The sequence below is a fragment of the Streptomyces sp. NPDC051664 genome, assembly GCF_044453545.1.
GTDB lineage: Bacteria > Actinomycetota > Actinomycetes > Streptomycetales > Streptomycetaceae > Streptomyces.
Window position 1 is genome coordinate 1 of sequence record NZ_JBITCU010000029.1, and the last position, 55,535, is coordinate 55,535.

General features: G+C 68.4%; 50 protein-coding genes and 3 pseudogenes (1 of these 53 running past the window's edge). 24 read left to right on the forward strand and 29 right to left on the reverse strand.

Annotated features, from left to right (window positions below; genetic code table 11):
* Window positions 1-546 precede the first annotated feature (546 nt).
* Window positions 547-1,248 (reverse strand): SDR family oxidoreductase, encoded by a 702-nt coding sequence (locus ACIA8E_RS33415; protein ID WP_399303812.1) that lies wholly within the window; start codon window positions 1,246-1,248, stop codon window positions 547-549.
* 97 nt (window positions 1,249-1,345) lie between these two features.
* Between ACIA8E_RS33415 and ACIA8E_RS33420 the strand changes: the two genes are divergently transcribed.
* Window positions 1,346-1,936: a TetR/AcrR family transcriptional regulator gene (locus tag ACIA8E_RS33420; protein WP_399303813.1), complete on the forward strand. Its 591-nt coding sequence runs from the start codon at window positions 1,346-1,348 to the stop codon at window positions 1,934-1,936.
* Here ACIA8E_RS33420 and ACIA8E_RS33425 read toward each other — a convergent pair.
* Entirely contained in the window at window positions 1,933-3,402 is a 1,470-nt protein-coding gene (locus tag ACIA8E_RS33425; protein WP_399303815.1) for an aldehyde dehydrogenase, read from the reverse strand. The two genes, ACIA8E_RS33420 and ACIA8E_RS33425, sit on opposite strands and share 4 nt — an antisense overlap.
* A 151-nt stretch (window positions 3,403-3,553) precedes the next feature.
* On the opposite strand from ACIA8E_RS33425, the gene ACIA8E_RS33430 reads away from it, so the two are divergent.
* Window positions 3,554-4,249 carry a TetR family transcriptional regulator gene (locus ACIA8E_RS33430; RefSeq protein ID WP_399303818.1) on the forward strand — a complete coding sequence of 232 codons (696 nt, stop codon included), beginning with the start codon at window positions 3,554-3,556 and terminating at the stop codon, window positions 4,247-4,249.
* 244 nt (window positions 4,250-4,493) lie between these two features.
* On the opposite strand, the gene ACIA8E_RS33435 is transcribed toward ACIA8E_RS33430, so the two are convergent.
* Window positions 4,494-5,477, reverse strand: a complete 984-nt coding sequence (locus ACIA8E_RS33435; RefSeq protein ID WP_399303821.1) for a GNAT family N-acetyltransferase — start codon at window positions 5,475-5,477, stop codon at window positions 4,494-4,496.
* A gap of 220 nt (window positions 5,478-5,697) precedes the next feature.
* Window positions 5,698-6,330, reverse strand: a complete 633-nt coding sequence (locus ACIA8E_RS33440) for a TetR/AcrR family transcriptional regulator (RefSeq protein ID WP_399303822.1) — start codon at window positions 6,328-6,330, stop codon at window positions 5,698-5,700.
* A 102-nt stretch (window positions 6,331-6,432) separates the two neighbouring features.
* On the opposite strand from ACIA8E_RS33440, the gene ACIA8E_RS33445 reads away from it, so the two are divergent.
* The gene (locus ACIA8E_RS33445; RefSeq protein ID WP_399303824.1) at window positions 6,433-7,347 is read left to right on the forward strand and encodes an NmrA family NAD(P)-binding protein; all 915 of its coding nucleotides are present in this window, start codon (window positions 6,433-6,435) and stop codon (window positions 7,345-7,347) included.
* A 646-nt stretch (window positions 7,348-7,993) separates the two neighbouring features.
* Window positions 7,994-8,749, forward strand: coding sequence for a dienelactone hydrolase family protein (locus ACIA8E_RS33450; RefSeq protein ID WP_399303826.1), 756 nt, complete (start codon window positions 7,994-7,996; stop codon window positions 8,747-8,749).
* Window positions 8,750-9,462: 713 nt separating this feature from the next.
* Here ACIA8E_RS33450 and ACIA8E_RS33455 read toward each other — a convergent pair.
* Together ACIA8E_RS33455 and ACIA8E_RS33460 are read right to left on the reverse strand one after the other, a co-directional pair.
* Window positions 9,463-9,537 (reverse strand): 50S ribosomal protein bL37, encoded by a 75-nt coding sequence (locus ACIA8E_RS33455; protein WP_100661309.1) that lies wholly within the window; start codon window positions 9,535-9,537, stop codon window positions 9,463-9,465.
* A 245-nt stretch (window positions 9,538-9,782) separates the two neighbouring features.
* On the reverse strand, window positions 9,783-10,016 hold the full coding sequence (locus ACIA8E_RS33460) for a hypothetical protein (RefSeq protein WP_399303828.1): 234 nt from the start codon (window positions 10,014-10,016) through the stop codon (window positions 9,783-9,785).
* A gap of 464 nt (window positions 10,017-10,480) precedes the next feature.
* Between ACIA8E_RS33460 and ACIA8E_RS33465 the strand changes: the two genes are divergently transcribed.
* Window positions 10,481-11,980 carry a carboxylesterase/lipase family protein gene (locus ACIA8E_RS33465; protein ID WP_399303830.1) on the forward strand — a complete coding sequence of 500 codons (1,500 nt, stop codon included), beginning with the start codon at window positions 10,481-10,483 and terminating at the stop codon, window positions 11,978-11,980.
* Between the two features lie 354 nt (window positions 11,981-12,334).
* On the opposite strand, the gene ACIA8E_RS33470 is transcribed toward ACIA8E_RS33465, so the two are convergent.
* Complete coding sequence (locus ACIA8E_RS33470) at window positions 12,335-12,895, reverse strand: hypothetical protein (RefSeq protein ID WP_399303832.1); 561 nt, start codon at window positions 12,893-12,895, stop codon at window positions 12,335-12,337.
* A gap of 1,244 nt (window positions 12,896-14,139) precedes the next feature.
* Here ACIA8E_RS33470 and ACIA8E_RS33475 point away from each other — a divergent pair.
* A complete protein-coding gene (locus ACIA8E_RS33475) occupies window positions 14,140-15,099 on the forward strand; it encodes an alpha/beta fold hydrolase (RefSeq protein ID WP_399303834.1) in 960 nt (319 codons plus the stop codon).
* Between the two features lie 244 nt (window positions 15,100-15,343).
* On the opposite strand, the gene ACIA8E_RS33480 is transcribed toward ACIA8E_RS33475, so the two are convergent.
* The 5 genes and pseudogenes from ACIA8E_RS33480 to ACIA8E_RS33500 all read right to left on the reverse strand — a co-directional run.
* Window positions 15,344-17,128 carry an MOSC domain-containing protein gene (locus ACIA8E_RS33480; RefSeq protein ID WP_399303836.1) on the reverse strand — a complete coding sequence of 595 codons (1,785 nt, stop codon included), beginning with the start codon at window positions 17,126-17,128 and terminating at the stop codon, window positions 15,344-15,346.
* 771 nt (window positions 17,129-17,899) lie between these two features.
* Entirely contained in the window at window positions 17,900-18,358 is a 459-nt protein-coding gene (locus tag ACIA8E_RS33485) for a MarR family transcriptional regulator (RefSeq protein WP_399303838.1), read from the reverse strand.
* Window positions 18,355-18,849, reverse strand: a complete 495-nt coding sequence (locus ACIA8E_RS33490) for a MarR family winged helix-turn-helix transcriptional regulator (RefSeq protein ID WP_399303840.1) — start codon at window positions 18,847-18,849, stop codon at window positions 18,355-18,357. Before ACIA8E_RS33490 ends, ACIA8E_RS33485 begins: the two co-directional genes overlap by 4 nt.
* Window positions 18,850-19,384: 535 nt before the next feature.
* Window positions 19,385-20,116 (reverse strand): hypothetical protein, encoded by a 732-nt coding sequence (locus tag ACIA8E_RS33495; RefSeq protein ID WP_399303842.1) that lies wholly within the window; start codon window positions 20,114-20,116, stop codon window positions 19,385-19,387.
* Between the two features lie 407 nt (window positions 20,117-20,523).
* Window positions 20,524-20,928 (reverse strand): annotated as a pseudogene (locus ACIA8E_RS33500) (response regulator transcription factor); the annotation flags it as partial.
* Between the two features lie 541 nt (window positions 20,929-21,469).
* Here ACIA8E_RS33500 and ACIA8E_RS33505 point away from each other — a divergent pair.
* Complete coding sequence (locus tag ACIA8E_RS33505; protein WP_399303844.1) at window positions 21,470-22,882, forward strand: MFS transporter; 1,413 nt, start codon at window positions 21,470-21,472, stop codon at window positions 22,880-22,882.
* Between the two features lie 130 nt (window positions 22,883-23,012).
* On the opposite strand, the gene ACIA8E_RS33510 is transcribed toward ACIA8E_RS33505, so the two are convergent.
* Complete coding sequence (locus tag ACIA8E_RS33510; protein WP_399303846.1) at window positions 23,013-23,399, reverse strand: VOC family protein; 387 nt, start codon at window positions 23,397-23,399, stop codon at window positions 23,013-23,015.
* Window positions 23,396-23,689, reverse strand: coding sequence for an ArsR/SmtB family transcription factor (locus tag ACIA8E_RS33515; protein WP_399303848.1), 294 nt, complete (start codon window positions 23,687-23,689; stop codon window positions 23,396-23,398). The genes ACIA8E_RS33510 and ACIA8E_RS33515 overlap by 4 nt, the downstream gene beginning before the upstream one ends.
* Before the next feature lie 304 nt (window positions 23,690-23,993).
* Between ACIA8E_RS33515 and ACIA8E_RS33520 the strand changes: the two genes are divergently transcribed.
* Window positions 23,994-24,200: a DUF5988 family protein gene (locus ACIA8E_RS33520; protein WP_355775999.1), complete on the forward strand. Its 207-nt coding sequence runs from the start codon at window positions 23,994-23,996 to the stop codon at window positions 24,198-24,200.
* A gap of 231 nt (window positions 24,201-24,431) precedes the next feature.
* Here the strand turns inward: ACIA8E_RS33520 and ACIA8E_RS33525 are convergent, their stop codons facing one another.
* Complete coding sequence (locus tag ACIA8E_RS33525) at window positions 24,432-24,872, reverse strand: protein-tyrosine phosphatase family protein (protein ID WP_399303850.1); 441 nt, start codon at window positions 24,870-24,872, stop codon at window positions 24,432-24,434.
* A 332-nt stretch (window positions 24,873-25,204) separates the two neighbouring features.
* Here ACIA8E_RS33525 and ACIA8E_RS33530 point away from each other — a divergent pair, with 332 nt between their 5' ends.
* From ACIA8E_RS33530 to ACIA8E_RS33545, 4 genes are all read left to right on the forward strand, one after another.
* Entirely contained in the window at window positions 25,205-25,606 is a 402-nt protein-coding gene (locus ACIA8E_RS33530; RefSeq protein ID WP_399303852.1) for a YciI family protein, read from the forward strand.
* A complete protein-coding gene (locus tag ACIA8E_RS33535; protein ID WP_399303854.1) occupies window positions 25,603-26,838 on the forward strand; it encodes an RNA polymerase sigma factor in 1,236 nt (411 codons plus the stop codon). Before ACIA8E_RS33530 ends, ACIA8E_RS33535 begins: the two co-directional genes overlap by 4 nt.
* A 376-nt stretch (window positions 26,839-27,214) precedes the next feature.
* Window positions 27,215-27,718 carry a DUF1203 domain-containing protein gene (locus ACIA8E_RS33540; protein WP_399303856.1) on the forward strand — a complete coding sequence of 168 codons (504 nt, stop codon included), beginning with the start codon at window positions 27,215-27,217 and terminating at the stop codon, window positions 27,716-27,718.
* Between the two features lie 333 nt (window positions 27,719-28,051).
* Window positions 28,052-28,795, forward strand: coding sequence for a VOC family protein (locus tag ACIA8E_RS33545; RefSeq protein WP_399303858.1), 744 nt, complete (start codon window positions 28,052-28,054; stop codon window positions 28,793-28,795).
* Between the two features lie 270 nt (window positions 28,796-29,065).
* Here ACIA8E_RS33545 and ACIA8E_RS33550 read toward each other — a convergent pair.
* The 7 genes and pseudogenes from ACIA8E_RS33550 to chvE form a co-directional block, all read right to left on the reverse strand.
* A pseudogene (locus ACIA8E_RS33550) lies at window positions 29,066-29,235 on the reverse strand (XRE family transcriptional regulator); the annotation flags it as partial.
* 23 nt (window positions 29,236-29,258) lie between these two features.
* Window positions 29,259-29,462, reverse strand: a pseudogene (locus ACIA8E_RS33555) (hypothetical protein); the annotation flags it as partial.
* The gene (locus tag ACIA8E_RS33560; RefSeq protein ID WP_399303947.1) at window positions 29,450-29,611 is read right to left on the reverse strand and encodes a hypothetical protein; all 162 of its coding nucleotides are present in this window, start codon (window positions 29,609-29,611) and stop codon (window positions 29,450-29,452) included. The pseudogene ACIA8E_RS33555 and the gene ACIA8E_RS33560, both read right to left, overlap by 13 nt.
* Before the next feature lie 362 nt (window positions 29,612-29,973).
* Window positions 29,974-31,167: a S1 family peptidase gene (locus ACIA8E_RS33565; protein ID WP_399303860.1), complete on the reverse strand. Its 1,194-nt coding sequence runs from the start codon at window positions 31,165-31,167 to the stop codon at window positions 29,974-29,976.
* A 257-nt stretch (window positions 31,168-31,424) separates the two neighbouring features.
* Window positions 31,425-32,660 (reverse strand): multiple monosaccharide ABC transporter permease, encoded by a 1,236-nt coding sequence (gene mmsB / locus ACIA8E_RS33570; protein WP_399303862.1) that lies wholly within the window; start codon window positions 32,658-32,660, stop codon window positions 31,425-31,427.
* 6 nt (window positions 32,661-32,666) lie between these two features.
* Window positions 32,667-34,208, reverse strand: coding sequence for a multiple monosaccharide ABC transporter ATP-binding protein (mmsA, locus tag ACIA8E_RS33575; protein ID WP_399303864.1), 1,542 nt, complete (start codon window positions 34,206-34,208; stop codon window positions 32,667-32,669).
* Window positions 34,205-35,320 carry a multiple monosaccharide ABC transporter substrate-binding protein gene (gene chvE / locus ACIA8E_RS33580; protein WP_399303866.1) on the reverse strand — a complete coding sequence of 372 codons (1,116 nt, stop codon included), beginning with the start codon at window positions 35,318-35,320 and terminating at the stop codon, window positions 34,205-34,207. Before chvE ends, mmsA begins: the two co-directional genes overlap by 4 nt.
* A 488-nt stretch (window positions 35,321-35,808) precedes the next feature.
* On the opposite strand from chvE, the gene ACIA8E_RS33585 reads away from it, so the two are divergent.
* The gene (locus ACIA8E_RS33585; RefSeq protein ID WP_399303868.1) at window positions 35,809-37,095 is read left to right on the forward strand and encodes a nucleotidyl transferase AbiEii/AbiGii toxin family protein; all 1,287 of its coding nucleotides are present in this window, start codon (window positions 35,809-35,811) and stop codon (window positions 37,093-37,095) included.
* Between the two features lie 253 nt (window positions 37,096-37,348).
* Window positions 37,349-37,996: an HD domain-containing protein gene (locus ACIA8E_RS33590; protein ID WP_399303870.1), complete on the forward strand. Its 648-nt coding sequence runs from the start codon at window positions 37,349-37,351 to the stop codon at window positions 37,994-37,996.
* An 88-nt stretch (window positions 37,997-38,084) separates the two neighbouring features.
* Here the strand turns inward: ACIA8E_RS33590 and ACIA8E_RS33595 are convergent, their stop codons facing one another.
* Both ACIA8E_RS33595 and ACIA8E_RS33600 read right to left on the reverse strand, forming a co-directional pair.
* Window positions 38,085-38,354: a hypothetical protein gene (locus ACIA8E_RS33595; protein WP_399303872.1), complete on the reverse strand. Its 270-nt coding sequence runs from the start codon at window positions 38,352-38,354 to the stop codon at window positions 38,085-38,087.
* A 213-nt stretch (window positions 38,355-38,567) separates the two neighbouring features.
* Window positions 38,568-39,119, reverse strand: coding sequence for a glycoside hydrolase family 25 protein (locus tag ACIA8E_RS33600; protein ID WP_399303945.1), 552 nt, complete (start codon window positions 39,117-39,119; stop codon window positions 38,568-38,570).
* Window positions 39,120-39,311: 192 nt separating this feature from the next.
* On the opposite strand from ACIA8E_RS33600, the gene ACIA8E_RS33605 reads away from it, so the two are divergent.
* Window positions 39,312-39,971: an NADPH-dependent F420 reductase gene (locus tag ACIA8E_RS33605; protein ID WP_399303874.1), complete on the forward strand. Its 660-nt coding sequence runs from the start codon at window positions 39,312-39,314 to the stop codon at window positions 39,969-39,971.
* A gap of 267 nt (window positions 39,972-40,238) precedes the next feature.
* Here the strand turns inward: ACIA8E_RS33605 and ACIA8E_RS33610 are convergent, their stop codons facing one another.
* Entirely contained in the window at window positions 40,239-41,612 is a 1,374-nt protein-coding gene (locus ACIA8E_RS33610) for a radical SAM protein (RefSeq protein ID WP_399303875.1), read from the reverse strand.
* Window positions 41,613-41,721: 109 nt separating this feature from the next.
* A complete protein-coding gene (locus ACIA8E_RS33615) occupies window positions 41,722-42,600 on the reverse strand; it encodes a pentapeptide repeat-containing protein (protein ID WP_399303877.1) in 879 nt (292 codons plus the stop codon).
* A 183-nt stretch (window positions 42,601-42,783) separates the two neighbouring features.
* Between ACIA8E_RS33615 and ACIA8E_RS33620 the strand changes: the two genes are divergently transcribed.
* From ACIA8E_RS33620 to ACIA8E_RS33655, 8 genes are all read left to right on the forward strand, one after another.
* On the forward strand, window positions 42,784-44,169 hold the full coding sequence (locus ACIA8E_RS33620) for an FAD-binding oxidoreductase (RefSeq protein WP_399303878.1): 1,386 nt from the start codon (window positions 42,784-42,786) through the stop codon (window positions 44,167-44,169).
* Between the two features lie 85 nt (window positions 44,170-44,254).
* Complete coding sequence (locus ACIA8E_RS33625) at window positions 44,255-44,722, forward strand: hypothetical protein (RefSeq protein WP_399303879.1); 468 nt, start codon at window positions 44,255-44,257, stop codon at window positions 44,720-44,722.
* 189 nt (window positions 44,723-44,911) lie between these two features.
* Complete coding sequence (locus ACIA8E_RS33630) at window positions 44,912-46,189, forward strand: family 16 glycosylhydrolase (protein WP_399303881.1); 1,278 nt, start codon at window positions 44,912-44,914, stop codon at window positions 46,187-46,189.
* On the forward strand, window positions 46,186-47,580 hold the full coding sequence (locus tag ACIA8E_RS33635) for a ricin-type beta-trefoil lectin domain protein (protein WP_399303883.1): 1,395 nt from the start codon (window positions 46,186-46,188) through the stop codon (window positions 47,578-47,580). The genes ACIA8E_RS33630 and ACIA8E_RS33635 overlap by 4 nt, the downstream gene beginning before the upstream one ends.
* Window positions 47,581-47,861: 281 nt before the next feature.
* Window positions 47,862-48,347: a MarR family winged helix-turn-helix transcriptional regulator gene (locus tag ACIA8E_RS33640; protein ID WP_326746112.1), complete on the forward strand. Its 486-nt coding sequence runs from the start codon at window positions 47,862-47,864 to the stop codon at window positions 48,345-48,347.
* Window positions 48,348-48,436: 89 nt separating this feature from the next.
* Window positions 48,437-49,924, forward strand: a complete 1,488-nt coding sequence (locus ACIA8E_RS33645; protein WP_399303885.1) for an MFS transporter — start codon at window positions 48,437-48,439, stop codon at window positions 49,922-49,924.
* Window positions 49,925-50,003: 79 nt separating this feature from the next.
* Window positions 50,004-50,507, forward strand: a complete 504-nt coding sequence (locus tag ACIA8E_RS33650) for a TIGR03618 family F420-dependent PPOX class oxidoreductase (protein WP_399303887.1) — start codon at window positions 50,004-50,006, stop codon at window positions 50,505-50,507.
* 70 nt (window positions 50,508-50,577) lie between these two features.
* Complete coding sequence (locus tag ACIA8E_RS33655; protein ID WP_371794495.1) at window positions 50,578-50,805, forward strand: hypothetical protein; 228 nt, start codon at window positions 50,578-50,580, stop codon at window positions 50,803-50,805.
* Window positions 50,806-50,976: 171 nt separating this feature from the next.
* Here the strand turns inward: ACIA8E_RS33655 and ACIA8E_RS33660 are convergent, their stop codons facing one another.
* Entirely contained in the window at window positions 50,977-52,050 is a 1,074-nt protein-coding gene (locus ACIA8E_RS33660; protein WP_399303890.1) for an enoyl-CoA hydratase/isomerase family protein, read from the reverse strand.
* A gap of 265 nt (window positions 52,051-52,315) precedes the next feature.
* Here ACIA8E_RS33660 and ACIA8E_RS33665 point away from each other — a divergent pair, with 265 nt between their 5' ends.
* Window positions 52,316-54,520, forward strand: a complete 2,205-nt coding sequence (locus tag ACIA8E_RS33665; RefSeq protein WP_399303892.1) for a SpoIIE family protein phosphatase — start codon at window positions 52,316-52,318, stop codon at window positions 54,518-54,520.
* Between the two features lie 97 nt (window positions 54,521-54,617).
* Here the strand turns inward: ACIA8E_RS33665 and ACIA8E_RS33670 are convergent, their stop codons facing one another.
* Both ACIA8E_RS33670 and ACIA8E_RS33675 read right to left on the reverse strand, forming a co-directional pair.
* Window positions 54,618-55,241, reverse strand: a complete 624-nt coding sequence (locus ACIA8E_RS33670) for an LAETG motif-containing sortase-dependent surface protein (protein ID WP_399303894.1) — start codon at window positions 55,239-55,241, stop codon at window positions 54,618-54,620.
* A 288-nt stretch (window positions 55,242-55,529) separates the two neighbouring features.
* A protein-coding gene (locus ACIA8E_RS33675; RefSeq protein ID WP_399303896.1) for a GNAT family N-acetyltransferase crosses the window boundary here: on the reverse strand, window positions 55,530-55,535 show its end. The gene runs 483 nt beyond the window's last position; only the last 6 of its 489 coding nucleotides appear in the window; the start codon falls outside the window, past its right edge — the gene reads right to left on this strand; the stop codon is at window positions 55,530-55,532.

Here is a 55,535-nt window from a genome sequence, read left to right on the forward strand (position 1 = left end):
AAGCCAACTCCCCGGCCCCCGCCCCCCGCCCCCCCCCCCCCCCCCCCCCCCCCCCCCCCCCCCCCCCCCCCCCCCCCCCCCCCCCCCCCCCCCCCCCCCCCCCCCCCCCCCCCCCCCCCCCCCCCCCCCCCCCCCCCCCCCCCCCCCCCCCCCCCCCCCCCCCCCCCCCCCCCCCCCCCCCACCACTTCCTCGGTCTGACGGGCCCATCCGGTCGACGGACGCGGCACGTGGGCCGGGACGTGCGAGACAGGCTGCGTCCGTCGTGCCCGTTGCCCACGGTTGGAGGCGGAACTGACGACTGACGAGTGCGGTGATGCGGTGATGCGGTGATGCGGTAGGTGATCAGCGGAACTTCCGCAGGAGTCATCAGCTCTTCAGCGTGGCCATGGCGTGCTCGCCGACTCGGCCGTGAGTGTCTCTCGCGATCCGGGTGGCCATGCTGCGGGAACGCAGCAATGGATGTTGTGCGTCCCGGTGGCTGCCTACGTGCTGCGACGCCGCGCGGGACGGCCGCTGGAGCCAAGAAGGCGAAGGCAAGAGGCCGGTCAGGCGCTGAGCTCCGGGTAGAAGTTCGTGATGTCGCCGGACAGGGCGGCCTTGGCCTGACGGGAGGTCTCGTCGGCGAGCACCTCGAACGCACCCTTCTCGATCCCGTCCAGCGCCTCCTTGGCGATGTCGGCCGGCTTCGACTTGGGCTGTGTCACCTCCGCGGTCATGTCGGTGTCGACGTATCCCATGTGCAGGCCCGTCACGCCGATGCCGCGGTCAAGCAGTTCAAGCCGGATTGCGTTGGTCTGCAGCCAGAACGCGGCCTTGGTGGCGGAGTACGCACCGTGCCGAGCGATCCAGGAAAGCGCCGAGTGCGCGTTCAGGATGTGGCCGCCGCCGTTGCGCTCGATCACCGGGACGAAGGCCCGGGTCACATTCAGCGGGCCGAAGAAGTTGGTCTCGAAGACGTTCCTGATGTCCTCGACCGGTACGTCCAGGTAGGTGTCCGGTGCGCTGCTGCCGGCGTTGTTGATCAGCACGGTGACATCGGGCGCGGCCGCCACCAGCGCCTCGATCGAGGCCAGGTCGGTGACCTCCAGAGCCACCGGTACGACGCGGGCGTCGGTGCTCGGCTGCGGGTTCCGCGCGGTGGCGTAGACCTTCTTCACGCCGCGGGCGAGCAGTTCGTCCACGATCGCCTTGCCGATGCCGCGGTTGCCGCCGGTGACGAGTACGACGGCGCCTTCGAGAGTGGTCACTTTGACTCCAGACAAAAAGATGGAAACCGATCTGTTTCCCACCACACGATAAACCGATCTGTTTCCTTCTGCAAGACCAGCCGGTACCCTCGACGACATGACGACCTCGGCGACACCCCGCGAGCGACTGCTGCAAGCGGGGGGCGAACTCTTCTACCGCGACGGGATGAACATCGGCGTGGATGCGCTGTGCAAGGCCGCCGGGGTCTCGAAGAAGTCGATGTACCAGTTGTTCCGGTCCAAGGACGAGGTGATCGCGGAGAGCCTCGCCAGCCGCGGCCCGACGTACGAGGCCGCCCTGCTACCGGGCCCGGACGACGAGCGGTCGCCGCGCGAGCGCGTTCTGACCGTGTTCGAGCGGCAGGACCGGATGACTGCCGAGGGCAGCTACCTCGGCTGCCCGTTCGTGAGTGCCGCGGTGGAGCTGAAGGACCCCGGGCATCCGGGCAGTGTGGTCGCACGCCGTTTCAAGCAGCACCTGACCGACTTCTTCCAGGCCGAGCTCGTCGCCGCCAAGGCTGAGGATCCGGAGAGCCTGGCCGTGCAGTTGACGATCGTCTTCGACGGCGCGAGCGCCCGGGCCGTCGTACAGTCCCAGGCGCTCGGTGGCATCGGCGTGGTCACGGCAGCGGCCCTGCTGGATGCCGCCGGCGTGAAGCAGACAGTGCCGGCGGGCCAGGCCCGCTAGTCGACGCTTCCGCGTCCTCGGCGGACGCGGGTGATGGTCTTGTGCTCGACGTATCCGGTCAGGCCGACCTTGCCGTACTCGCGGCCGATGCCGCTGGCCTTGTAGCCGCCGAACGGCCCGTCGAAGCTCATCGGGGAACCGTTGATGGTGAGCGTGCCGGTACGCACTCGCCGAGCGATCTCAAGTGCCCGGTCCGGGTCGGCGGACCACACACCGCCGGACAGGCCGTACTCGGAGTCGTTGGCGATCCGGACCGCGTCGTCCTCGTCGTCGTAGGCGATGACGGCGAGCACCGGGCCGAAGATCTCCTCCTGGGCGATGCGCATACTGTTGTCGACGTCGGCGAACAGGGTCGGGGTGACGTAGTTGCCGCTTTCCAGCCCCTCGGGGATCTGCGTGCCGCCGGTGACCAGCCGGGCGCCCTCCTCGATTCCCACCTGGATGTAAGAGATCACCCGCTGCTGCTGATCCGGGCGGATCATGGGCCCGACGAAGGTGTCGGCGTCGGCCGGGTCGCCGACCTTCAGCGACTCCACCAGCTCCTTCAGCGCGGCGACGACCTCCTCGTAGCGGCTGCGCGGCGCGAGGATGCGCGTCTGGAGAATGCACGCCTCGCCGTTGTTGCCCAGCGAGCCGAACTTCAGCCCATGGGCGACCTCGCCGAGGTCGGCGTCCTCCAGGATGATCGCGGCGGACTTGCCGCCGAGTTCGAGACTGACCCGCTTCAGCTGCTCGCCGGCGATCGAGGCGATGCGACGGCCGGCCCGGGTGGAACCGGTGAACGCGATCTTGTCCACATCGCGGTGCGACACCAGGTACTCACTGGTCTCCCGGTCGGCGGGCAGGATGCTGAGCACACCTTCGGGAAGGCCGGCCTCGGCAAACAGCTCGGCAAGCATCATCATGCTCAGCGAGTTCTCCGGCGAGGTCTTCAGCACGACGGTGTTGCCGGCCAGCAGCGCCGGGGTCAGCTTCGCCATCGCCGCCGAGAAGGGCGAGTTCCACGGGATCACCGCGGCGACCACCCCGATCGCCTCCCGGCGAACGATGGTGTCGTACGGAGCCTCGGGGTCGGAGGGATCGACGATCTCCTCCCAGCCGAACTCCTCGGCAGCCTTGAGATAAGAGTTGATCTGCCGGGTCAGGAACGGCTGGCCCATCTTGGTGAACCAGCCGGCCGAGCCGTTCTCCGCGGAGATCATCGCGGCGATCTCGTCAGCTCGCGCCTCACGCAGCATGTCGAGACGACGGATGATCTCCTGCCGCTCCTTGGGATCCGTTCGCGGCCACGGTCCGTTGTCGAACGCCGCACGGGCCGCGGCCACGGCCCGGTCGATGTCCTGCGGAGCGGCCTGTGCGACGCGGCCCAGAACGGACTGGTCGTGCGGCGAAAGGATCTCCAGCAGGTCAAGGGAGCTGGGGGCGGTCCAGGCGCCGCCGATGAAGAGCTTGTCGTAAGAGGTCATGGGGGGTGCGTCGCTTTCGTGAGACGGCAAGGCCATCGAATAAGAGACCAGTGGCCCTCTATGCCATCCAAGATAACAACCCGCTGGCCCTTTAACAAGAGACCAGCGGGTCTGCTACTTTGAACGCAAGCCATACCCGAGGAGGAAGGCCGTGAGCCAGACCGAGAGCGCCGCATTCCAGCGGGCCCGGCGACCGGAACAGGTCGAGATTCGCAAGCAGACGATTCTCGACGCGGCCGAAGCCCTGCTCGGTGAGATGCCGATCGCGGAGATCAGCCTGCGCGAGCTCAGTCGCCGGGTCGGGCTGTCGAAGACGAACGTCGTGCGCTACTTCGAGACCCGCGAGGCGGTCTTCCTGGAACTCCTGCGCCGCTCCCAGCAGGAATGGCTGGACACCCTCGAACGCGACCTGCCGCCGGCCCAGTCGGCGCCGCACCACGTCGTCTGCGGCGCACTCGCGGCTTCCCTGGCGCAGCGGCCACTGCTGTGCGAGCTGTGGAGCGCACTGGCCACAGTTCTGGAACGCAACGTCTCCCTCGAATCCGTCCGTGCCTTCAAGCTGTCCAATCTGGAAGCACAGGTGCGCTTCGCCGGCCTGGTCAGCGACCACATTCCCGAACTGGGAGATGACGCCGCCCGGGAACTGGCGGCCCTGTGCACCGTCGCCGTGGCGGGCCTGTGGCCCTTCGCCAACCCCTCCCCCACTGTCCTGGCGGCGACCGAGGACCCGCGCCTGGCCGGATCCCGCATCGACTTCGCCACCATGCTCAGCCGACACCTCGGCCTACTGGTCACTGGACTGCTCCACCGCCCGCCCGACTCGCCAACTCCTCCCTCCCGGCAATGAATACGGGGAGCGAGGCCACCCGGCGGGCCTGGTCCAGTTGCGTGACTACGTACCCGCGGTAGCAGGTAAGCGGCTGCCACCAGCCGCGGCAGGTGACCATTGCCGCGGGACGGTCGGGCAATGCGCCGCGCGTGAACGACAAGCGCATGCATGAGGCGACCGGGGAGCGCAGACGGTTCTCCTCGGCGATCCTGCTGCCCCGGTGCCGCGATTCCCGGAAGATCAACGAGGTGCTGGCGCTGCTTCACCTGCACGGCCTGCTGAGGGGCGACTTCGTGCCCGCGCTCGGGCAGTTCCTCGGCTCAGACATCTGAGGCTGCTTCAGGCCATCAGTTCCGGCTGGAGTGCCAGAACGACGGAACGCCTTTGTGTATGTGCGCGTTCGACTCAACGCCTGGAAGCCGAGTGATTCGTAGACCAGCTTGGGGATCGGGTATCCGGCGTCGCCGCGTGGACAGACCGTGGCCAGCCCGCCGCCGGCGGCAGCGAAGGCGTGCAGTACCGCTACGCCCACGGCACGCGACAGGCCACGCCGGCGGTGCTCGGCGGCAGTGCCGACGGGCTCGAACAGGCCGACCCCACTGACCTCGTCGTACCAGCCCTGACAGTAGGCGACCGCTTCCCCCTCGGGGGAGAATGCGGCCAGGTCGAATGCGGACCGGTAGGGCCACACCTCGCGCATGGCCGCGTGCCGCTCCGCGGTGATGTGGGGCGAGTTCCAGACCGCACGGTGCACGGCCGCGCGTTCGATGACGTCGGCCGCGTCGCGTTGCGGCCGGATCCGGTAGCCCTCGGGCAGGGTGTGGAGCGGCGGCAGATCGGTCAGCGGACGGCTCAAGCAGGCGAAATACGGTTCGTCGGCGCCCTGCGCGAAGCCGTGGGCCACGAGTGCGGGGGTCAGGTGCGTCTCGTGTGCGCCTATCGTCACGCTCAGCCGGGCGGCGTCAGTGGCGCGTTGCGCCCAGGCCAGCACCTCGCCGGCCAGGTCCGGACAGGCCGGGTCGACCTGGATGGTCAACTCCTCCGGTGACTCCAGCCACCCCCAGGCCACGGTCGTATCGCCGGTCGACCAGACCGCGGTGGGGCCGGCATCGGCACCGGATACGGCGCATGCGGCCGCCCACGCCAGGTCGCCTGAATGCCGCCAGCCAGCCTTGGGGAAGACACGGCTGGCCAGGCTCTGCATGGCGCGCAACGCCACCGGTCCCGCGTATTCCTCTCTGCGCATGACCGGCCATCGTGCCGGGGCGGGCGGCGATCGACAACCGAATAGCGGTTCCGCTCGCCCGCACGCCGAGGCCGCATCCGCACCCGTCCCGAGTCGACCACCGCCCCAGGCAGCACTACGTCACCGAGACCGGGCCCCTCTGAGCAGCAGCCTCACGGAACTTATGCCTGATCCCACTCTTCGTGAATAGGGCCACTCTCGTGGTGACCCCCTTGTCGGCTCACAGCCGTCCGGCCTCGGCGAGGATCAGCAGGTCGTTCGCGGCCTCTTGGGAGCGGATGCGGATGGCGGCTGCGTCGGGGACCGGTCCGCCGAGCAGGGCCGTGTCCATGATCTCCGCCTGCAGCAGAGCGGAGAAGATGTGCGCGGCTCGTGCGGGGTCGCTGACTTTGGAGCGCAGTTCCGCCGGCCAGTGGGACAGGTGTCGCGTGAACAGGGTTGTGCGGTCGCCGAGAATCTCCTGTTGGTAGCGGCGGCCGAGTTCGGGGAAGCGCTGCGCGTCCCGAGCCACCACCCTGAACAGCGCCAACTGTTGTTCGGACAAGATGTGTTGGAGAAGCTCGCAGCCCGCTTCCGTCAGGCCTTCCAGGGGCGGCAGGTTCAGCCATTGCGGGTCCGCGGTCTGCGCGGAGGTGTCGCAGGCCTCCTGGATGACGGCGACGAAGAGGTCGTCCTTGCTGTCGAAGTGCCGGTACAGGGTCGTGATGGATACGCCTGCGCTCGCGGCGATGCGGTTGACCGAGCTTCCGCCGTACCCCTCTTCAAGGAAGGCCGCGAGGGCAGCGCTGATGATCGCCTCGCGCTTGCGCGCCATCAGGCGCGCTTTGGGGTCGTTCTCGGCCCAGCTACGCACGATTCTCCTCCGCTCTCCCACCAACTTGACAGAGCATACGACAGCAATCACTATCGTGTCATACGAAAGCGATCGCTTTTGTATGGAGCCAGGGAGAGACATATGGGGAACACAGACACCCCGCGGATACTGATCCTCGGGGCCACCGGCTGCACCGGAGCGGCGGTCGTCAAGACGCTGGAGGCAACACCCGACCAGGCGGTCCCGGTGCTTGCGTCACGCAGCAAGGCGACCGTCGAGCAGTGGATCAAAGAGGGGAAGGAAGCGGTCCGCATCGACCTCGATGACCCCGACACCTTCCCTGGCGCACTGGAGGGCATCGACCGGGTATTCCTGATGACCGGCTACACCTCGGCGATGAACCACCAGGCCAAGGCCCTGGTGGACGCCGCCGAGGACGCCGGGGTCGGCTTTCTTGTGCACCTGGGCGTGTTCAGTGACGGGCGCTCCACCGACCCGCACTTCGCGTGGCACGAACTGGTGGAGCGTTACATCGCAGGCTCCAAGCTGGCCTGGGCGAATGTGCATCCGCACGTGTTCATGGAGAACCTGCTGGGCATCAACCGGCTGCGCGACGGCCGGATGGTGTGGCCGATGGGAGACAAGCGGGTCGGCTGGATCGCCGGCGACGACATCGCAGCGGTCGTGGCCAAGGTCCTGGCCGAAGGCCCCGAGACGCATGCGGGCAAGGAGTACTACCTGTCCGCCGATCTCCTCAACGGCGCCGAGGTGGCCGAGGCCCTCTCCGTCGCTCTCGGGCGAGAGATCCCCGCACTGGTCCTGACCCCGGACGATCTGCAGCGCATGATCGATGCCGGACTGGACACCGCGCCGGCCAACATGGACGCCGCGTACGCGGCCAGCACGCTGATCTGGGCGCGACAGACCTACGAAGGCCGCTTCGACTACTCCGCGGTCACCACCAGCACCGTCCAGGACCTGCTCGGCCGCGAACCCATCCATCTCGCCTCATGGGCCACCGCACACCGTCAGGAACTGCTCGACCAGCTCCCCTGACAGCTGCGCCCCGAATTTTCACGTGCTGATCAGGTCGGCGGCCGTACGACAGCTTCCACCCGACTACCGCCCGTTCCTGGCCGCGCACCGGTCATGGCGGGAGGGCTCTACCTCAGCTGCCCGTAGTTGCATGGCCGGGCGGAATGCGACCTGAGGGTCTCGGGGGCCGCAGAGGAAGCCCCGACTGGAGGCTGCGGGCCCTTCGGCCACCGCGCGGGACGTATCGGCCTCGGCCCTGCGATGCACCGCATCCGACGCCGCGCGCTGATCCACCAGGGATTACGGGACAGCGCTTAGCATGCGTTGTCGTGGCACACACCCTGGCACTGCGTGTCGAGAAACAGCGCGCCGTGGACGAGGCGCACGCCGGACCGTGCAGAGCAGGGCGCGTACCTCAACGGGCGAGAAGCGTTGACCGCCCGATTACACCGAGGGATCAGTCCGGCCGAGGGACCGGTTGGCACATGGAGGGACGAACGGGGTCTGCCGGTCGACGACGGAGCTCGCCCGCGCCTTCCAGCGCATCACCGATCCCCCTCCGTCCTGACACCCGCCCCACTGGTGACAACCGGCCCACTGGCCCACCACAAAGCCCCCTCCTTGCCCCGAGCAACGGAGGGAAACAGGAAGAGAGAGGAGACCGCCCATGACCGCCGTGCGCGGAACATCGGTGGACATCCCCACCCAGGACGGCACCGCCGATGCCTACCTGACCCACCCCGACGACAGCAGTCCCCATCCCGCGGTCCTGCTCTACATGGACGCCTTCGGACTGCGCCCTCACCTGAAGAAGATGGCCGACCGCCTCGCCCTAGCCGGCTACACCGTCCTGGTTCCCAACGTCTTCTACCGCCATGGGCGGGCCCCGGTGGTAGAACTGCCCGACGTCATCGACCCGGCCCGCCGCCCGGAGATCTTCGAGCGTCTCGGCCCGGTCATGACGTCACTGACACCCGACCTGGCGATGCGCGACGCAGACGCCTACCTGCGCTGGCTGACCGCCTGCCCCCTGACCACCGACGGGCCCGTCGGCATCACGGGCTACTGCATGGGCGCCCGCCTGGCCATGCGCACCGCCGGCACCTACCCGGAGCGGGTCGCGGCCGTGGCCGGCTTCCACGGCGGCCGCCTGGCCACCGACTCACCCGACAGCCCGCACCTGCTCGCCGACCGGATCACCGCGGAGCTGTACTTCGGCCACGCCGACCAGGACCCCTCGCTACCTCCCGAGCAGATCAACCGCCTCGACGAGGCCCTCACCGCAGCGGGCGTACGCCACCACAGCGAGATCTACACCGGGGCGCACCACGGCTTCACCCAGGCCGACACCGCCGCCTACGACAGCACAGCGGACAAGCGCCACTGGACCGCACTATTGGCGCTCCTGGACCGCACCCTCTGACTGTCACCGCCGCCCGCCACTGCCCGGGCACCACACCCTCCAGCAGGGCCGTCTCCTCCAGAGCGAACGGCGCGCCCTCCTTGAGGGGCTGCCCACGGCAGAGCGCCTCGCTCGGCCGGCAGGCCGCCGTCCCCTTGCCGGTACGCTGATCGCCATCGCCGTCCTCCTGGCACTCAAGGACGCCACCAGGGCCTCAGAGGCCGCCGGGCCATTCGTCCACGGGTCAGCCCCACGCCTCGAACCGGCAAGCGGTGCAGCGCCCGTCGCGGTGCACGCCGCCTCCATCACCGCCGGCGAACTCGATTCTCGCTCGGCTCCGCTCGGGTGTTTCTCTTCGATCAGCGGGTTCCGGAGATCGAAGAGAAAGCACCTTGCTGCGCCGCCCGCTGTTCCACGCCCCAGCGCCGACAGGCATGGGCAAAGCCGACTCCAGCCATCAGCGCGGGAACGGCCAACTCCAATGCCGGCGATGCCATCCGGTCCGAGTCCATCCGCCGCGTCAAGCCACTGGTCTACCGACAGGTCGCCTGACCTGAGGTGGGAAGAAACTGTGGGAGTCGTCGCCTCCCGGGGCCGCACCTACAGAACCCTCGTCGTCGACGTTCTGCCAGGCCGCACGCCGGAGTCCTTCGCCGCCTGACCGCGCGACCACTCCGGCGCCGAGAGCATCCGATGGCTCCTGAAGGCGGTTCACGAGCCCCTGTTGGGCGCTCTCAGGCGTTGGGACGCTTGCCGTGATTGGCCTTCTTCTTCTTGCGGGCGCGTCGCTTGTTCCCTCGCTTGGCCATGGTTCACACCTTCCAGATTCAGGACTTTTCGGGCGCTCGTCAGTCTAGGTTCGGCCGGGCGCGCCCGCATCAGACGGCGCGCCGTCGGAGTCCATGGAGCCCTCCCCTCTCCACGGCCTCGCGAAGAGCGCGTCGCAGTTCATCCCGGGCCGGCCCTCCTCCTTCGTCGGCGTGCGTCCCGGACCGCGAGCCGGCGCAGGGGCGAAGTAGGGGTGTGCCACCGGATACGCCAGAAACCCGCCCGTTCAGGGGACCCACTTGTACTTGGCTCCGCCGACCCATCTCACGACCGCGGGATCGTCGAGGTCGACATCGGTCACCCCCGCCCGGTGCGCCAGCCTGATCACATCCACCATGTCGTAGGCGGGCCCCACCAGCTCCCCGTTGATCTCCACCATGCGGTACGGCGGATCGTCCGGCACTACGCCGAGGACGACGACGGGGGTGGGGTGGAACACCTCTTGTGCATCGTTGGTCATGTCTACAGGGTGTGGCAGGGGCGCGACGCGCACATGTCGAGCGGACCAGTGCGCGGGAGCCGGCGCTACGTACCACTTGCGGCCCGCTACAGATTCGGCTCAGTCCGCGGTGGTGCGGTCGGCAGGGCGCCCGGCGGGTCCGTCAGGGCCGACCACGCCTGAACGTTCGCGATCCGATGCCGAACCTCGGCCGGACTCACTGTCAGGCGGGAATGAGCTCCTCGAAAAGGACCGGTCGCTGATGCTGTCACCCGGCGGGATGTATGGCGAGTCGGGCGCAGGCAGATGCTCAGCCTCAGAGGCTACCGATCAAATTGATGATTGACATCGCAGGTGCGTCAATCGAACAGATCCAGGCGTTGGTGCTGAGGCCGGCCCCACTGACAAGCTGAGGGCTATGGCTGATCTCCCACCCGCGCGTCCGCCGCTGGATCGGTCGGCACCATGCTGCGTGAAGGAGCCCTGTGGATAGGCGTAAGACAAACGACGGTTGGGTGCGAGGCCACCGGCCAGTTCCGGATGTCGTCGCCTTTCTCGGTATTCCTTACGCTGCTGCGCCGTTCGGGGGCAACCGGTTCAGGGAACCGCGTCCGGTCCACGCATGGGAGGGAATTCGAGAGTGCAAGGATTTCGGTCCCATTGCCCCGCAGTCGGCAAGACTGCCCGGGGCACCTGCATGGTCGCCCGGCGACGAGGACATCCTCACACTCAACCTCTGGGCTCCGTCATCCGACGGTGGCCCCTTGCCGGTCCTGGTGTGGATCCACGGCGGTGCGTACACGTTCGGGTCCTCCGCGCAGCCGGATTTCGACGGCACCGCACTGGCCCGTGCCGGTGTGATCGTGGTGACCTTCAACTACCGACTCGGTTTTGAAGGCTTCGGTCACCTTCCGCCCGGCAGCAAGTCGTACCCGGAGAATCGGGGCCTGCTCGACCAGATCGCCGCGCTGCGGTGGGTCCGTGACAACATCGCCACTTTCGGCGGCGATCCGACGAATGTCACGCTGGCCGGGCAGTCTTCCGGGGCAGCCTCCGCCGCCTGCCTGATGGTGATGGACCAGGCCCGCGGTCTGTTCCGGCGTGTCATAGCCCATAGCGTCGCGAGCCCTTGCTATTCGATCGAACTCGCTGCTGAGACCACCGGGAAGGTTGCTGAGGCTGCCGGCATCCCCTGCACGGCCGATGCCTTGGTGTCCGCCGCTCCGCACACGCTGGTCGACGCCTCCGACCGGGTCGTCGATGACTACCGGCAGGACCCTTTCTCCGGTCACCGCCATTACGACCCCGTGATTTACGGCCCCGTCGCCGGAGGTGGCATCCTGCCCAGCGACCCGCTGTCCGCGACAGCCGCGGGATCCGCCCGCGAGGTGGACCTGTTGGTCTGCCACACGACGCAGGAGTACCGGCTGCTCGATGCCGTCGGCAGCAGCGCGAAGGTCATCACCGACGACCAACTCGTGCTTTTCGCGAAAGACTTCCATCTCCCCGACACCCTGGTGCCGGGCTACCGCGCGCTGATGCCCCTTGCGCCCGCCCTCGACATCTACCTCGCGATCTTTGGCGACATGCAGTTCAGCGAGTACAGCACTCGGCTCGCTGAGCGGCACGCTCAATCCGGCGGCCGTTCCTTCATGTCCCGCTTCGCCCGTCAGCGCAACGGTCCAGAAGGAACGGTGTACGCCTGGCACTGCGCGGACATCCCCTTCGCGTTCGGCAACCTCACCGCCAAGAGCGTCGAGTTCCTCATCAGCGGACCACCGAGCGCTGAGGACCACCATCTGTCCCGGCGCATGCTGAACGCATGGGTCAGCTTCGCTACTACTGGTGACCCCGGCTGGCAGCCGATCAACGACTCCACCGGTAGCGTCCGGACCTGGGGCACGTCAGACAGCCGCTCCCAGCCACACGCCGCTGCCATCCGCGAGCTGTGGCACCGAGCCGACTTCCCGCTCCTGCGGCCATGAGAGACAAACTCTACGGTTCCGATGCACCACCCCGACCGGTGCCCGCCGCAGCCGGCCGGTCGAACAACGCGTCCGAACGAGCGGCGCCGACCGATCGAGCACCCCACGGACACGGGCCCAGGAATCGGGTACGCAGGGCTGCAGCCGGCCGGTCCGCTTGCCGCGACACGCGGGAAACTCGATGAACGCTTAGTATCACGTAAAGGGTGTATGGGAGCACCGGGCACGGGTCGCACGCGTGCGCGACCGCCTGGCATCCGCGCATCCGCGCATCCGCCGAGGGGTACCCCCCGCACCGGAAACCCCGGCCCGATTCCGACGGGCCGGGGTTTCCTTGTGATGCGGGTGGAGCTGTTACCACTCGCCGCGGTGTTCCCTGACCACTCGGAAGCTGCCCACGACGCCATTGCGAACCTTCACGCCGCCGCGGACGTGGCGGGTGAAGACGCCGTTGCTGGTGCTCCAGGGGCCGACCGTGGCGACCGGGGAGCCGTTGTCGCAGGTCGCCCCACGGAAGAGCTCGACAGACCTGCGGCTGTCGTTGCGGACGTTGAAGCTCCGCGAGCCCAGACCGCTGACCACAGTGATGCAGCCCTCCTCCGAGCGGGCGGAGTACGACCGCTCGTTGATGAAGATCCGGCCTTCGTACTTGTAGCCGTGGCCACCACCGTAGCCACCGCCACCCCCGTAGCCGCCTCCTTCATTGCCCTTCCCGCCCGCGTTTCCGCCTTCGTTTCCGCCTGCGCCACCGAGCGGAGCCGCCGCAGGGGCACCCTGCTGGACGGCCGGCGCGGCCTGCTGGACAGACGGGGCGGCCTGGGGCGAACCAGCGGCCGAGGCATAGGTGATACCAGTAGTTGCGAGGACCGCGGCGCCCACTGCGGCGGCGGTCACGGCGACGGTACGCGTCGTCATGTCATTCTCCCTTGTCTCTGAGGGTCGGCCGGGCAACCGGCCTGTAATGAACGTACTTATGGCGCCTTTACCTGTCATGTCGGATATGCCGAAAGCGTGACCCCAGGAGCCGTCGAGGCGCGTCAGACAGGGCTGACGCATCGTCAAAATGCTTACAAATAGGCCTATATGACATCCGACTAGGCCTTCTGGGTGACTTCGTGCCACCCGCTCACCCTCTCGGCAGCATGTCGCCGGAATCCAGCGCCCAATGCCGCGCCTCGCGTCCCTGAACGAGCGTCACCGACGCTCACCCTCATCGCCCTGGCCGCCGCAGCGGCCGACCGCACCCTCCTCGCACACCAAGACGGAGAACGGCACCACCACGGCCCACCCTGCCGACGAGGCACTCACCAGCCCGCCCCGGACAGTGCCGCCCCGGGCCGGCCCACCGGTGGGCGCCCGACAGATCCATTGCGCATGAGGGGGGTGTGCCGTCAGGGCCGTCACCGTCGGACGACGGCCGCCGACATGGCGGCATGGTCCGGCAGAACGGTGAACCGGTGATGGACGTCGACCGGCCTGGTGAAGAGCCGCACGTACCTCGCGTTCCGGAACGCGGACGGGGAAGTGCGTGCGTCATACCTGTTGCCGGATCCCATGGAGGAGTTCGGAATCGAGACAGGTCCGTTCGTGACACGCGTCAGCGGGATCCCACCTGCCGGCCCAGGAGGGATACGGAACATCACCCGGTCTGGTCGACGAAGACTTCGATGACCCAGTACTTCTCACCGACGTACACACCAGGATGCTGGGCGGCCTCCCAGCCGGCCGGGTCCACTACGACAACCCCTCCCCGGCGGTCTCCAAGGTGATCCACAAGAGCCGATCACGGGAGCAACATCCTCGGTGGGCGAAGTTTTGGCGGCATTTCGTCCTCACCATTTTCTTCAGCGAGCCGGGATTTCGCCCGGTCCATGGAAGAAGGACGGGGTAAAGAGCCGGGTCACCTATCTCCGCCTCAATTACCTCCCCCCTGTTCCCCGGTGGACTCCCTCGACGAGCTGAACGTCTCCGCAGCCCGGGCTTGCGCCCGGCATGGCCGGCTCCCATGTCCATGTGCGGTCACGGGAGCTGACTCCTACCCACCCTATTCACTCCGCTGCCCCGCCATTTTCACCTTGTTGGACGGCCCGGCCGGGCTCGACAGCGCCAATACGTGAACGGTTGGGTGCTCTAGGCACTTCAAGGGAAGCGAGAACGGCATGACCGCATTGGCGATCTCCGGCGCCCGGCATCGAATACTGCGTGCACACGTCACCGTGGCCGGATGTGCCCTGGCCCTGTGCGCGGCCTCAGCGGCCCCCGCGGACGGTGACACTTCAGGTGCGAAACCCACCGTGGTCCTGGTGCACGGGGCGTTCGCGGATGGCTCCAGCTGGGACGAGGTCAGCTCGCGGCTCGAGCGCAGCGGATACACCGTCATCGCACCCGCCAACCCACTGCGCGGCCTGTACAACGACTCCACCTACATCGCCTCCGTACTGGACAGCATCAAAGGCCCGGTCGTGCTGGTCGGCCATTCCTACGGCGGCGCTGTGATCAGCTCCGCCGCGGCCGGCCACCCCCAGGTGAAGTCGCTGGTGTATGTGTCGGCTCTGATGCCCGACGTGGGCGAGAGCGGCATGTCCCTGGCCGCACGTTTCCCCAGCGAACTGAGCACCGCCACCAGGTCCGTCCCGTACCGGGAGAGCGGCCGGAGCGGGACCGACCTGTACCTCAAGCGCGACAAGGTCCACCCGGTCTTCGCCGCCGACCTGCCGGAGAGCGAGGCCAATCTGCTGGGGGTCACCCAGCGGCCCGTCGCTACGACTGCCTTCTCCGAGAAGGCCAAGGTCGCGGCCTGGAGGGACATCCCGTCCTGGGCGCTCGTCGGCCGGCAGGACAAGACCATCAACCCGGATCAGGAACGCTTCCAGGCGAAGCGCGCCGGTGCGCACACGGTGGAGATCAACTCCTCGCATGTGTCCCTGATCGCCCACCCCGAGGCGGTCACCAACCTGATCCTGCAGGCGGCCGCGGCTTCCTCCTCCGCCCAACCGTCCTTGGCGACCACCGGGTCCGTGCATGACGCCCGCGTCGAGGCCGGCATCGCGGGGGCGTCCCTGGTCGTCGGCACAGGTGCCGTCCTCCTCGGCCGCCGGCTGCGACGCCGCCTCCCCTGATGGCGGACCGGGGCAGCGCACCACCTGACGGGCGGCTGATGACGGCCCGAAGTCGCGGAGTCGATCGCCCGGGGACCACGGTGTCTCAGGGCGTCCGGGACGGGTTCCGGACGTCCTGCCTGCAGAAATGCGCGGCCACGAGCACCCGCGCCTCACCGGCACCCGCGCGCCGCCTTGCCCTAATCGGTGTCGCCGGACGCAGATGGCCCGCAAGGCGACGCAGCCGCGGCGGCAGCAGCGAGAGTCAGAGATCGAGGATGAGATCCGTGGGTGGCCTTGAGCAGCAGATGAGTGCGTTGCCCTCGGCCGGTAGGTCGATGGGGTCGGGAGAGTAGTCGACACGGCCGGAGACCACTGCGGTCTCACAGGTGTGACACACACCGGTGCGGCACGACCACTGCACGGGGACGTCGCATGCCTCGGCGAGCTCCAGAAGTGTGCCGTAGCCGGCGTCCCAGGGAACGGTCAGACCGCTGCGGGCGAAAGAGACGGAGGGGCCGGTGCCCGGTCCGGGTGGATGAGCGGGCAGATGAGGGGCCGGCGCATCGGTCGGGACCACTCCGGGCGTGATCGCGGTCACGGATCCGAAGGTCTCAGTGTGGATCCGTACAGGGTCCAGGCCGCAGTCCACGAGTGCTTTTGTCATGTCGTCCATGAACGCCACCGGACCGCAGATGTAGGCGTTCGCGTCCGACGGGAATTCAAGGTCCTCGAGCAGCTGAGCGGTGAGCCGGCCGGTGGAGGTGTAGTCGTCGCCGAGACGGTCGTCATCGCGCGGGCGGCTGTAGGAGACATACCGTCGGCCGGACGGAAGGCGGGACAGCAGGTTGCGTGCTTCGTGGGCGAAAGGATGCTCCGCGCCGTCCCGGGCTCCGTGGACCCACCACACCGGGCGGGGATCGAGGTTGTCGGCCAGCGCATGGAGCATGGCGAGCACCGGGGTGGCCCCGACGCCGGCGGAGACCAGCACGATGGCTGCCCCGTCTTCGGCGAGGGTGAATGTGCCTCGTGGGGCAGCCACATCCAGGACGTCGTCCAGCGTGACGTGTTGATGCAAGTAACTGCTGGCTACGCCATGGGGTTCCTGTTTGACGCTGATCCGGTATTGCGCCTCTCCGGGGCGCCCGGACAGGGAATAGCTGCGAATGACCGGCGCGCCCTGCGGATCGGGGCGCATCCGGACTGTGACGAACTGGCCGGGCAGCGCCGCGGGAAGCGGACTGCCGTCGGTGGCAGCGAGGGTGAGGGAGAGGATGCTCCTGCTCTCCGGAGCGATGTCCTTGACCATCAGGGGACGGAAGCCCGGCCACGCCGGCGGCGGGCTGGTCGCGGCGGACGTCAGGCCCGTATTGCCTCCCGTACTGCCCGTTGACCGGCCCTTCGAGTCGTAGTCGTCCAGGAGTGACTGCATGGAAGTCTTCCAGCCGGGGCTGAGCGCGGGAATGCGGAGCGCCCGTTCCACCTGGGAACGCGAGCGCCCGGGTTTGTAGAGGACCGCGTCGATCTCCGCGACGGTCATGGCTTCCGGCCCCGTGGAGACTTTGACGATCTCGTCTCCGGCCTGGACGAATCCCTCGGCCAGCACCTTGAAGTAGAAGCCGGGGCGTCCATGGGCGACCAGCAGGGCGGGCATCTGCGGTTCGTCCATGCGAAGGCCTACGCGGTAGCAAGTCACCCGGGGCTGCGTTACTTCGAACAGCGCATCGCCGATGCGGTACCGGTCCCCGATGCACACTTCGTCGTCGGGCAGGCCGTCCACGGTGAAGTTCTCACCGAACTGACCATGAGAGAAATCGTCGCGGTGCAGGTGCTTCTGCCAGTGCTGATAGGAGTCCACCTGGTACACCAGCACTGCCCGGTACGGACCGCCGTGACCGGCAAGGTCGCCCTGGCCGTCTCCGTCGATGTTCAGTTTCCTGACCATCCGCGGGCCCGTGACCGGCTGCTTCCACACACCCGTATGCGTCACCCGGCCCTTCCAGGGAACATCCCGGGGCATCCCGACATTCACGGCGATGAGCGTGGTCATCGGTGCATCTCCCTGGTCGAGCGGACCACCCCCACCAGGGCCACGCTAATACGCCGACATTCGATGGTGAGTCAGGACACGTGACGCAACGCCATGCACTGAGGCCCTTGTGGCGGCCAGGTATCCATGTGGTGGCGGTGGAGCCCGGTTTCGCTCTCAGGGGCTGGTTGCAGCATGGGGCAGCGCTGAGATGAACTCCTCCGCGGTGAGGATGGCGTGGGCATCGGCGGGAGCGTTGACCTCGAACGTCGCTCGTCCTGGCGTGGTCCCACCATGTGGTGAGCGGGAGTGACACACCGTCGGCGACGAGGGCGGGCTGTCCATGTGGTGGCCGATCCCCACGAGCGTCTGCCGTCGCTGCACATGGACATCGACGCGCAGGGACGACCACCCGTCAGCAGACGCCGGCTTACCCGTTCAGCTCAAGTTCCGGCCCTGTCAGCGCCGCTGGCGCGGGCAGCCAGGGCAGCGTGGAGGTGGAGCCCGTCCGGGAGCCCTTCGCACGTCGACCGGGCGGGCCGCCACATCCGAGCCGCGGGTGTCACATCCTGCGCAGCACGGCCGGCGTCTGCCGGAGAGAGCCGTGTCATCACGGGGGGTGTGCTCGTACCTCACGGGGGAGAAACCCCTCGCAGATGACCACGTCGGCCATGCTTTGGCGCATCGCCTCCGGCGGGAACAATTCGGCCTCACAGACCGGCCGGCGCGGCGGCGGACAGTCCGCCGCCAACCGTGACCGACGGTTGGTGGCCCGGTCGGGTGGTCGGACGGTCAGTCGGCCAGCGCCGCAAGCTCCGCGTTGGCGCGCTCGGTGACCAGGGCGAGGACCCGGCCGGCGGCGGTCAGGTCCTCGGCGGGTATCCCGCCCCAGATGCGGGCGGTGATGGGGGCGGTCTCCGCGCCGACGGTGCCGATCAGCTCGCGCCCCGCATCCGTGGGGCGAAGGTGCGTGCCCTCTGCGACGAGCAGCTGCTTGGCCAGCAGCTCGTCGAGAGTGGCACGGATGTCGGCCGGATCAGCCTTGAGGGAGCCCCGGACCTGGGTGACGAGATCGTCCGGCGTCTGCGGGGCGTCGGCGGTGACGGCGGCGCGCAGGGTGACCTGCTGCTGGAACGTGGTGCCGTGAAGGGCCAGGACGCGCTCCAGGACGCCGCGGGCGGCGTAGTGGGCCAGGCCGAGGGCGCGGGCGTCGGCGATGGGTGCGGCGGTGGTGGATGCGGTGGTGGTCATGGTGTTGTCCCCTGAGTGCTCTCGTCGTTCGGTACGGATGCAGCGAGAGGTGCGTCGAGCAGGGTCGTCAGCTCGTCGGTGAACGCCCGCGTGCGCGGGGCGCCGAGGCCGCCGAGCGGCTCCAGCAACTGCTGAAGCAGTTCCTGGACCACCGCGATGGCCTGCCGCGTGACGGCCTGGCCCTGCTCGGTGAGGGCGAGCTGCACGGCGCGCGGGTCGCGGGGATCGCGGGTGCGCTCGATCAGGCCGGCCGACTCCAGGGCGCGCGCCAGCTTCGAGACGTACAGCGCCTCCAGGCCGGTGTGGTCGGCGAGTCGGCGCTGACTGGGCCGCTCGCCGGCGCGCTGCATGCCGTACAGCGACGCGACCAGTGAGTACTGCGCGTGGGTGAGGCCCAGTGGAGCCACCGCGCGATCGACCGCGACGCGCCACTTGTTGGCGAGCCGCCATACCAGGAAGCCTGGCGTGGGGCCCGGTGAACCCTTACTCATACTAAATAGAGTACATGGCTACTATGTCCATGGCTACTATTTTCTGCGGATCCAGCGGGCCAAGCGCATCCAACAGGACCGTCGCCAGGATCCTTCCGGCGCCGAGTCGGCCTCGCATCCGCACGGGCCGGCCCTTGAGATGGGTAGGGGCTGCTGTCGTAGTCGGCCCAGTCCGCGGTCGCCGTTTCCAGGCCCCGGAGTTTGCGTGGTCACGGACTTCGGCGACGAGCACCGCCGCGCCTGCGCGGGCGACGGCTCCCTCGGAGCCGGCCACGATGACGGGGGATCACGTCGCGCTGGACGCGCCGGTCGACCAGAGCGTACTGGCAGCCGTGGGTGGTCTGGTTGTTCTGCCCCGGCCCGCGACGGTCGATGGTGTTGACCGTGCGAACCGAACGATGTCCGCCCGGCGATCGGTGAGCCCTTCGGGGTTGACGCAAAATGCCGGGCGGGCAGGCGCCGGAGGGCATCCGCACGCCGGGAACCCCGGCCCGATTCCGACGGGCCGGGGTTTCCATGTGATGCGGTGGCGCGGTTACCACCCGCCGTGGTCGCCGATCACCCGGAAGCTGCCCACAACGCCGTCGTTGAGGAACAGGCCCCCTTGAACGGTGGGCGTCACGACGCCATGGGTGCTGCCGTAGGGGCCGACGGTGGCGACAGGAGAGCCGTTGTCGCAGGTGGCCCCGCGGTAGACCTCGACGACCTTCCGGCTGTCGTTGCTGATGCTGAAGCTCGAGGAACCCAGTCCGCTGGCCGCGGTGATGCACCCGTCCGCGGCTGCGGAGTACGTCCTGTCGTTGAATTGGATCCTTCCCTCATCCTTGCCGCCGTAGCCGCCGCCGTAACCACCATCACCACCACCGCCGTAACCACCATCACCACCGCGGTCACCACCACCGCCGTAACCGCCGTCACCACCACCGCCGTAACCGCCGTCGTCACCACCGCGGTCACCACCACCGCCGTAACCGCCGTCGCCACCGCGGTCACCACCGCCGTAACCGCCGTCGTCACCGCCACGGCTCTCTCCCCCGTTGCTCTTGCTGCTGTCTTCACCCGGGGGAGCCGCAGCCGGAGGCGCCTGTCGGACGGGGGGCGCAGCCTTCTGCGCGGGCGGGGCGGCCTTCTGGACTGGCGGACGAGTCTCCTGGACGGACGAGGCGGTGTGGGTGGATTCGTCGTTCGAGGCGTAGGTGATGCCGGTGATGGCAAGCACCGCGGCGCCCACTGCAGCGGCGGTCACGGCGACGGTACGTGTGGTCATGTCACTTCTCCCTTTCTCAGAGATGCCGACCGGACAGCCGACCTGCGACGAACGTACTGACGGCTCCCATAACTGTCATATCGGGCATACCTATGGTGTGACACCAGGGGGCCGACCGGGTGTATACGTAGCACTCATCGCACACCACGAACCTGACATAGCATCAAGAAATGTAATAGTGGGTATCTCTAGCGCACCGTTAGGCTCTCCGGGCGACACATGCCGCCCACTCACCCTGTCGGCAGCATGTGGTCGGATCCCCGCAGGGTGAAATCGCACCCGCGCCCCTGAATGACCGTCATCGACGCCCATCTGCTCGCCTCGGATGGAGCGTCTGCCGAACGCATCTCTCCGCCTTCATCTGTTCACGCCATATGTTCGCAACGAGGCAGCCGTCGGCCCGGATGCAGGCTGTGGACCTGCCGCGGCCCGGCGAGCGGTTCGCCGCGCATGGTGGCGCGGCAGGCTTCGACGAGGTCGCGGTCGGCCACGGATTTCAGGACGTAGCCGGCGGCCAGGGCTTCGAAGAAGTACTGCTCGTTGTCGTACATGGTCAGTATGAGGAGGCGCAGGCCGGGCTGGGTGCGGACGAGTTCGCGTGCGGCTTGCAGGCCGGTCAGGCGGGGCATGGCGATGTCGAGGATGGCCAGGTCGGGCTGGTGGATACGGGCCGCTTCGACGGCTTCGGCGCCGTCGCCGGCTTCGGACACGACGCTGAGGTCGGGTTCGCTGTCGAGGATGAGGCGGACTCCACGGCGGACCAGCGCGTGATCGTCGGCGAGAAGGATGCGGGTTTCGGTCGCCTCGGGCATGGTCAGTGGCTCCGGTGGGAGGTGGGCATGGTCAGGCGTACGTCGGTGCCCCCGTTCGAGCCCGCACCCCCGTTGCCACCACCCCGTCGGCCGAGCCGGTACAGGGCACGTCCGGCACCCGCTCCGACAGCGCCGCCGGCCTGCCGACCCCGTCCGGAGTGCCCACCGAAGCGCAGCGGTAGTGGGGGAACCGCGGAGCCCGCCGGTGTCACCGACGGGGCTCCGCGGGCCGACGCACTGGTTGGGCCGAAGAGCGATGTCGGCCGCACCGGCCGTCATCCAACGCGGCGACCCCACTTTCCATGCGCACTGAGCGCAGCTGACGATCACTTTCGGGCAAGCTCAACTCTGGTGTCCACTCAGATAGTTGACGCTCCATCAGCAATAGCAGCCCACGATGAGGGCGGCTCGACCGACGTCACAGGCCATCGGCCCGCTTGCCACGCCGAGCTCGCACTGCTAAAAAAGCCGCGACATATTTATTTAAGCCCTAAGGTAAATGAGCGGGCGTCAAGCGCGCCATGGTGAAGGGACGGTGCCGATGCGGCGCGCGGCATTCGGACGGCTGGGACGTCTTGACGAAGGGCCTACGGAACTGAGATCCAATGCGGGGCGCTGGTACGGCGTCCTCACCTTCACCATCGTCGTGGCCATCTCCTATGTCGACCGGGTCAACATCTCGGTACTCATCACCGACAACGCCTTCCTGGACAGGTTCGGACTGGCCGGCGACCGGGTGGCGCAGGGGGCTCTGATGACGGTCTTCCTACTCGGTTACGGTCTCGCCGCCTTCGTGCTCACGCCGGTGTACGAAACGCTGCTCGGGGTGCGGCGGGGGCTCGTGGTGAGCGTGGCCACCTGGGCGGTACTCACGTTCGTCTCGCCGTGGATCGGCAGCCTGTTTCTGCTGCTGGCTGTGCGGTGCCTGCTCGGGGCCGCGGAAGGTCCGCTGTTCTCCCTCAAGACGATGTACGTCAAGGACCGGTTCGCCGACGCCGAATTGGGGCGCCCGAACGCGGTCAGCTCAATGGGCGTCTCCCTCGGCACCGCCGTGGGGATGCCGCTGATCACCCTGCTGATCGTGCACTCCGACTGGACCACGTCTTTCCATGCCCTCGGTGCGCTCAACGCGCTTCTCGGTATCCCCCTGGTGCTGTTGTTCATCCGTCCCACGACCGCAGGCAATCGCGGATCGGGCCGCGACCGTACACAGAACCGGGACGCGGACCGGCAGCCGGAAGACGGACCGACTCCCTCGGATCGCCGCCCGCGTGGTTTCGGCGTCCTGCTGTCCACCCTGGTCCGGGCCCTGCGAACGCCGCGACTCGGCTGGATCCTGCTGATCGAGATCGCCACTCTGGCCTTCCTGTGGGGCACCGCTTCCTGGCTCCCCTCATATCTGCTGCAGGCACGCCATTTCTCCGCGGCGCAGACCGGCTGGCTCGCTGCGTTGCCGTTCATTGTCAGCCTCGGCTCGGGGTTGCTCGGTGGCCTGTTCATCGACCGGGTCCCGCAGCGGCGCCTCCCGCTGGTGTTGGTGGTCGGGAGCGTCGGGGCGGGCGCGTGTGCCACGCTCGCCGTGTCCGCAACCTCGGCCACCGTATCGGCGACGGCACTGGTCCTCGCCGGTGGATTCTGGGGGCTGCAAGGTCCCGCCATCCCGACCCTCGTGCAGCGCCACGCCCCGGCGGGCAGCGTCGGCAGTACCTACGGGGTGGTCAACGGCGTCGGCAACCTGGTGTCGGCATTCATGCCGACGCTCATGGGAACGGCAATCGCCACGGACAGCGGACACGGCTTCGCCGCAGGCCTGTCCCTCCTGGTGATTACGCAGCTGATCACTCTGGTCAGTGCCGTGGCCCTCCTCCTCCGGCACCGAGGTCCGCACGCCGGACAAGGTCGGCCTCTGCCTGGGGTCAGGTCCGCGGGGCAGGCGACCAGCGCTGCTCTCTGACGCCGAAGGAGGTGCGCGTGTTCGATCGTTCACGACGCACCTCCTCCGATCGCCAAGTCGACCTCGGCGGCGCCGGGACCGCGGCGGAACCGCTGAGGGGCGTCGCAGACTCGCGCCCGGGGCCGGGTCGTTACTTGCTGTGCACGATCTGGATCAGGTTGCCACAGGTGTCATCCAGAACCGCAGTGGTGACCGGGCCCATCTCCAGCGGCTCCTGGGTGAAGTGCACCCCGAGCTCGCGCAGCCGGTCGAACTCCGCAGGTACGTCGTCCACGGCGAAGGAGGTGGCCGGGATGCCGTCCTTGACCAGCGCCGCCTTGTACGGCTTCACCGCGGGATGGCCGTCGGGCTCCAGCAGCAGTTGGGTCCCGTCGGGGTCATCCGGTGAGACCACGGTCAGCCACCGGTCCTTGCCCAGTGGAACCTCGGTCTTCTTCACGAAGCCCAACACGTTCGTATAGAAGCGCAGGGCCTTGTCCTGGTCGTCGACGAAGACGCTGGACAGGTGGATCTTCATGGGGTGCTCTCCGGTGCATCGGGCCTGAGCCATCGGGTCACGATGCGCTCAAGGGGATCAGTGTTCAGATCGTGGAACTTGTAACGGCCCTGGCGCCGCGAAAGGACCAGACCCGCGGATTCCAGTACGGCCAGATGCTGGCTGATCGCTTGGCGGGACAGCCCCAGACCGTGTTTGGTCACCAGTCGTGCGCAAATCTCGAACAGGGTCTGGCCGTTCCGTTCCACCAGCTCATCAAGGATCCGCCGACGAGTGGGGTCGGCCAGCGCCTTGAAGACATCCTCCGCCATGACCAAAACCATAGGCAAGTGAGTGCTTGCCTATCAAGTCAGGTACTCCGACGCCGCCTGATCGAAGAGACACTCCCTCCCGCCCGCATGACAGGCCCGGTCCGATGTGGTGCCCGGACCTCCTCTGCCGGCCCACGGCTATGACGTAGCCAAGCCCGGTCAGGCTCAACGGACATGCGGTCGACACACCATCAGCGGCTCTCACAGCATGCCCGGTGGCAAACGGCTGTGAGCGAGAATCCCGCAGCGCGCCTCCTCGGCGCGTCATGAAGAAGCCGAGCCACCCTCCGGGGAAACTCTCGTCATGACCAACGCAGCAAAGGCAGTCCTTGAAGGCGGACCCGACGATCTCCCCGAGCGGATCGTCTCCCTCACCACACCCGGGACCGACCTCAAGATTCCGTTCCGCGGCGGATACGAACACTTCAAGGCCACAGCTCGCCACCAGGAAACCACCGAGGGCGAGCTGCCTGTCTACGAATGGTGGGAACGCACAGAGATCCCGGGCTGAACACTCCTCACAGCACAGGCCCAGGCACAGAGCCGTCGGTACGCGGGCACCACGCGACCTGCCTGACCACTTCCGCGGCCGTGATCCCGTCCCCTCACCGACGCGCCACTCGTTCACCGTAACGGCGGTGGCCCTCACCACCGCCGACACCACTGCACCGAAGTCAGGCAACGGCAGAGAGTCAGCGACCACAGCACCCCCAGCCGTGGGCGGCGGTCCGCATCCGTGCCGCTACATCCCCTGTACGTCCTGAAAGCGCAGTACGAATCGTCGTTGCCAGGGAGTTTCCACCGCGCGGCGGTGGTAGTGCCGGCGGACGAACGCCACCGCCTGGTCGGCCGGGACTCCGTCGAGGACAGCCATGCATGCCAGTGCTGTCCCCGTCCGCCCGTATCCACCGCCACAGGCAATCTCGACGCGCTCGTTCGCTGCGCGCGTCAGAGCCTCTTCGACGAGGCTCCGCGCCTGCTGGCGGTCCGGGAGCCAAAAGTCGGGCCAGCGCAACCACCGAGCGTCCCAGACGGTGGCCGGTGGCTGCTTGCCGAGCAGATACACCGCGAAGGACGGAGTCGGTCCCGGCGGCAGTGGATGACGTAGACCCCGGCCGCGCACCAGTGCGCCAGAGGGAAACCGAATGATCCCGCTGCCTGTCGAGCTCCAGTTCTCCGCCACGCAAGCAATCTACCGACGGTTGATGGGCAACCGCGGTCACGGTCTCGACGTTCTCTTCCGGACCGGCCGAGATGACAGGGGCTCCCGTCAGAACTCGGGGCTCCGGCACAGTGACGGCGGTTCGGCCGCTGCCTGACAGCGCCCGCCCGCGCACACGGGAGGCAAGTCCCCCACCAGTACGGATACGCCGTACCGCCTGGTCGGCACGCCGCCCCCGGAAGGGCCGCACCCCTCCCGCAAAAAATCTTCCGCCGTCGATGTAGAGATCTGCTTTGCTGCTCCGTCCATGGGGTGAGTGCGCCACACTGGGCGCAGCAAACACGGGAGTCGACATGCCGAAGTTCTTGCTCATGGTCAACCACGACGGGGGCGTCTTCGAGCAGCCCATGGACCAATGGGAGCCCGGCGACATCGCAGCGCACTTCAACTACTACGAGGTGCTGACCAAGGAGCTGACCGAGAGTGGGGAAATGGTCCAGTTCATGGCGCTCGCCGACCCTCGGCTGACCAGGATCGTGCGGTCGGACGGCAGTGCGGCGCCGCTGGTGACCGACGGGCCGTTCCCGGAATCGAAGGAAGTGCTGGCCGGGTTCAACGTCTTCGACGTGGAGTCCGAGGCCCGCGCCCTTGAGATCGCGGCGCGAATCTCCGCCGTGCCCGGCCCGGGCGGGGTGCCGACACAACAGCCGGTCGAGGTGCGGCAGGTGATGAGCGACAGCCAGGGCGACCTGTGAGCGGTCTCCACTCCGTCGAGGACCTGTTGCGCTCTCTGGCGCCGCAGGTCCTCGGTGTGCTCGTGCGGCGGATGGGGGACTTCGACGCGTGCGAGGACGCCGTGCAGGAAGCGCTCATCGCCGCCGCCCGGCACTGGCCCGAAGACGGTGTACCCGGCAATCCACGCGGCTGGCTGCTGCAGACCGCGACGCGGCGGTACGTCGACCAGGTACGCAGCGAGCAGGCGCGGCAACGGCGCGAGGAGCGCATAGCCCAGGAACCCGCCGTAGGCAGCGTCCCCGCCGGCGACGACACGCTCATGCTTCTGTTCATGTGCTGCCATCCCGCACTCACACCTGCCTCGGCGATCGCACTGACGCTGCGGGCGGTCGGTGGCCTGGCCACCTCCGAGATCGCGGGCGCCTACCTGGTGCCGGAGGCGACCATGGCGCAGCGCATCAGTCGGGCCAAGCAGCGCGTCAAGGCATCGGGCCCCGCGTTCGAGGTGCCCGAGCCCGGCGCGAACGACTGGGCGGCGCGGCTGCGTTCCGTCCTGCACGTGCTGTACCTGATGTTCAACGAGGGCTACGCCACCACGTGTGGCCCCGCACTGCACCGCGCCGACCTGTCCGGCGAGGCCATCAGGTTGGCCAGACAGGTACACCGGATCCTTCCCGGCGAGGCCGAAGCAACCGGGCTGCTGGCTCTGATGCTGCTGACCGAGGCCCGCCGCCCCGCCCGCACCAGCACGGACGGCGACCTGGTCCCTCTGACCGAGCAGGACCGGACTCGCTGGGACCGCCGCCTCATCGGCGAAGGCGCCGCGCTGCTCGCCACCACGATCGGCGGCGGACCACCTGGCGAATACCGGCTGCAGGCCGCCATCGCAGCCCTCCACGACGACGCGGCACATGCCAAGGACACCGACTGGCCACAGATCCTCGGCCTGTACGGACTGCTCGAACACGTAGCGGGCAGCCCGGTGGTCACCCTCAACAGGGCAGTCGCGGTCGCGATGGTCGACGGCCCAGATACCGCACTCGCTCTTCTCGACGAACTCGACACCGACGACGGACCGCTCCACGGCCACCACCGTGTGCACGCCGTGCGGGCGCACCTGCTCGAGATGGCAGGCGACATCCCGTCCGCGCTCGTCCACTACCGTGCTGCGGCGGCCCGTACCACCAGCGCTCCTGAACAGCGTTACCTGACCGCGAAAGCCGCCCGGCTGCACCACCACACGCGCAACTGAACGCCGATTTCCCCTACCCGCGGTCGTTTCGACAGTGGCCAGGAATGACCCCTGCCCGCTTCGCTGAAAACCGGTCGACCGCCCAGCCGCACCCATGAACGGTGCAGTCCTCGGTCATGAACACGTTGTTTCACTTGGTGTCGGCGACAGCCAATGAGTCGGGGCCCGCCTGGGGCAGTTGCGCGGGCTCGGAGTCGAGCCACTCCGTGTCGGCTCCCCGCCGTAGGCGCCGGCCGCAGGCGACGCGGCTGCGGCGTCGAGTCCCGCGATTGCGACTGAGCGCCTCAGTCGGCCAGCCTGAGCACGACGGTCGGCCCAGAACTCACTGTCGGATTTCCGCCAGTACCTCATGCCCGGCCGCGCCACGATGAATGGCATGACCAGCACCTATCAACCGCGGCCCATCACCCCCACAGACCTCAACGAGCTCCGCGTCCGCGACGACGCCGGGCGTCCGATGTACCCGTACGTCGACGAGGAAGGCGGTGCCCCGCTCCGCTGCTGCCTGCGGCTCAGCGTCGTAGGTGACCGGATCGCCCTCGTCTCGTACGCCCCGCTCCGTCGCTGGGCGGCCCAGACGGGTGCCGAGCCCGGGGCGTATGACGAGCAGGGTCCGGTCTTCATACACGCACAGGACTGCGGCGGGCCGGCCCCGGACGTCGTCGGCTACCCCTGGGGCCGACCCGGCGCTCTCCGTGCGTTCCGCCGCTACGACAACCGAGGGCGCATCATCGGCGGCCGCATGGTGGAACTGCCTGAGGATGCCGACGTATCCTTCGACCGCGCCTTCACCGAAGCCTTCGCGGACCCGGATACCGCCCAGGTCCACGTGCGGGCCGTCGAATACGGCTGCTACCACTTCCGTGTGGACCGACCCTGACGGAGCTCAGGGGCGGACCGTCGGCCACGCCGGGACCCGCCATTCACGCCGCCGAATGACCGGGTGCCTACGACGCCCCTTTCTCGATCACGAACGATCCCGCCCTTCCCGACTGTCCGCAGTCGTTCACCAGGCCCCTCCCTCGCCTCCTCCAGGAGGCGCGTCGTCACTGCGAAAACAAGCTCGCCGAGCAGCTCGACTGTGACTTGACGCTTCATCCGGCGAGTGCGCAGTTGACCTGGCGGGACCGAGCGCTCCAGCTGGTGAGCGAGTTGATCTCTGTTTGGCGACGGTGCCTGCGGATGTCGTTGCAGAGTGCATAGGCTCGCCCGCATGGCACTGCGACCTGTTCAGGTGAACATAAAGGCTCTTGATGACTCGGCGGTCGGCCGGTTCTGGGCCGAGGCGCTCGGCTGGGGTGTTTCCAGCGAGGGACCGGGCGTGACCAACGTTGAACCCGTCGGCGGCTTCGTCTGGCCGGACCCGGTCGCCGTCTGCGTCGACGTCGTCACCGTCCCGGAACCCAAGACAACGACAAAGAACCGTGTGCACCTCGATCTCGCCACCACATCCGCGGCCCATCAGGCGGAGCTGGTCGCGCGCCTCCAGGCTCTCGGTGCGACGCCCGCCCACGTGGGCCAGGGCGAAGTGCCGTGGACGGTCCTCGCCGACCCGGAGGGCAACGAGTTCTGCGTGCTTGAGCCGCGGGAGATCTACCGGGACACCGGGCCGATCGCCGCGGTGGTGGTCGACTGCGCGGATCCGCGGGCCATGGCCCGGTTCTGGGACGAGGCGATCGACTGGACCCTGCACGAGGCGACTGACGATCATGCGGTGTTGCGCTCCGCCAAGGGTGTTGGCCCGTATCTCGAGTTCCTCCGCACGCCCGGCGTGAAGACCGTGCCGGACCGCGTCCATCTTGACCTGCTGCCGTACCCCGGTGACGACCTGGAGGCGGAGGTGGCCCGGCTGCGGGCCCTCGGCGCAACCGACATCGACCTCGGCCAGGGCGACGTCCCGTGGCAGTGCCTGGCCGCTCCGGAGGGCCACGAGTTCTGCGTCCTCGCCCCGTCCTGACGCGGAGCCTCGACGAAGCCCCGACACGTGAGCCCTGTGCTCATGCGCCATGGCCCCGGTGGGTTGGGCTGCGGCGTCTCGGTCTGTTCGGGCGGCGAGAGCTTGCGTGTGGGGGCGAGATCAGCTCGCTCGCCAACCACAACGCTCAACTCGCCAACTCAAGTACTCATTCACATCGACGCCGAGCACCGGAGCGGCCAACTGAATCCTCAGTCGCCAACTGAACCGCCCAGTCACAGCCATGAGATCGATGAGGGATACAGCGCGGCGTCAGTACTCGAGCTCGACGTAGTCGATGTCGGTGAACTCCACGAGTAGGTCGTCGGCCCGGCGTCCGCCGTCCTTGAAGTAGATCTCCTGGAGACCCTCGGCAACGATGGTGCGCATCTGCTTTCGGACGCGCCGGTCTGCCGGGCGTCGAACAGCCGTGCCGCATACGCAGCTAGAGGCCCTGCGTACTGATGAGTTCGGCGGCGTAGGCGACGGTGGGTGTCGCGTACCAGGCGGGGCCCGCGGGAGGGGCGCCGTGCGGGGTGAACGGTGACGGCAGGCGCGGATCCAGGGCGATTTCGGAGAGATCGACCAGCCAGCAGCCCGGCACCTTCTTGTCGAAGACCGGTGTGGTGACGTGGACCGGTTCCCCGAGACCGACGATCAGGCGGTTCGCGCACCGACGCAGACCCTGCCGTCGACGTAGGCCAGCAGGAAGTCGCCGTGCCGGGCCACGGTCTGGGCCGAGAAACGCCAACAACGGGCGGCACCGTCCTCAACGGTCCGGTCGGCACGGAGCGAGGCCCTCACATCCACAGCCAGCATCAAGCCCCTCCCCACGCGCCTGCCCAGCCAGCTGAATCAGTCGGTCGATCAGCCGATGAAAGTAACCCCAGTACAGAGCAACACGCTTTATAGCCCGATAAAAATGTTCCCTGCGGCCGACACGACATCGACATCCGATCCGGCTGGTCGGTCCGGTCCGTTCACCCTGTGACTGTGCAGGAGGCCTTCGTGAGGTCTGTGCCGGGTTCCGACCGGTTCCTCGCACGAAAGGCCTGCCACGACAGGACCCGGTGGAGAGTCTGTCGCGGCAGGCCTCGGAGACGGAGCACGGAGTCGACGGAGCCGATGGGGACCATGGCGTACGACTCCGCCGACATGTCGACGCCGTACCGCCGGAGCCGTCAGGCCGTGTGCAGCGTCAGCCCGTACCGGTTGAGGATCTCGTTGATCGGCTGGTGCCAGGTCTCACCGCCACTGCTGCAGTTGCCCCAACCGCCCGAAGTGACGCCCTGTGCCTGGTCGCCGCTGATGAACGAACCGCCCGAGTCGCCCGGCTCGGCGCACACGCTCGTCTTGGTCATCTGATAGACGGCGCCCTGGCTGTAGTTGACGGTCTCGTTCGTCGCCAGCACATTCCCGCAGTGCCAGTGGGATGTGGAGCCGGAGCGGCAGATGGAGGCGCCGATGGGAGCCTCCGCGGAGCCGCGGACCAACTGGTCGGAGACGGTGCCCCAGCCGAGGACCACGGGCACGGTCCACCAGCCGTTGCCCACGCTGACCCAGGCATAGTCGTCGCCCGGGAAGGAGGACCCTTGGAAGTTGCCGATGTACGAGCCGTCCCATCCGCTGACCCCGGCGCCCGCCTGACCGCAGTGACCAGCCGTGACGAAACCGCCGTACACGGAGAATCCGATGGAACACCGCACGTTGCCCGTGTAGTACGGATCGCCGCCGACCGTCCCGGCGGAGAACGTCTTCGGCGCCTCGGAGGTCCGCTGCACGAGCACCGGTCCGGCCTTGCGGGCCTGCTCGACGAACGCGCGGACATCGTTGTCATCCTCCGATGATGCAACGACGTTCACCACGACTCGGCTGGCCTTCGGGTCGACGTGCCAGCTGGCGACACCGTCGGGCGCGGAAAGCGCGTCGAGCTGCGCTTTGGCGGCATCGAGCTGACGCGTGCTGTGGGCCACCAGCCGGACTGTCGCACCCGTCGCACGCACGGCACCAGCCTTCTTGTCACTGGTGACGGCGACCGTGAGCTTGCCCGTTGCCGGATCGAACCAGGAACCGCCGTACGACGGTCCTGCCGCCCGTCGAGCCTTTCCCTGTACGGCCGTTGCCTTCCTCTCCGCGGTCAGACGCGCCTTCGCCTGGCTCGCCGTCAGACCCAGGTCCTTCTGCATCGCGGACAGCAGGCCGGCCGAGGCCGGCGCCTTGGCGGTGGAAGCGGGGGTGAAGCTGGAGGTGGTCGTGGATGCGGATGCCGTGGAAGGGGCATCCGCGGCGGAGGCGGGGGCGACACCGGCCGTTGCCCAGGCTCCGAGCAGAAGTATGGCGGACAGACCGGCGCGTAACGCTGTCGTACGTCTCAAGGGAATGGACCCTTCTGTTGTTCCGACATTGGTGGGGGAGGAACAGCAGACGTCCGAGACCTCTCACCTGAGAGCGCTCTCAGAGTGTGCCGCGACAGACTGTAATGCAGCACCATCGTCAGGTCCATGCCAATGGCGGCGAAGGTCTGCGCCCGGCTGTTCAGGCCCTCGTCGCCGGGCAGTTGCGTCGGCGACGAGAGCCTGCGGGTTGCTGGTCGTGCGTGGGGGTGGCCTTCCAAGCGGCAGGGTCGGTCAGGTCAGGAGCCGGCCTTGCGTTTGTTGTAGACGTCGAACCCGACCGCGGCAAGGAGCACAAAACCCTTGATGACCTGCTGGTAGTCGGTGCCGACGCCTACCAGCGACATCCCGTTGTTGAGTACACCGAGCACCAGGCCGCCGATGATGGCGCCGAACACCGTGCCGACGCCTCCGCTCATCGAGGCGCCGCCGATGAACGCGGCGGCGATGGCCTCCAGTTCGAAGTTGGTACCGGCCTGAGGGACGCCTGCATTGAGGCGGGCCGCATAGACGATGCCGGCGAGGGCGGCGAGCACCCCCATGTTCACGAAGACCAGGAAAGTGACGCGCTGGTCCTTCACCCCGGACAGCTTCGCTGCTGCCCGGTTGCCGCCGAGCGCGTACACATGGCGTCCGACGATCGCGTTGCGCATGACGTAGCCGAAGCCCATGAGCAGTACGGCGAGCAGGAGCAGGACGACCGGGACGCCGCGGTAGCTGGCCAGGGTCATCGTGAAGGCGAGGACCGCCGCGCCCATGGCCACGCACTTGGCGAGGAAGAGGTTCCTGGGCAGGACGTCGAGTCCGTACCGCTGTTGCCGCCGCCGGTCGCGGACCTCCTGGATCAGGGCGAAGGCCAGAAGTCCGAGGCCCATGAGAAGGGTGAGATTGTGATAGTTGGTGTGCGGACCGACCTCCGGGAGGTACCCGGTGGATATCTTCTGGAAGCCTTCGGGGAACGGACCGAGCGAGCGGCTGCCGAGGAGGATCTGGGTGCCGCCACGGAAGAGCAGCATCCCGGCCAGCGTGACGATGAACGACGGGATCCCGACGTACGCGATCCAGAAGCCCTGCCACGCTCCGGCGACCGCTCCGACGACGAGGGCGAGGACCAGGGCGAGGACCCATGGCACATCCTGCTCGACCATCATCACGGCGCAGGCGGCGGAGACGAATGCGGCCAGCGAGCCTACGGACAGATCGATGTGGCCGGCGATGATGACGATCATCATGCCGATGGCCAGGACGAGGATGTAGCTGTTCTGGAGCACCAGATTGGTGACGTTGTTCGGCTTGAGAAGGACGCCGTCGGTCCATATCTCGAAGAGCACGACGATCAGTCCGAGGGCGATGAGCATCCCGTACTGGCGCATGTTGCGGCGGGCCGCGTCCAGGAGGAGGGTGCCGGTGGTCGCGGGCACTGCCGCTGTGGCCGGCGTCGGGCGCTGCGGGGTCTCGGTGGGGGCCTGGGACATTACCTGCTACCTCTTGTCGCTGGTCATATGGCGCATCAGGACCTCCTGGGTGGCCTCCGCGCGCGGGACTTCGCCGGTGATCCGGCCGGCCGACATGGTGTAGATGCGGTCGCACATGCCGAGGAGTTCGGGCAGTTCGGATGAGATCAGCACAACTGCTCTGCCTTCGGCGGCGAGCCGGTCGATGACGGTGTAGATCTCGTACTTGGCGCCTACATCGATGCCGCGGGTCGGTTCGTCGAGGATCAGCACATCGGGTCCGGCAAAGATCCACTTGCTGAGGACGACCTTCTGCTGGTTGCCGCCGGAGAGCCGGCCGACCTGCTCGAAGACGGTCGGGGCTTTGATGTTCATGGACTTCCGGTACGACTCCGCGACCCGGGTCTCCTCGTGCTCGTCGACGACGCCGCGCCGCGCCACCTTGCCCAGGGCGCTGAGGGTGATGTTGCGGCCGATGGTGTCGATGATGTTGAGGCCGTACTGCTTGCGGTCCTCGGTGACGTAGGCGATGCCGTGCCGGACAGCCTCCGGGACGGTGCGGGTACGGATCTCTTTGCCGTCCTTGAAGACCTTGCCGCTGATGTTGCGGCCGTAGGTGCGTCCGAAGACGCTCATCGCCAGTTCGGTGCGTCCCGCGCCCATCAGGCCGGCGATGCCGACGATCTCGCCCCGCCGGGCCTCGACCCGAGCGTGGTCGACGACCTTGCGGTGCTGGTCGATGGGGTGGTGCACGGTCCAGTCGCGGATCTCCAGGGCAGGGTGGGCGCCCGGATCACCCTCGTACCTGGTCCGTTCGGGGAAGCGGTGGTCGAGGTCGCGTCCGACCATGCCGCGGATGATGCGGTCCTCTGTGGTCGCCTCGGCGTGCACGTCGAGAGTCTCGACCGTGCGGCCGTCGCGGATGACGGTGACCGAGTCGGCGACCGCCGCGATCTCGCCCAGCTTGTGCGAGATGATGATCGAGGAGATCCCCTGTCCCTTCAGCTCCTTGATGAGGCTGATGAGCTGGGCGCTGTCCTCGTCGTTGAGTGCGGCGGTCGGTTCGTCGAGGATCAGCAGTTCGACCTTCTTGGCGAGGGCCTTGGCGATCTCGACGAGCTGCTGTTTGCCGACTCCGATGTCCGCGACCCTGGTCTGCGGGTGTTCACGCAGCCCGACCCGTTCCAGGAGGGCGGCGGCGTGCCGCAGTGTCTCGTTCCAGCTGATGAAGCCGTGGTCGGCGTGTTCGTTGCCGAGGAAGATGTTCTCCGCAATGGAGAGGTACGGCACCAGTGCGAGCTCCTGGTGGATGATCACGATGCCGCGTGCCTCACTGGCGCGGATGTCCTTGAACGCACAGCGCTCGCCGCGGAATCGGATCTCGCCCTCGTAGCTTCCGTGCGGGTGCACTCCGCTGAGGACCTTCATCAGGGTCGACTTACCGGCGCCGTTCTCCCCGCAGAGGGCGTGTACCTCGCCCTCCGCGACGGTCAGGGAGACGTCCGAGAGCGCCTTGACGCCGGGGAATGTCTTGACGATGGACCGCATTTCGAGGACCGGAGCGGTCATCGGAGGTCGCTCTCCTTGATGTAGCCCGAATCGACCAGCTCCGCCTGGTAGTTGGTCTTGTCGACGCTGACCGGGTCCAGGAGGAAGGACGGCACGACGCGCTTCTCGTTGTTGTACGTCGTGGTGTCGTTGACCTCGGGCTTCTTGTCGTGGAGTACGGCGTCGGCCATTTGGACCGCCTGCTTGGCCAGGGCCCGGGTGTCCTTGTACACGGTCTGGGTCTGCTGTCCCGCAATGATCGACTTCACGGAGGCGACCTCGGCATCCTGGCCGGTGACGACCGGGTAGGCCTTGGCCTTGCTGCCGTAGCCGTCCGATTTGAGCGCCGAGATGATGCCGATGGAGATGCCGTCGTACGGGGAGAGCACGGCGTCCACTTCGGCCGACGAGTAGGCGCTGGTCAGCAGGTCGTCCATGCGCTTCTGTGCGGTGCCGCCGTCCCAGCGCAGGGTGGTGATCTGGTCCAGCTTCGTCTGCTTGCTGCGGATGACGAGCTGCTTCTTGTCGATGTACGGCTTGAGGGTCTTCCAGGCGCCCTGGAAGAAGTAGCGCGTGTTGTTGTCGTCCGGCGATCCTGCGAACAGCTCGATGTTGAAGGGCCCCTTCTCGGAGCCGGACTTCAGGCCGAGCTTGTCGACGATGTAACCGGCCTGGAGTTCGCCGACCTTTTCGTTGTCGAAGGAGGCGTAGTAGTCGACGTCCGGGCTGCCGAGGATGAGCCGGTCGTAGGAGATGACCTTGATGTCCTGCTCCCCCGCCTGCCGCAGGACGTCGCTCAGCGCGCGCCCGTCGATCGCCGCAATGACCAGGACGTCCACACCCTTGGTGATCATGTTCTCGATCTGGGAGACCTGCTGGTCGACGTCGTCCTCGCCGTACTGCAGATCGGTCTTGTAGCCGAGCTTCTTGAACTCGGCGACCATGTTGCGGCCGTCGGCTATCCAGCGCTCCGACGACTTGGTCGGCATGGCGATGCCGATGGTGGAGCCCTTGCCACCCGCCTTCTCCTCCTTGCTGCCGCCGGCGCTGCTCTGCCCGCAGGCGGCAAGTGACAGGGACAGCGCAACGGCTGTCAGAGCGGCTGCTGCAGTACGTGTGCGGGTCGTGCGCATGATCGGTCCTCCGGAGTACGTGGGAAGCGGCGGGAGTTGGCCCGACGGGGGATGGATCCCATCGAGCGTTCGGTATATCGGACAAGGTTCGAATCGCTGAGCGTGCCCATTCGTGACTGCCGGACGATCAGCCGATCCCCTTGATCAACACGGCGGTTGCTCCTGGCGCTCAGGTAACTCCTATAGCTCCTAGGGTGTGTTCGAAATTTCGTCACCCGTTCGAAATTCTGGCGTGACCGTAGTGAGGGGTCAGGGAGAGTGTCAATGGTTCGCGCACGCGCAACTGGGACAAGCAGGCAGCCGGAGCGGGTTTCGGCCGTTCCGAGGCCGGCTCGCATCGCTCCGGCACGAGTGCTGGAGCCGGGCCGGGGAACTCGCCGTACAGCCTGGGAACCTATGCTGTCGTCAGGCGCTCACAGCCGCCCGGAACTCCAACTGCCGCCTCGGACAAGACAGACCATGCCGCGCCTCTCTCGGGAGCCTTCACCATGACGCCCTCCGCCGGCGATGCCTCCTCCTGGACGAGGCTGTGGGCCGGCTCCCCGCACATCCCGCACGCGCCACTTGACGACGCGACACGGCGGCATGCGGATCTCCCCGGAACACTGCTGCCCGCCCCCGCCGGCATGCATCACCCGGCGATCTTCGAACCCGCGTTGAAACAGTTCGCCAACGCCTACCGGGCCGGGGAGCCGCACTTCGAGGATGCCGCGACGGGCCGGGCCTGGCACCGGGCGCGGCGCACCGTACTCGATACGGTGCTCGCGGCTGTCGCGGACGGTCCCTGGGCCCGCCATCTGGTGCTGCGCGGCAGTGTGTTGATGGCCACCTGGTTCGGGGATGCGGCCCGCGATCCGGGCGACCTGGATTTCCTCGTCGTACCTCAGGACTGGGCCATGGACGGACCCCGGACCGCCGGCCTGTTCGAGACGATCGCCCGGGACGCCGCGGCAGCCGCGCGCGGCGCCGTCCGGATCGACGCGGCCGCCATGGTGACCGAGAACATCTGGACGTACGACCGGGTTCCGGGCCGCCGCATGCTGCTGCCGTGGACTGCGTCGGGGGTTCCCGGTGGCACCGTACAGCTGGATGTGGTGTTCAACGAGACCCTGCCGGCCCCGGCGGAACTCACCGGGCTCCGGCCGCTGGGTGACGGTCCCGACTGCCGGGTACCGGCCGTCTCCCCCGCTCTGTCGCTGGCCTGGAAGCTGTTGTGGCTGGTCACCGACGCCTATCCGCAGGGCAAGGACCTGTACGACGCGGTCCTGCTGGCGGAACACACCCCGCCGTCCTACGAACAGGTACGGGACGCCTTCGTGCTCAGCGGTGCGGAGGGGGTGCGGCCGGCCGGTGCCTGGTGGCTCGACGAGCTGGACGTGGAGACCGGGTGGCTTCACTTCACGGCCGAACACCCCTGGGTCACGGAAGATGCGGCAGGCTGTCGGGAGCGCCTCGCCCGCGCGCTCGGACCGCTGCTGGAGACGGCGGAGCGACCGGGAGAGGACGGCTACAGCCGGTGGGCCCGGTGGCTGCAGCCGCTGGTCGAGTCCACCCGCGCAACGGCCGCCGACCACCCTGCGACCGCCCTCGGACATCTCTGCGAGGGCGGCAGGGACGGACTGACGGCTGCGACCGTGATCGTCCGCGAGATCGTGGGACGTGAGCGGATCCGCCCGGAGGACGCACTCGCCGCCGTCCTGACGGCCGGGAACAGCTGGCGCTACTGGCGGGAGAACCCGGACGCCTGCCGCCGGGCCCTGGACGAGTTGCGATGACGGCGGCCCGATGCGCTGCGCGCCGGCGACCCCGTTTCGAGTCACCCGACCGCAGAGCCGACGGCTGAAGCGCCGGCCGTCAGGGCGCCGAGAGTCTCACGAGTCTCACCCAGGTCCTCGCCCTGATCCGAAACCGTGGCTCATACCCCGGACGCCTCACCGGATTGTCGCTCGATCGACAGACGCGGAAGGCTGGAGTTGCGGCCGGTCCCTGTCGGCTGCAATACCCCCGAAGAGAGTGCAGGTGAATGCCGTGACCATCGCCCCGTCCTCCGCCGCAGGCCTCCTTGTGCCGGACACAGCGATCGCGCGGGAAGCGACCCAGCTGGTCCGGGACACCGTCAGCGAGCTCGTCTACCACCACTCACGGCGTGTCTTCTGGTTCGGTGCGCTGCAGGGCCGTAACCGGGATCTGAGCTACGACCCCGAACTCCTCTACATCGGCGCGCTCTTCCACGACCTCGGGCTCGGTGAACGCTTCCACGGCAGCGGCCGGCGGTTCGAGGTGGACAGCGCGGACGAGGCCCGGCGCTTCCTCCGCTCCCACCAGGTGCCGGAGGACAGCATCCGGCGGGTGTGGACAGCCATTGCGCTGCACACGACACCCGGCATCCCACAGTTCATGGAGCCGGAAGTCGCTCTGGTGACCGCCGGGGTCGAGTACGACGTGCTCGGCATCGGGTACGAGGACATCTCCGAGGCCGACCGGGCGGAGATCGTCGCCCTGCATCCGCGGCCGGATTTCAAAAGGCGCATTCTCGGTGCGTTCACCGATGGGATCCGGCCGAAGCCGGAGACGACCTTCGGCAATGTGAAAGCCGACGTACTGGAGCATTACGTGCCGGGCTTCGAGCGCGGGGACTTCGTCCGTACGATTCTTGACTCGCCCTGGCCGGAATGAGCCGAGCCAACCGGGCAAGCCTGGCAAGCAGCGCCATCGGACCGAGCCGCAGAAGCCGATCCGTACCGGGAGACGACGTGGCGGCGGTTCAGCCGCCCTGGCCGATCGCGCCACGGAGCATGGCCACGGTCGTCGCCGCCGCTCTGCGCTCCGCGTCGTTCTCTGTCGTACGCACCCGTTCCTCCAGGAGCACCACGGCTGCCTGGAGCACGGCGATCCGTACCGGGACGCTCTGCATCCCTGCCAGCACGGCGGCCGCCTGCTCCGCCGGGGTGGCAGTCGCGGCCTGCGGGATGAGGGTGGTGATGCCGCGCCCGAGCGCGCGGTCTCGTGGTGGTTGAGCCGCATTTGTGGTCACCGAAGAAGTCTGCCGCACCGGGCCCGCCGATCGGGTCAGCGACTTGGCGCCTCGTCGGTCGCGGCTGCGTGCGACCGGGCCGGGAGCCGACGCTCCGGGGGGCCCGTGGGCGTGATCCGAAGGCCACGATGGCCGGTACTCACTTGTCCGGCGAACGCGGACGCGCCTGCGGCGGTGTGTCTCCCGATCGCCGGGCCGATCGGCCGGACACGCCTAGGGCCGGGCCCAGTTGCGCATCGCGGTGCGCGACGCGAAGGCGGCCACGTCCTTGTCGAGCGGATCGTCGGTGTACTGGTGGATGCGCCAGGGCGCCTTGATACGTGGTTTGCCCGCGGTCACATAGTCGGCGACCCACAGGCCGTCACCGGCGTACGACGTGGTGTCGTAATTCAGCCAGAAGTGCCGGTTGCAGTACAGCAGAACCCGGTGGTCCGGCCGGAGGCGCTTGACCTCGCGGATGAAGCGATCCTTCTCGGCGTTGGTCGCGCGCGTTCCGTCGCCGGTCATCTCCCAGTCGACGGCCAGCAGGTCGCCGGCCTTCTCCGGAGCCTTGCTCACGAAGTACTCCGCCTGCGCAGTGAGATTGCCCGGCCACAGGAAGTGATAGAAGCCGACCACGCATGAGGCGTCCCTCGCCCGCTTGACCTGCGAGGCCAGATGCGGATTGACGTACGAACGCCCCTCGGTGGCCTTGATGAAAACGAAGTCCAGTCCATCCGTGTCGAAGGACGACTGATACGAGCTGACATCGACGCCGTGCAGCATGGGTTCCGCCTTCAAGTGGGCTCTTTGGTTCCGTTTCTCGTTCTGTACGTGCCCGCAGCAGCCGGTTCTCACCCGTCCGGCCCACCGGGCGTACTGTCTTCCGGCCACCCGGAATAGGCACCGAAGCCGAGGAGTTGGTGAAGCGGCGAGACCGCATTGCACACCGCACGCACCATCGGAAGGTCGGATCCCATGAAGATCGGAATCATCGGAGCGGGCAACATCGGCGGCAACCTCACCAGGCGCCTTACCGCGCTGGGCCACGAGGTGTCGATCGCCAACTCCCGCGGCCCGCACACGCTCACCGCGCTCGCCGAGGAGACCGGAGCGACCCCGGTCACCGCGGCGGAGGCGGCACAGGGTGCCCGTGTCGTGGTCATCACCATCCCGGTGAAGGCAGTCCCGAACCTGCCCGCCGGGTTCCTGAACGGGGCTGCGGAAGAGGTCGTGGTCATCGACACCGGCAACTACTACCCGCAGCAGCGCGACGGCCGTGTCGCCGCCATCGAGGACGGGCTGCCGGAGAGCAGGTGGACCGAGGAACAGATCGGGCACCCGGTGATCAAGGCGTTCAACGGGACCTACGCGGATGACCTCCTCTCCAAGGCTCTCCCGAAGGGCAGCCCCGGCCGTCAGGCCCTGCCGGTCGCCGGCGACGACGCGACCGCCAAGCAGACCGTGCGCAACCTCATCGACGAGCTGGGGTTCGACACAGTGGATGCGGGAGGACTGGACGAGTCCTGGCGCCAGCAGCCGGGCACTCCCGTCTACGGCAACCAGGGCGATGCCGAGACCATCGCGAAGGCGCTCACCGAAGCCTCCTCGGAGCGTACGGCGAAGTGGCGCGCCTGACAGGACCGGCCCCGGTCCGCTCTCGTGCGCCCGATCGGCAGGGCGGGGGCGGGTACCGACTGTGTGTTCGCCGGTGCCCCCGCTTCCGCCTCCGATTCCGCTCGTACAGCCGATCCCGTGTGGGCAGACGGCACGGACAACGCCCTGGTGCGGAGCTTCGCCGAAGTCGTATGCGAACGCGCCTCCGGCGCACGGGCGTTGTCCGGCGGCTGACCGGCCCGGCGCGCCCGTCGTCCGGGCATCGCCCGGCTTCGGGGCACCTCGGGTCTACCGGCCGTCGTCCGGGGCGGCCGGCAGGCTGTCCATGAACGAACTGACGGAGAACACGGCGCGCCCGGGTCCGGGCGGGCCGTAGCCGGGCGGCGAGCTGAGCCCGTACTCCTCCATCGTCGAGCGGTAGGCGTCCAGCAACCTGATGTGGTACTCCAGCGGTGCCCCGCCCGGTTTGGCCTTCCCGAGCGGCGTGGTGGGTTCCGGGCACCAGGTGGTGAACCGCGGGGTGATGCCGTGCGACATGAAGAACCGCAGCCCCTCGGTGGTCGAGTCGATGGCCTCGTCGACCGTCGTGAAGCCGAACGGCTCGGCCATCTCCACGCCCGCCACGAAGTTGGGAATGACGTTCCGGGCTCCGAAGACCTCGGCGGAGTCCAGAATGCGGCGGTGCCATTCGTCGCGGCCGACGTAGCGCTCCTTGCCGGGGCAGTACAGCTCGAACAGCCGGCGGTCCCACACCTCGTAGTTGGGGTGGTAGATCTGGACGCCGTAGTCGTGGAAGCGCTGGACGTCGGCCTTCGGCAGGGCCTGCGCGACGACCTTGCCGATCCAGCGGCCGGGGAAGGCGTCCTCGATGGCCTTGGCGTACTGCCCGTAGAAGTCGGCTTCGTCGCGGCCGCCGATGTGGGAGGTGATGGCGCCACCGGTGAGGGTGTAGGCGGTGGAGGTCTTCGCGGTGTCGTACCGGTCGATGATGGCGAGCGCTTCCAGCACCTCCTCGACGGGCTTCACACCCGTGTACGGGCGTCCCGCCGCCTTGTGCTGACGCCAGTTGTGGTTGATGTCGCAGTACTGGCACTCCTCCTTCGCGCCGAAGTACTGGCAGACACGGAAGACCGTCAGATAGACGAGGTAGCCCCACTGGATGGTGGGCGCGACCTCCATCACCGACTTGCCGTTGGCGAGCGTGTGCCGGTAGTAGTCCGGCATCGGCGGCAGGCCCACGTCCGAGATCCGCCTGCCGTCCAGGTACAGCCCCAGGACACCGTCCTCGTCGGCCGCGACACGGTACGGCGACGCCGGGTTCACCCGTACCGACACGACCGTGCGGCGCAGCTCGTACGGGCCTCCGGTGAGCACGATCTCCTCCGGTGGGCGGCGCAGGGCGGCCGCGCCCAGCTCGGGCAGGGTGCCGTGGTCGAAGGAGAAGATGAAGTACGACTTCGGCTTGACGTCGCCGTCCTCGTTGTCACTGAGCGCGGACTCGTCGAACGCCACGCCGCCGCGCAGCAGGTCCTCCTTGACGACGGCTTCCCGCGGCACGTGCGGGAACCGTTCCATGAGCTGCTCGATCAGGCGGGAACGGCTCGCGTCGGTGCGGCTGGGGTCGCCGGGGTCTCTGCGGCCGGTGTCGGTTCGGCTGGGCATGTGCGGGGCTCCTCGGTCCGGGCGTCGAAGGTTCTTCCGGTACGCCACACTGTGCAACGAACCATGGACGTCAACCGTTCGCGACGCCGGCCGGGGCAGGTGCCGTCGGTCACTTGTCCCAGTGCGTGGGGGGACTGAGCGACGGCGGGAGTTTCGTTGCGGCGTCGCCGCGCGCCGCGTTGAGCTGCGCCTGCGTGAGGAACAGACTCCCGGTCAGGTCGGCCCCGGACAATTCGGCGTCCCGGAAATCCGCCCCGATGACGTCGGCCAGGCGCAGGTCGGCGCCGGTGAGGTCGGCGGCGATGAGATAGGCGCCGCGCAGGTCGGCCCCCTGCAGGTCGGCGCCCCCGAGCCGGGCGCCGATGAGGTCGGCGCCCCGGTGGTTGCGCCTCTTCTTGCGGGGGACGGTGGCCCGTACGAGTTCGCTGGTCCGCAACAGCAACGCGGCGACGCCGTCCCGGTGTCCTGCAACATCGAGGTCGGCGAACGCGTCGGGGGCGACGTGCGTGAGACGTTCGGTCGTGTCGAGGGCGCGCCGTATCTCGCCGTGAAGGGGGCGGGCCGCCTGCAGTGTCAAGGCCTCGGTGAGGTACCAGAGCAGTTCGTGGAATTGCCGCATGACCGGGAACACCTGGAACATCTGCTGGGCGGTCTGCGGCGCCTGCCGCCAGTCCTGTCCGTCGAACGTCTCCTGGGAGACCTTCTGGCCGGCGCCGAAGCAGTCGTACACCGTGCAGCCGGGGAAGCCCTGGGTCCGCAGTTCGGTGTGAATACCGCAGCGGAAATCATCCTGCAGATTGTGGCAGGGCTGTCCGGCGTCCTTGTCGACCGCGAAGTCCGCCGACCGGGTCAGGGTCAGCGCGACGCAGCACAACCCGAAGCAGTTCGCGCAGTCGGCGCGCAGGGCGGCGCGGCCGGCGCCGTCGCCGCGCGGCTCGGTGCGGTCGGTGGTGCGGTCGGTGCCGGAACCTCGGGCGTTGTCGGACATGCTGCGGTGGATCCTCTGGTGTACGGAGTGCCTGGACGGTCGAGCCTACCGAGGCCCCGCAGACCGAGCCGCACGCGGACGGACAGCCTCGCTTCCCGGGGACCCGGGTCCCCTCCTGGCGCAGGCCGGAAGCGGTGCGCGCGATGATGGAGGCTTGCATCGTTGTAGGAGGTGGCCACCGACGTGGCGAACACACCAGTCGACAGCATCCCGGCCCGGCGGGTGCTCACCGATCCGGCCGGACTCGCCCGGTATCAGCACGACGAGGCCGAGTGGGCCCCGTACGGAACACCCATCGCGGTCGTGCGTCCGCAGAGCACCGAGGAGGTACGAGATGTGGTGCGGCACTGTCTGGCGCACCACATCCCGGTGGTGCCGCGCGGTGCGGGCACCGGTCTGTCCGGAGGCGCGAACGCTGTCGACGGGGCGATCGTGCTGTCCTTCGAGGACATGAACCGGATCGTGCACATCGACGCCGCGGAACGGCTGGCCGTCGTCCAGCCCGGGGTGGTCAATGACGACCTGCGGGCGGCCTGCGCGGAGCACCGGCTCTGGTATCCGCCGGACCCGGCGAGCTCGCCCTGGTCGACGATCGGCGGGAACGTCGCGACGAACGCCGGGGGGATGTGCTGCGTCAAGTACGGCGTGACGCGTGACTATGTGCTCGGCCTCGAAGTGGTCAACGGACTCGGCGAGGTGGTGTCGCTCGGCCGCCGTACCGCGAAGGGGGTCGCCGGGTACGACCTGGCGGGGCTGATGGTCGGCTCCGAGGGCACGCTCGGTGTGATCACGGAGATCACGGTGCGGCTGCGTCCGGCGCGGCCGCAGGAGCGGACCGTGGCCGGATACTTCGCTTCGGTGGTCGCCGCAGGTGAGGCGGTGACCGCTGTGACCGCGTCGGGCGTGATCCCCTCGGCGCTCGAACTGGTCGACCGTCACTGCCTCGCCGCCGTCGACGCCTGGAAAAAGATGGGGCTGTCCGCCGACGCGGATGTGGTGCTGCTCGGCCGGGTCGACACCCAGGGCGCCGAGGGCGACGCCGAGGCCGAGCTGGTCCGGGACTGCTTCGAGCGGGCGGGCGCCACATGGGCCGTGGTCTCCACGGATCAGCAGGAGGCGGATGCTCTGTTCCAGGCGCGACGGCTGGCGTATCCGGCGCTGGAGCGGCTCGGTCCGGTGCTCACCGAGGATGTCTGTGTGCCACGGACCGCGGTGCCTGAAATGTTGGCCCGGATCGAGAGGACCGCGGCCCGGCACGACATTCTGGTGGCCAATATCGCGCATGCCGGTGACGGCAATCTGCACCCGCTGATCATCACGCCGCCCGGTGACGAGGCTGCGCGTGCGCGCGCCCAGTTGGCCTTCGAGGACATCCTCGACGACGCGATCGCCCTCGGCGGGACCGTCACGGGCGAGCACGGGGTGGGGTTGCTGAAGATGCGCGGTATGGACAAGGAGCTGGGGCCCGCCGTGCTCGGGATGCATCACGCGGTGAAGGCGGCCCTGGACCCGCACGGCATCCTGAATCCCGGAAAGGTGCTCGGCTCGGGGCCCGCCGCAGCGGTGTAAGGGCCGGTGGGCCGGTTGGGCGCGGGCCGCTGTCGGTGGGGTGACACACACTGGCAGGAGGGCGGGTTCGGGTGAAGGGACGCGGATGAGCAGCGGGAACGACCATGACGCCGGGTTCGAACCGGCCACCGGGGACGGCCCGTTGCCCCCGGGTTCCGCGGAGAAGCGTGCCGCGTCGGTACGGACGGCGTTCGAGGGGCTGCTGCAGATCCGGCGGCTGACCAATACCGGCCGACCGCACCCGGAGTGCGTGCCGGCCGAGTGGGAGCTCCGTCGGGCGGTACGGGCGGTGGCCCTGGCGCTGGAGGCGGACGGCCGCCCTCCCTCGGCCGTCGACGGGTCCGGGCAGCGGATCGCGTCCGGGTATCGCGTGCAGGAGGGCGAGGCGCCCGGCACCGTACGGGTGGAGTGGCTCGGTCCGCCGGGCAGCGGGGCCGCGCACGAGGAAGAGGCCGAGCTGACCCGGTGTGCGGCCGCGCTGGGACGGCTGGGGTGGACGGCGCTGCTGTACCGGGGGCCGCGGCGCCGCAGGTTCCTGGAGGTCGAGTCCTGACGGCGGCGTTCAAGTCCTGAACGCGTCGGTGGTGCGGTCCGTCAACAGAAGGTCCGTACCAGCTCCTTGACGCCCTCTCGTGCCAACACTTAAATCAAGAAATGAATTAAGCGTCGGGACCGAACGTCACCCGGGCGCCGGTTCAGCGTGTGATCTGTCATGAGCATGCCCCCACCGTGAAGTGATGTGATGACTGTGCGAACCCCCAGACGGCGCCGGATGGCGCTGTACTTCGCTGCCCTGCTGTGCTGTTCCGGCGCGGTGACCGCCGCCGCCCCCGCAGGCGCCGCCCCACTACCCGAACCGCGCGTCGCCGCCGCGGCCGCAGCGACAACGTTCTCCGACGACTTCAACGGTGCGGCCGGATCAGCGGTCGACGGCAGCAAGTGGCAGACAGAGACCGGCGACAACGTCAACAACCACGAGCGGCAGTACTACACGGCGGGCAACAGCAACGCGGCCCTCGACGGCCAGGGCAATCTCGTCATCACCGCCCGCAAGGACAACCCCGGCAACTACCAGTGCTGGTACGGCCGGTGCGAGTACACCTCGGCCCGGCTGAACACGGCCGGCAAGTTCACCTCGGCGTACGGGCACGTCGAGACCAGGATGAAGATCCCGCGCGGTCAGGGCATGTGGCCCGCGTTCTGGATGCTCGGCGACGACCTCGGCAGCGTCGGCTGGCCCAACAGCGGCGAGATCGACATCATGGAGAACGTCGGCTTCGAGCCGGGCACGGTGCACGGCACCATCCACGGTCCCGGGTACTCCGGCTCCGGCGGCATCGGGGCCGGCTACTCGCTCCCCGGCGGCCAGGCGTTCGCCGACGCGTTCCACACCTTCGCTGTGGACTGGGCCCCCGACTCCATCACCTGGTCCGTGGACGGCAATGTCTACCAGCGGCGTACGCCGGCCGACCTCGGTGGCAAGAGCTGGGTGTTCAACAAGCCGTTCTTCATCATCATGAACCTCGCGGTCGGCGGCTACTGGCCCGGCGACCCCGACGGCAGCACCGCCTTCCCGCAACAGCTCGTCGTCGACTACGTGCACGTCACCACCAGTGACAGCGGCTCCGGCGGTACGGGCGGCACCATCACGGGGCTGGGCGGCAAGTGCATCGACGTGGCAGGCGCCTCCGCCGCCAACGGAACAGCGGTCCAGCTCTACGACTGCAACGGAACCGCCGCCCAGAAGTGGACCGTCGGTACCGACGGTACGATCCGCGCGCTCGGCAAGTGCCTCGACGTCAAGGACAACAGCACGGCCGACGGCGCCCAGCTTCAGCTCTGGGACTGCAACGGCGGAACCAATCAGCGGTGGGGGGTGTCCGGCGCCCGGGACATCGTGAACGTCCAGGCCGACAAGTGCATGGACGCCACCGGCAACTCCTCCGCCAACGGCACCCGGCTCCAGATCTGGACCTGCGCCGGAACCGCCAACCAGAAGTGGACGGTGAACACCGCATGAGCCCCTCCCCCGGCTCGCGCCGCCGCCTCGGGCCGCTCGCCCTCCCGACAGCCCTCCTCCTCGCCGCCGGAGCCTCGCTCGTCACCCTGCCCGCCACGGCCAGTGCCGCGGCCACCGCCACCGGCGCGATCACCGGACTGGGCGGCAAGTGCATCGACGTGGCGGGTGCCTCCGCCGCCAATGGAACAGCGGTCCAGCTCTACGACTGCAACGGAACCACGGCCCAGCAGTGGACCGTCGGCACCGACGGTACGATCCGCGCGCTCGGCAAGTGCCTCGACGCCAAGGACAACGGCACCGCCGACGGCACACAGTTGCAACTGTGGGACTGCGGCGGCGGAGCCAACCAGAAGTGGTCCGTCTCCGCGGCCCACGACATCGTGAACGTCCAGGCCGACAAGTGCATGGACGCCACCGGCAACTCCTCCGCCAACGGCACCCGGCTCCAGATCTGGACCTGCGCCGGAACCGCCAACCAGAAATGGACCGCACCTTCGGACGGCGGCACCCCCACGCCCGGTGGGACGATGGCCGTGGCGCCGTATCTGTACAACGGCTGGGGCAGCCCGCCCAGCCCGACGACCGTCATGAACGCGACCGGCGTGAAGTGGTTCACCCTGGCGTTCGTGCTCAGCAACGGCTACTGCAACCCGCAGTGGGACGGCGGACGGCCCCTGACGGGCGGCGTCGACCAGCAGACCATCAACACCGTGCGCGGCGCCGGCGGGGACGTCATCCCGTCCTTCGGCGGCTGGAGCGGCAACAAGCTGGAGAGCTCCTGCTCCAGCGCGGGTGAGCTCGCCGCCGCGTATCAGAAGGTCATCAACGCGTACGGCCTCAAAGCGATCGACATCGACATCGAGGCGGACGCCTACAGCAACGCCACGGTCCAGCAACGCACGGTCGACGCGCTCAAGACCATCAAAGCCAACAACCCGGGCATCAAGGTGTACGTCACCTTCGGTACCGGCCAGAGCGGCCCCGACACCAGCCTGATCAACAGGGCCGCCTCCGCGGGGCTGACCGTCGACAGCTGGACGATCATGCCCTTCGACTTCGGCGGCGCCGGACAGAACATGGGCACGCTCACCACACGTGCCGCCGAGGGGCTGAAGAACGCGGTCAAGAACGCCTACGGATACAGCGACGACCAGACCTACCGGTCGATCGGCATCTCGTCGATGAACGGCATCACCGACGACAACGAGACGGTGACGGTCGACGACTTCCGCACCATCCTCGCCTACGCCCAGCAGCACCACCTGGCGCGGCTCACCTTCTGGTCGGTGAACCGTGACCGGCCGTGCACGGGCGGCGGAGCCGACACCTGCTCCGGCGTGAGCCAGCAGGCATGGGACTACACGCGGGTGTTCGCCCAGTACACGGGATGACGTGACGGGGAGCGCAGGGGGCTGTCGGCCGGTCGCCCGCTGCGCTTCGGAGGCGACGTGAACCGTCCGTTCGGCGCCGGTGTGAACCACCGGGCCGGGCGGGCGGTTCCGTGGCTCTCCGCGACAGGTGGAGTGAGCCCTGCCCGCCCCGCCGAATTCCCGCGCCACCGGGCCGGCCAGGGTCCACGATCCCCGCATGTCACACGCGAAGACCGTAGCCGCCGGATAGGCCAGCTGCCGGATGATCCACCACGGACCGAATCGCGATTACCCTGGGCGGCATGACTGCCATGGCACCCGCCCGGACCGAACCGGACCTCTCCTTCCTGCTGGATCACACCAGCCATGTTCTGCGGACCCAGATGGCGGCAGCGCTCGCCGAGATCGGGCTCACGGCGCGCATGCACTGCGTCCTGGTCCACGCCCTGGAGGAGGAGCGGACCCAGATCCAGCTCGCCGAGATCGGCGACATGGACAAGACCACGATGGTCGTGACGGTCGACGCCCTGGAGAAGGCCGGCCTCGCCGAGCGCCGCCCGTCCAGCAAGGACCGCCGCGCGCGGATCATCGCGGTGACCGAGAAGGGTGCGCAGGTCGCCGAGGAGAGCCAGAAGATTGTCGACGGGGTGCACGAGCGGGCGCTCGGCTCCCTCCCCCAGGACGAGCGTGAGGTGCTGCTGCAAGCGATGAAGCGCCTGGTGGACGGCCATTTGGCCACTCCCTCCGAGAGTCCGCAGACGGTTCGTCGGGCTCGTCAGCGCGGGTAGCGGCCGAAAGATCAGCCCGAAACAAATAGTCTGCAAGAAAACCATCTGCTAACTTCTCTCCTGTCACCTCATCCGACAGGAGAGACCGCATGTCCGCTCCTTCTGCTCGCCTCGCACCCGCCGCTTCGTCCACGACACCTGCGCCCACAACCCGCTCCCGCCGGTTGACCCTCGGGGTGATCGCGACGGGGATGCTCATGATCATCCTCGACGGCTCCATCGTCACCGTGGCCATGCCGGCCATCCAGAACGACCTGGGGTTCACCCCGGCCGGACTGAGCTGGGTCGTCAACGCCTACCTGATCGCGTTCGGCAGCCTGCTGCTGCTCGCAGGACGGCTCGGCGACCTGCTCGGCCGCAAGCGCATGTTCCTGGCGGGCACCGCGGTGTTCACCGTCGCATCACTGCTGGCGGGCCTCGCCACCACGCCCGCGCTGCTCATCGCCGCCCGGTTCCTGCAGGGCATCGGCGGCGCGATGGCGTCCGCCGTCGGCCTGGGCATCCTCGTGACGCTCTTCACCGAGCCCCGGGAACGCGCCCGCGCAATCGCCGTGTTCAGCTTCACCGGTGCGGCCGGTGCGTCGATCGGTCAAGTCCTCGGCGGGGTCCTCACCGACGCCCTCAGCTGGCACTGGATCTTCTTCATCAACCTGCCGATCGGGCTCGCGGCCCTCACCGTCGCCGTGCCCGTACTGCCCGCCGACCGCGGTCTCGGCCTCCGCGCCGGAGCCGACGTCATCGGCGCGCTCCTGGTCACCGTGGGGCTGATGCTGGCGATCTACACCGTCGTCAAGGTCGAGGAGTACGGCTGGACATCGGCGCACACCCTCGGCCTGGGCGCTGCGGCCGCCGTCCTGCTCGGCGCGTTCATCGCACGCCAGACCGGCGCCGGAACTCCGCTCATGCCTCTGCGGATCCTGAGGTCGCGCGCGGTCGCGGGTGCCAACCTGGTCCAACTCCTCATGGTCGCCGCACTGTTCTCGTTCCAGATTCTGGTCGCCCTCTATCTGCAGAAGGTCCTCGGTTACGGTTCCGCGCGGACCGGAATCGCCATGCTTCCGGCAGCGGCCGTCATCGGCGTGGTGTCCCTCGCCGTCTCGGCCCGTCTCAATGCGCGCTTCGGCGAGCGACGCGTACTGCTGGCGGGACTCGTGCTGCTGGTCGGGGTGCTGGGGCTGCTGGCGCGCGTACCCGTCCATGCCCACTACCTCACCGATCTGCTTCCGGTGATGCTGCTCGCGGCCGGCTTCGGCCTCGCGCTCCCGGCGTTGACCACGCTCGGCATGTCCGACGCGAAGCCCGATGACGCCGGGCTCGCGTCCGGACTGTTCAACACCACCCAGCAGATCGGCATGGCCGTGGGCATCGCACTGCTGTCCACGCTGGCGGCCTCCCGGACCGACGAGCTGCTCGCGGACGGACAGGGCCGGGCTGCGGCTCTGACAGGCGGCTACCACCTGGCGTTCATGGTCGGCGCCGGTTTCCTCGTCGCCGCCTTCGTCGTAGCGCTCGCGGTTCTGCGCCCGCACCGTCCGAAGCCCGTCATCACCCCGGAGAGAAACGCCGCGACTCTCTGACCCACCTCTTGCACTCCCCTCCCCTCCCCTCCCCTCCCCTCCCCTTCGTTCACGACCACTACCGACGAAAGGCCGCCTCATGAACGCGAACACGGAAGATAAGGCGAAGGACGAGCAGCAGCCGGGCGCCGGGCCCGCACCCCGCGTGCTCACCGATGACGAGCTGTCACGACTTCTGCGCGATCAGCAGTTCGGAGTGCTCTCCTTCGTCAGGCGCAGCGGTCACCCGCATCTGTCCACGGTGCTGTACGACTGGCATCCCGTGGAGCGCGTTGTACGCATCTCCGCCACGGCGGACCGCCTGAAGGTGCGCCGGCTGCGAAACGCACCGCGGGCCGCCCTGCATGTACAGGGGCCGGACGTCTTCTCGTTCGCCGTCGCCGAGGGCGATGCGGAGGTCTCGGAGGAGACGACCGTTCCGGGTGACGCGACCGGCCGTGAACTGCTCGCCATGACACCGGGGTTCGAGGACAAGGAGGAAGAGGCCGCGTTCCTGGAACAGGTCGTGGCAGACCGGCGCGTGGTGATCCGCATTCGGGTCTCCCGTCTCTACGGAACGGCCCTGGACGTCCCCGCAGAGTAGTTCTGAACCGCGTTGTCAGACCCATGAGAGATGCTTGATGGTCCGACACCTCTGACCAGGAGATGCTGAAATGCACAATGACGAGCTCGCTGCGGCCCAGGCCTACGTCCGGTTACTGGAAGCGACTCGGGCAGCTCTCGCGGACCAGGACCAGGCGCCGCTGTACCTGTCGCTGCTCGCCTCCCCTATGGCCGAGGCCGACGGCGCGTTGCGGCGTGCGGGGCTCTGCGGCAACGAGGCCAGATTCTTCGATCTCGTAAGGTCCCTTCAGCCGAGCATGTCCGGAAGCGGTCACTGACCAGCACGACGGGTGGGCAGGCTGCCAAGCCGGCGGAGACAGTGCCGCGGCGAGCGGTTCGTCTGTCGATGTCGGGCTGCGGTCCTCCTGCGCCGACCGTGGCTGCGGCTTCACGGCACGAGCCGATGCCCTCACGACGTGAGCCCGTGCCCTCGCGCCCCGCCTCGTGCTTCAGCCCGTGGCCGAGGCATCGCGGGCAAGGCCGAGTTCGCGACCTCCCAACGGCTCGAAGAAGCGCGCCACGTCCGCCGAGCCGACCTGGGCGAGCCGGGCCGGGCTCCACTGCGGGTTGCGGTCCTTGTCGATGATCTGGGCGCGCACGCCCTCCACCAGATCGGGCCTGGTGAAGGCGGCGCAGGAGACGCGGAACTCCTGGTCGAGCACCGCTTCCAGGCTGCCGAGGCGCCGTGCGCCGCGTACCGAGGCGAGGGTCACCTTGAGTGCGGTGGGCGACTTGGCGAGAATCGTTTCGGCGGTCTCCTTCGCGGCGGGTACGCCGCTGTTCTGGAGCCGGTCGACGATCTCCTCGACCGAGTCCGCCGCGTAGCAGGCGTCGATCCAGTCGCGGTGCGCGGCCAGTTCACCGGCGGGCGGGGCCGTGGCGTAGCGCCGCACAGTCGCCACGACCTCGGCAGGCGTTTCGCTCCCGGCGAGCTCCTGGGTGAGCTCCGCCAGGTGCTCGGACGGGACGAAGTGGTCGGCAAGGCCGCACAGCAGCGCATCGCCCGCGCCGACCGCGTCCCCGGTGAGCGCCAGGTGGGTGCCGAGCTCACCGGGTGCGGAGGCGAGGAGGTGGGTTCCCCCGACGTCGGGCACAAAGCCGATACCGGTCTCCGGCATGGCGACGCGTGAGCGTTCCGTGACGATACGGACGCTGCTGTGGGCCGATACCCCGACGCCGCCGCCCATCACGATGCCGTCCATGAGTGCGACGTACGGCTTGGGGAAGCGGGCGATACGGGCGTTGAGCCGGTACTCGTCGCGCCAGAAGTCCACCGATGTGCTGCCGCCGGCTCGGGCGTCCTCGTAGATGGCGCGGATATCGCCCCCGGCGCACAGACCGCGCTCCCCTGCCCCACTGAGCAGTACCGCAGCGACCGAGTCGTCGCGTTCCGCCGCGGCGAGGGCTTCGTCGATGCGGAGCACCATGGTGTGGGTCAGCGCGTTGATCGCCCGGGGCCGGTTGAGCGTGATGTGCCGGATGCGGCCCTCGGTGTGCAGCAGGACGGGGTCTTCGTTGTTCATGAGTGCGCTCCGGTCAGCCCCTGTGCCGTACCGTCCGCCGGTCACGGACGATCTTCTGCTGTTCATTGTGCGTGGTGGGCGGTGGGGTGGGGCAGCAGGGGCTGCCGAGGGCCGGGAGGAGAGGGCGGTAAGGGGCGTCCGAGGCGCCGGGGGTGTTGTCCGCTGTGGCAGTCATCTGCGACCGGTTCGACAATTGAGGCGTATACGAGTACCGCACACAGGCCGCACTGCCCGCCAGTCCCGCCGGACGATCTCCGGAGCAGGAATGACCGACAATGACCGGAAGCCAGACTCCGACGATTCCCCCCGCGTGCAGCTCGACCGGCGCCACAACGGCGAGACGGGGACGGCGGAGCGGCTTGCGCTGAACCGCACGGGCAGCTTCGAGTGGGACCTGGACGCGCGGACGCTGGACATCGACGTGGCCGGCCTGCTGGTCTTCGGGGTGGACCCGGACAACTTCACCCCTCGCCCGGGGGCCCTGCTCGAGCGGCTCGAACCGGTGGAGCGGACCCGGCTGGAACTCGCGGCCGACGAGGCCATCCACGGCGGCCGCAACTCGTACAGCATCCACTTCCAGGTCCCGCTCGACGACGGCACGCACCAGTGGACCCATATCCAGGCGCGGGTCCTGCGCAGCGACGACGGACGGGCGCACCGGATCATCGGAGTCGTACGGGATGCGACGGCGGAGATCACCCATTCGGCCTTCGTGCTGGACCTGGAGAAGCGCCGCCAGCGCCAGACCAGCATCGTTGAACGCACAACAAGCGCAATGGCGCGCGCGGTGACCGTGGACGACGTGACCGCCGCGCTCACCGGCCCGGGCGGACTCGCCAGGCTCGGCGCCGACGGGCTCGCACTCGCGCTGGTGGAGAACACCGTGCTCAACGTCATCGCGCTGAGCGGCGAAGCTCCGGAGGCGATAACCGAGATCGCGGCCAGGAATCTCGACCCTCGCTTCCCCCTGGCCGATACCATCCTCAGTGGCCGGCCACGGTTCGCGACCTCGGTAGGCGCACTCACCAGGCGCTACCCGGCGCTGGAGCCGTACGCGGACCAGCTGAGGTTCCGCGCCGCAGCGTATCTTCCACTCATCGCACAGGCGCGTACGCTGGGCGGGCTTGCGCTCTTCTACCACGAGCGCACGGCCTTCAACGCCGACGAGCGCAATCTGTGTCTGGGGCTCGCGGCCATCGTGTCCCAGTCGCTGCAGCGCGCGACCCTCTTCGACGAGGAGCGCGAATTCGCCACGGGGCTGCAGTCAGCGATGCTTCCCCGGCAGATCCAGGAGATCAAGGGCGGCGAAATCGCCGTGCGCTACCACGCTGCGTGGAGCGGGCGGCAGGTCGGCGGCGACTGGTACGACGTGATCCCGCTGCCCAAGAACCGGTTCGGCATCGTGGTGGGGGACGTGGAGGGCCACGACACCCACGCCGCCGCCATCATGGGCCAGCTGCGAATCGCCCTGCGCGCGTACGCCGCCGAGGGGCACCCGCCGGCCACGGTGCTGGCTCGGGCCTCGCGGTTCCTCGCCGAACTGGACACGGATCGATTCGCCACGTGTACGTACGCGCAGGTCGATCTCGCATCGGGGACCGTGCGCATGGTCCGCGCCGGACACTTCGGTCCGCTGATCCGGCATACGGACGGCCGGATCGGCCTTCCACAGGTACGGGGCGGGCTGCCGCTGGGGATCTCCACCGCCTTCGAGGACGAGGAGTTCCCGGAGACCCGTCTCGACCTGGTGCCCGGCGAAACGCTCGTCCTGTACACCGATGGCCTCGTGGAGGAGCCGGGAGCCGACATCGATGCGGGTGTCCGTGCGCTGGTCCACGAGGTGCGCGCCGGTCCCACGCGCGCGCAGGCGCTGGCCGACCATCTGTCGGACCGGCTCTGGGAGCGCTGGGGCGCGGGGGACGATGTCGCTCTGCTGGTGCTGCGGCGCAGTCCGGATCCGGGGTCGCCGCGAGCGCCGCGATTGCACCAGTACATCCATCAGGCGGATCCCGAGGGGCTCTCCGAAGCCAGGGCGATGGTGCGCCAGGCCCTGGACGACTGGAACCTGGCCGAATTCGCCGACGACGCCGAACTGATCACCGGTGAGCTGCTGGTGAACGTGCTGCTGCACACGGACGGCGGAGCGGTGCTCACGCTGGAGGTCCTTCCGAAACCCGTCCGGCGGGTGCGGCTGTCGGTGCAGGACCGTTCCAGTGCCTGGCCGAGGCGGCGAACTCCCGGCGAAACAGCGACATCGGGACGCGGCCTGTTGCTCCTCGATGCCATCGCCATCCGCTGGGGTATCGAGTCGCGCGGCGAAGGAAAGGCCGTCTGGTGCGAGATCGGACCGTCGGCACCATCCGCCTCCGCTGCCCGGTTCCGGAAGTCGACCCGGTCTGCGGAACCCGGTGCGCCCGTGAAGCCGCCCGGCCCTGAGGAGTCCGCGGACCCTTCTGAAGGCCCGAGTTGAGGGGCGCGCCGCCACGCGTGGCGTGATGCGGCACGCCCCTCGCCCCAAGGTCCGTGGCGCGGTCCCGCGCTACGGACCAGCGGACCACTGAGCTATGTCAGTGCTGTGCGGTGCGACGCTTGCGCACGGACCACATGATGCCGCCACCGGCCAGCAGCACGGCAACAGCCGCACCACCGATGATGGGGGTGGCCGACGACGAACCCGTCTCGGCCAGGTCGGAGCTGGGGCTCGGCGAAGCCGCGGCGGGCGCGGTCTCCGGGGAGCTCTCGCTCGGGGTGGCGCTCGGGGTGGGCGCCGCCGTGGTCGGCTTCTCGGCCGGCTTCGACTCGGACTCCGTCGGCGTGGGCTTCGGGGTGTTGTCCGCACACACCGGCGCCGTCTTGGTCTCGTCCTTCGAGAACTGGTCGCCGTCACCGGCCTTGACGACCAGGTGGACCGTCAGTTCCTTGTCGTGCTGAGGCAGCTCGAGCTTCTTGTGGAACTCCCTGCCGAACGTCTCGGTGGGCAGGAGGTCCTTGCCGTCGACGGAGACGGTCACCTGGTTGGTGACGCCACCGTTGTAGGCGGTCAGGTCAAGGCTCACATCAGTACAGGTCACGGCCCAGGTGGGGGTGTGAGCTGCGGCCGGTCCGGCGCAGAGGACCGCGCCCGTCAGGCCGGCAACCGCAACGGCCGCGTACGTCCCCGCGGCACGCCACGATCTCCTGGGTATGGTCATGGAATTCTTCCTCCACATGTTTCATCGCCCGAATGGCGGTGGAGCGCACAGTACTGCCCCCCATAACCGTTCGCGCAACCGACCCATGCACCACGCGAGGTCACAACTGTCACCACATCACCTCGGGTTGGTACATGCCGGACACTCCCCTGGCGCCGCGGCCCGTCGAGCTGTGGAGCGAAGTGAGCGTAGGGCGCCGGACGACCGTTCCGCCGACCCGCGAGCAGCCCGGGGAGCAGCCAGGGGATCAGCAGCCCTGCCGACAGTCCGAAAAGCGGGCCTCACGCGTCAGAG

What these genes read in the sequence shown, in the direction of transcription:
- ACIA8E_RS33670 (WP_399303894.1), bottom strand. Translation starts at nt 55,241, where the DNA reads ATGACCATACCCAGGAGATCGTGGCGTGCCGCGGGGACGTACGCGGCC.
- ACIA8E_RS33615 (WP_399303877.1), bottom strand. Translation starts at nt 42,600, where the DNA reads ATGTCCGACAACGCCCGAGGTTCCGGCACCGACCGCACCACCGACCGC.
- ACIA8E_RS33505 (WP_399303844.1), top strand. Translation starts at nt 21,470, where the DNA reads ATGCGGCGCGCGGCATTCGGACGGCTGGGACGTCTTGACGAAGGGCCT.
- mmsA (WP_399303864.1), bottom strand. Translation starts at nt 34,208, where the DNA reads ATGACCGCTCCGGTCCTCGAAATGCGGTCCATCGTCAAGACATTCCCC.
- ACIA8E_RS33645 (WP_399303885.1), top strand. Translation starts at nt 48,437, where the DNA reads ATGTCCGCTCCTTCTGCTCGCCTCGCACCCGCCGCTTCGTCCACGACA.
- ACIA8E_RS33610 (WP_399303875.1), bottom strand. Translation starts at nt 41,612, where the DNA reads ATGCCCAGCCGAACCGACACCGGCCGCAGAGACCCCGGCGACCCCAGC.
- ACIA8E_RS33520 (WP_355775999.1), top strand. Translation starts at nt 23,994, where the DNA reads ATGACCAACGCAGCAAAGGCAGTCCTTGAAGGCGGACCCGACGATCTC.
- ACIA8E_RS33650 (WP_399303887.1), top strand. Translation starts at nt 50,004, where the DNA reads ATGAACGCGAACACGGAAGATAAGGCGAAGGACGAGCAGCAGCCGGGC.
- ACIA8E_RS33420 (WP_399303813.1), top strand. Translation starts at nt 1,346, where the DNA reads ATGACGACCTCGGCGACACCCCGCGAGCGACTGCTGCAAGCGGGGGGC.
- ACIA8E_RS33460 (WP_399303828.1), bottom strand. Translation starts at nt 10,016, where the DNA reads ATGACCAACGATGCACAAGAGGTGTTCCACCCCACCCCCGTCGTCGTC.
- ACIA8E_RS33515 (WP_399303848.1), bottom strand. Translation starts at nt 23,689, where the DNA reads ATGGCGGAGGATGTCTTCAAGGCGCTGGCCGACCCCACTCGTCGGCGG.
- ACIA8E_RS33450 (WP_399303826.1), top strand. Translation starts at nt 7,994, where the DNA reads ATGACCGCCGTGCGCGGAACATCGGTGGACATCCCCACCCAGGACGGC.
- ACIA8E_RS33665 (WP_399303892.1), top strand. Translation starts at nt 52,316, where the DNA reads ATGACCGACAATGACCGGAAGCCAGACTCCGACGATTCCCCCCGCGTG.
- ACIA8E_RS33635 (WP_399303883.1), top strand. Translation starts at nt 46,186, where the DNA reads ATGAGCCCCTCCCCCGGCTCGCGCCGCCGCCTCGGGCCGCTCGCCCTC.
- ACIA8E_RS33470 (WP_399303832.1), bottom strand. Translation starts at nt 12,895, where the DNA reads ATGACGACGCGTACCGTCGCCGTGACCGCCGCCGCAGTGGGCGCCGCG.
- ACIA8E_RS33625 (WP_399303879.1), top strand. Translation starts at nt 44,255, where the DNA reads ATGAGCAGCGGGAACGACCATGACGCCGGGTTCGAACCGGCCACCGGG.
- ACIA8E_RS33540 (WP_399303856.1), top strand. Translation starts at nt 27,215, where the DNA reads ATGACCAGCACCTATCAACCGCGGCCCATCACCCCCACAGACCTCAAC.
- mmsB (WP_399303862.1), bottom strand. Translation starts at nt 32,660, where the DNA reads ATGTCCCAGGCCCCCACCGAGACCCCGCAGCGCCCGACGCCGGCCACA.
- ACIA8E_RS33655 (WP_371794495.1), top strand. Translation starts at nt 50,578, where the DNA reads ATGCACAATGACGAGCTCGCTGCGGCCCAGGCCTACGTCCGGTTACTG.
- chvE (WP_399303866.1), bottom strand. Translation starts at nt 35,320, where the DNA reads ATGCGCACGACCCGCACACGTACTGCAGCAGCCGCTCTGACAGCCGTT.
- ACIA8E_RS33445 (WP_399303824.1), top strand. Translation starts at nt 6,433, where the DNA reads ATGGGGAACACAGACACCCCGCGGATACTGATCCTCGGGGCCACCGGC.
- ACIA8E_RS33630 (WP_399303881.1), top strand. Translation starts at nt 44,912, where the DNA reads ATGACTGTGCGAACCCCCAGACGGCGCCGGATGGCGCTGTACTTCGCT.
- ACIA8E_RS33475 (WP_399303834.1), top strand. Translation starts at nt 14,140, where the DNA reads ATGACCGCATTGGCGATCTCCGGCGCCCGGCATCGAATACTGCGTGCA.
- ACIA8E_RS33425 (WP_399303815.1), bottom strand. Translation starts at nt 3,402, where the DNA reads ATGACCTCTTACGACAAGCTCTTCATCGGCGGCGCCTGGACCGCCCCC.
- ACIA8E_RS33585 (WP_399303868.1), top strand. Translation starts at nt 35,809, where the DNA reads ATGACGCCCTCCGCCGGCGATGCCTCCTCCTGGACGAGGCTGTGGGCC.
- ACIA8E_RS33605 (WP_399303874.1), top strand. Translation starts at nt 39,312, where the DNA reads ATGAAGATCGGAATCATCGGAGCGGGCAACATCGGCGGCAACCTCACC.
- ACIA8E_RS33545 (WP_399303858.1), top strand. Translation starts at nt 28,052, where the DNA reads ATGGCACTGCGACCTGTTCAGGTGAACATAAAGGCTCTTGATGACTCG.
- ACIA8E_RS33530 (WP_399303852.1), top strand. Translation starts at nt 25,205, where the DNA reads ATGCCGAAGTTCTTGCTCATGGTCAACCACGACGGGGGCGTCTTCGAG.
- ACIA8E_RS33490 (WP_399303840.1), bottom strand. Translation starts at nt 18,849, where the DNA reads ATGAGTAAGGGTTCACCGGGCCCCACGCCAGGCTTCCTGGTATGGCGG.
- ACIA8E_RS33660 (WP_399303890.1), bottom strand. Translation starts at nt 52,050, where the DNA reads ATGAACAACGAAGACCCCGTCCTGCTGCACACCGAGGGCCGCATCCGG.
- ACIA8E_RS33435 (WP_399303821.1), bottom strand. Translation starts at nt 5,477, where the DNA reads ATGCGCAGAGAGGAATACGCGGGACCGGTGGCGTTGCGCGCCATGCAG.
- ACIA8E_RS33640 (WP_326746112.1), top strand. Translation starts at nt 47,862, where the DNA reads ATGACTGCCATGGCACCCGCCCGGACCGAACCGGACCTCTCCTTCCTG.
- ACIA8E_RS33485 (WP_399303838.1), bottom strand. Translation starts at nt 18,358, where the DNA reads ATGACCACCACCGCATCCACCACCGCCGCACCCATCGCCGACGCCCGC.
- ACIA8E_RS33560 (WP_399303947.1), bottom strand. Translation starts at nt 29,611, where the DNA reads ATGCTGGCTGTGGATGTGAGGGCCTCGCTCCGTGCCGACCGGACCGTT.
- ACIA8E_RS33480 (WP_399303836.1), bottom strand. Translation starts at nt 17,128, where the DNA reads ATGACCACGCTCATCGCCGTGAATGTCGGGATGCCCCGGGATGTTCCC.
- ACIA8E_RS33510 (WP_399303846.1), bottom strand. Translation starts at nt 23,399, where the DNA reads ATGAAGATCCACCTGTCCAGCGTCTTCGTCGACGACCAGGACAAGGCC.
- ACIA8E_RS33495 (WP_399303842.1), bottom strand. Translation starts at nt 20,116, where the DNA reads ATGACCACACGTACCGTCGCCGTGACCGCCGCTGCAGTGGGCGCCGCG.
- ACIA8E_RS33600 (WP_399303945.1), bottom strand. Translation starts at nt 39,119, where the DNA reads ATGCTGCACGGCGTCGATGTCAGCTCGTATCAGTCGTCCTTCGACACG.